The sequence below is a fragment of the Ectothiorhodosinus mongolicus genome (assembly GCF_022406875.1).
Classification (GTDB): domain Bacteria; phylum Pseudomonadota; class Gammaproteobacteria; order Ectothiorhodospirales; family Ectothiorhodospiraceae; genus Ectothiorhodospira; species Ectothiorhodospira mongolica.
Genome location: NZ_CP023018.1, coordinates 1,273,414 through 1,327,511 on the forward strand (window position 1 = coordinate 1,273,414; position 54,098 = coordinate 1,327,511).

Sequence of the window (54,098 nt, forward strand, 5' to 3'; positions counted from 1 at the left end):
CGGGTGATAATGTGAAGATGACGGTATCGCTGATTGCTCCGATTGCGATGGAAGAAGGTTTGCGTTTTGCGATTCGTGAAGGCGGTCGCACCGTAGGCGCCGGCGTCGTCGCGAAAATTATCGAGTAATTCATATGTCAGCCAAACAGAGAATCCGTATCCGGTTAAAGGCGTTCGATCATCGTTTGATCGATCGCTCGGCGGCTGAGATCGTGGAAACCGCGAAACGTACCGGTGCACGGGTCAAAGGTCCTATCCCTTTGCCAACGAAAATGGAGCGTTTCACCTTGCTGATTTCGCCGCATGTCAACAAGGATGCGCGTGATCAGTATGAAATCCGCACCCATAAGCGCCTGATGGACATCATGGATCCGACGGATAAGACCGTCGATGCTTTGATGAAGCTCGATCTGGCGGCTGGCGTGGATGTGCAAATAAAACTTAACTAGCCACATTCTCTGTGGCATAATGTTGGGCTTTTCGTGGCCCGGTACAAGGGTGTCTTGTACCGGGCTGTGTTTTCCGAACGTTTATAAATTATTGATTACGCTCCGCTGTTTGGGGGCGAGTACAGAGGTAGTGTCATGGCAATCGGACTGGTCGGTCGCAAATTGGGCATGACCCGCGTCTTCACCGAAGACGGGGTGTCACAGCCAGTTTCCGTCATTGAAGTCGAGCCAAATCGCGTCACCCAGGTGAAGCAGTTGGAAAGTGATGGTTATCGGGCGGTGCAGGTCGCCGTGGGTGGCCGTAAAGCCAACCGTGTGCGCAAGCCCCAGGCGGGTCATTACGCCAAAGCGGGCGTCGAAGCGGGCCGCGGGCTGTTCGAGTTTCGTTTGGGCGATGCTGAAGGTGAAGATATCTCAGTGGGGTCGGAGTTGACGGTCGGTCTTTTCGCTGACGGCCAATCTGTGGATGTGACGGGTACCAGTAAAGGCAAAGGCTTTCAGGGTGTCATTAAGCGTCACAACTTCAGTATGCAGGATGCAACCCATGGCAACTCTCGATCGCATCGTGCGCCGGGCTCGATTGGTCAAAACCAAACCCCTGGGCGTGTGTTTAAGGGTAAGAAGATGGCTGGCCATATGGGTAACGAGCGTTGCACAGTGCAAAACCTGCACGTCGTGAAGGTCGATGTCGAACGCAACTTGCTCCTGATCTCTGGCGCCGTGCCAGGTTCGAAAGGCGGTGACGTGATGGTGCGTCCCGCGGTTAAAGCGAAAGGTTGAGCAGTATGAAGATTAAGCTCGCAGCTGGAGAGAAAAAGGATGTCACCGTCGCTGATGGTGCATTCGCTCGTGACTTCAACGAAGCCTTAGTGCATCAAGCGGTTGTGGCACATATGGCGGGTGCACGTGCTGGTACAAAGGCACAAAAAACTCGCAGTCAGGTGCGCGGTGGCGGCAAGAAGCCGTGGCGCCAAAAGGGTACCGGTCGCGCCCGTGCAGGCACGATCCGTAGTCCGCTTTGGCGTGGGGGCGGCAAGATTTTTGCGGCTTCAACCCGCAGTTTTGAGCAAAAACTGAATAAGAAAATGTACCGTGCCGCGATGGCCAGTATTTTTTCTGAGCTGTTGCGTCAAGAGCGCTTGGTGGTGGTTGATTCTTTCACCGTCGCCGAACCTAAGACGAAGGCGATGATCGCTGCGTTGCAGGCATTAGATGTCACCTCAGGTGTGGTCGTTCTGAGTGAGTTCGACGCCAATGTATTTCTAGGCGTCCGCAATCTGCCGCATGTCGATGTGCTCACCGTCTCCGGGCTGAATCCCGTGAGTTTGGTTGGGGCTGACAAAGTGGTGATCACGGTGGCGGCGCTGAAGCAGGTTGAAGGGTGGTTGTCATGAGAGAAGAAAGACTTCTGAAGATTTTGGTCGGCCCGCTTGTCTCGGAAAAAGCGACCATGCTAGCTGACGCCGCCAATCAACACGTATTCAAGGTGTCAACTGACGCCACGCGCGAGGAAGTACGTGCCGCTGTTGAGCAGCTGTTTGATGTCAAAGTCGCCTCGGTTCGCGTGCTGAATCAGCAGGGCAAAAGCAAGCGCATTGGCCGTTTCCAGGGTCGTCGTAATCACTGGCGCAAGGCGTATGTGACGCTGGAGCCAGGTCACGATATCGAATTGGCCGGCAACGAATAAGTATTAAGGTAAGCTGACATGGCAATTGTTAAATCTAAACCTACTTCCGCCGGCCGGCGGTTTATGGTGCGCAACACTACCCCCGGGCTGCACAAGGGCGAGCCCTTTGGGCCGCTGTTGGAAAAGAAAGTGCGTACTGGCGGCCGCAATAACCAAGGCCGCATCACCACGCGTCATATTGGTGGTGGCCATAAGCAGCGCTATCGCGTTATTGATTTCAAGCGCAACAAAGACGATATCGGCGGTAAAGTTGAGCGCATCGAATATGATCCCAATCGCAGCGCGCACATCGCTTTAGTGCTATACGCCGATGGCGAGCGTCGCTATATTATCGCCCCCAAAGGCTTGCAGGCGGGTGATGCTGTAATGTCGGGTAGCCACGCGCCCATTCGCACCGGTAATACGCTGCCGCTGCGTAACATCCCCCTGGGTACCGTGGTGCACTGTATCGAAATGCGCCCGGGAAAGGGCGCTCAGCTGGCTCGCAGTGCCGGTGCATCTGTGCAGTTGGTGGCGCGTGAAGGACAGTACGCCACCCTACGTTTGCGTTCCGGTGAGATGCGCAAGGTGCATGCTGACTGCCGCGCTACCATTGGCGAGGTCAGCAACAGCGAGCATAGCCTGCGTAAGTATGGCAAAGCAGGCGCAAAGCGTTGGAAGGGTGTACGTCCGACGGTTCGTGGCACAGCGATGAACCCGGTCGATCATCCGCATGGTGGTGGTGAAGGTCGTAATTTCGGTCTGCATCCGGTAACGCCCTGGGGTGTGCCCACCAAGGGTTACAAAACACGCAAGAACAAGCGGACGACTCACTTAATCGTGCGTCGCCGTAAGTCCAAGTAAGAGTTGAGAGGGTAAATCAGTGCCGCGTTCGCTGAAAAAAGGTCCGTTTGTTGACCATTATTTGATTAAAAAGGTCGAGGAGGCTTCTGCCGCCAACGATCGTCGTCCGATCAAGACCTGGTCGCGGCGCTCAATGATTATTCCGCAAATGGTCGGGCTGACTCTGGCTGTCCATAATGGGCGTCAACATGTTCCCGTGCTGGTCAACGAAAATATGGTTGGCCACAAACTGGGTGAATTTGCAGCGACGCGCACCTTTAAGGGTCACATAGCCGATAAGAAGGCCAGGTAAGGATTTGGAAATGGAAACCGTAGCCAAATTGAAATTCGCGCGGGTATCACCGCAGAAATGTCGGCTTGTTGCCGATCAGATCCGTGGTCTGCCGGTAGAAAAGGCGCTGCAGGTCCTCAACTTCAGTCCCAAGAAATCAGCGCATTTGGTGCGTAAGATTCTTGAGTCAGCTATCGCCAATGCAGAGCATAACGATGGCGCTGATGTGGATGAGCTGCAGGTCTCGCGCGTCTGCGTTGACCAGGGTCCAGTACTCAAGCGTATTCAGGCGAGAGCCAAAGGGCGCGCCAATCGCATCAGCAAGCGCACGAGCCACATTACTGTGGCCGTCAGCGCGAAATAACGGGGTTTTCTCATGGGACAAAAAGTTAATCCAATCGGCTTCCGCCTCGGGATATCTGCGGACTGGGCATCTACTTGGTATGCCGATGGTCGTGACTATGCCGATAATCTGCATAGTGATTTGCAGATTCGCGAGTATCTGAAGAAAAAACTCTCGCAAGCTTCGGTGAGTCGTATTGAAATCGCCCGTCCCGCGCGTCAGGCCTTCATCACAATTCATACGGCGCGTCCAGGAATTGTCATCGGTAAAAAGGGTGAAGATATCGAAGCCCTGCGCCGCGACGTATCGGAGCGCCTTGGCTTGCCCGCGCAGAGCGTAAAAATCAATATTGAAGAGATTCGCAAGCCAGAAACCGATGCACAGTTGGTGGCCGAAGGTATTGCGCAACAGCTGGAACGTCGCATTATGTTCCGCCGCGCCATGAAGCGCGCGGTAGGTAATGCGATGCGCCTTGGAGCCTTGGGCGTCAAGGTGCATGTCTCGGGTCGTCTTAATGGCGCTGAAATTGCGCGCAGCGAATGGTATCGCGAGGGCCGCGTCCCCCTGCATACCCTGCGTGCGGAAATTGATTATGGGTTTGCTGAAGCGCGCACCACCTACGGCATCATTGGTGTCAAGGTGTGGGTGTTTAAGGGTGAAGTCTTTGATTTCGATAAGAAATCCGAAGAGTCCGCCCCGGAAGGCAAGGCCGCGGTGAACTGAGGAAGAGATCATGCTGCAGCCAAAACGAACCAAATTCCGTAAGCAGTTCAAGGGCAAAAACCGTGGAATGGCGATTGCCGGGGGCAGCGTTAGCTTCGGGGAGTATGCCTTGAAGTGCGTTGACCGGGGTCGAATCACTGCGCGCCAGATCGAAGCGGCGCGTCGTGCCATGACCCGTCACATTAAACGTGGCGGAAAGATCTGGATCCGCGTGTTTCCCGACGTGCCAGTGACCAAGAAGCCCGTAGAAGTGCGTATGGGTAAGGGTAAAGGTAACGTGGAATACTGGGTATGCAAAGTGCAGCCTGGTCGCGTTCTGTATGAGATGGAAGGAGTTAGCGAAGAGGTGGCCCGCGAGGCATTTCGTCTGGCTGCTGCCAAGCTCCCGGTGAAAACGACTTTTGTGACCCGGCAGGTGATGTGATGAAGGTGAATGAAGTGCGGGGCCAGACCAGTGAGGAGCTTCAAAAAGAATTGCTGGAGCTTCTCAAAGAGCAGTTCAAGATGCGCATGCAGAAAGGTACGGGGCAGCCACCGCGTCCTGATCGCTTCGGTAAGATCCGTAAGGATGTTGCCCGCATCAAGACAGTATTAAATGAGCGTGCAAGGGCAGGCGAGTAATCTCATGAGCGAACAAGCAGTCAAAGAACAGCGCGCGATCACTGGACGAGTGGTCAGCGACAAGATGGACAAGACCCGTACAGTGCTGATCGAGCGTCGTGTTCGGCATCCTCTGTATGGCAAGTATCTGCGGCGTTCCACGAAGCTGCATGTGCATGACGAGGGTAATGAATCGCGCATGGGCGACACCGTCTTGATTAAAGAAAGCCGTCCGATGTCACGCACGAAGAACTTCCGATTGCTCAAAGTGCTTGAGCGGGCGCCGGAATAAGCTGCTGCGATAAAAGTTGAGAAGAAGCGAGATCACACATGATTCAGATGCAGACAGTTTTAGATGCGGCAGATAACAGCGGTGCGCGTAAAGTGCAGTGCATCAAGGTGCTGGGAGGCTCCCATCGCCGCTATGCCGCTGTGGGCGATATCGTCAAGGTAAGCGTGAAAGACGCCATCCCACGCGGCAAGGTGAAAAAAGGCGAAGTCTACAACGCCGTTGTGGTGCGCACTGCCAAAGGTGTGCGGCGCCCCGACGGTTCGTTGATCCGGTTTGATCGCAATGCTGCGGTGCTGCTGAACAATCAATTGCAGCCCATCGGTACGCGTATCTTCGGACCCGTGACCCGTGAACTGCGTGGTGAGCGTTTTATGAAAATTATTTCCCTGGCACCGGAAGTGCTCTAAGCGGATCAGGGTGAGGTAAACGAGATGCGCAGAATCAGACAAGGCGACGATGTTGTCGTAATTACCGGTAAGGACAAAGGCCGGCGTGGGACCGTGATCAAGGTTTATGAAGATCAGCGTGTGTTGGTGCAAAACATCAACATGGTGAAGAAGCACCAAAAGCCCAATCCTTACGCGGGTGTGTCCGGCGGCATTATCGACAAAGAAATGCCGCTGCAACTATCGAATGTGATGTTGTACAACCCTGCCACGGGCAAGGGTGATCGCGTGGGCTTTAAGGTATTGGAAGACGGTCGCAAAGTGCGTGTCTACAAGTCCAATAGCGAAGTCGTTGACGCGTCCTGAGGGTGAGAGAAATGGCTAGGTTGAAAGCGTTTTACAAAGACAAAGTCACCGACCAGCTGATGCAGCAGTTCGGCTACGAGAATATAATGCAGGTACCGCGTATCTCCAAGATTACCCTGAACATGGGCTTGGGTGAGGCCGTAGCGGACAAGAAGGTGATCGAGCATGCAGTCTCCGATATGACAGCGATTGCTGGTCAGAAGCCGGTAGTTACGAAGGCTCGCAAGTCCATTGCTGGATTTAAGATCCGTGATGGGTATCCGATTGGCTGTAAAGTGACTCTGCGGCGCGAGCGCATGTATGAGTTTCTCGACCGTTTAGTGAATATCGCATTGCCCCGAGTTCGTGACTTCCGCGGTTTGAATGCCAAATCTTTTGATGGCCGCGGTAACTACAACTTAGGCGTTCGGGAACAGATCATTTTCCCGGAAGTGGATTACGACAAGATTGATGCGCTGCGCGGTATGGACATCACCATTACCACTACAGCCCGTACGGACGAGGAAGGTCGCGCCCTATTGCAGGCGTTCAACTTCCCCTTCAAGAGTTAAGAGGTTTTCGCATGGCCAAGATTTCCATGATGCAACGCGAAGTCAAGCGCGCTCAGTTGGTGAAACAATATGCCGCTCGGCGTGAGGAGCTTAAAGCAATCATCAACCATCCCGATACGGATTATGAAACCCGTATGGAAGCAGTGGTGAAGCTACAAAAACTCCCGCGTGACTCCAGTTCTGCGCGTCAACGTAACCGCTGCCGACTGACTGGTCGTCCCCATGGTTACTATCGGAAGTTTGGCTTGGGTCGGAATAAGTTGCGCGAAGCGGCCATGCGGGGCGATGTCCCCGGTCTGGTCAAGTCGAGCTGGTAAGAGGAATAAAATCAATGAGCATGACTGATCCCGTCGCTGACATGCTGACCCGTATTCGCAATGGTCAGCACGCTGCAAAAACAGAAGTAAGCCTGCCAGCCTCCAAGCTGAAGTTGGCTATCGCCAATGTGCTGAAGGACGAGGGCTACGTTGGTGACATACAAGTGTCAGAAGCCGATAAGAAGGCGGTGATGACCATTAAGTTGAAGTATTTTCAGGGTAGTCCGGTGATTGAGAAGCTGAAGCGTATCAGCCGTCCCGGACTGCGCATTTATCGCAGTAAAGACGAACTCCCCTCCGTGATTGGCGGTCTGGGCGTGGCGGTGGTTTCCACTTCGAAAGGAGTGATGACTGATCGACAAGCACGGGCTCAGGGTCAGGGCGGTGAAGTTCTTTGCATCGTTTCCTAATCGGATAAGTAGTCATGTCACGAGTTGCGAAAAACCCAATCAACCTGCCCAAGGGCGTTGAGATCAATGTCGGCGCCGAAAGTATCTTGGTGAAAGGTCCCAAGGGCGCTATGGAATTGCGTGCCCACGCAGATGTTGAAGTTGCTCAGGAAGGTGGTGTGCTGCAGTTGCGCCCTGCCGCTGGCGACGAGTCTCGCTACGCGATTACCGGCACCTACCGCGCCTTGATCAACAATATGGTGCAGGGTGTTAGCGCCGGCTTCGAGCGTAAGCTCGAGCTAGTGGGCGTGGGTTACCGGGCTCAGGCTCAAGGTAATAAGCTCAATTTAACGCTGGGTTTCTCCCATCCTGTGGAATATCCAGTGCCCGAGGGCATTACGATTGAAACCCCCAGCCAGACTGAAATTCTGGTTAAGGGTATCGATAAGCAGAAGGTAGGGCAGGTAGCTGCAGAGATTCGCAGTTATCGTCCGCCGGAGCCCTATAAGGGCAAAGGTGTCCGTTATGCGAATGAACAAATCATTCGCAAGGAAGCCAAGAAGAAATAAGGCCAGGTGAACGCAATGGATAAGAAACCCGCTAGACTCCGCCGCGCGGCTCGCGCGCGCCATAAGATTCGTGAACTGGGCGCGCATCGGCTGTGTGTGCATCGCACACCCCGGCATGTGTACGCGCAGATTATCGCCCCCAGCGGATCGGAGACCGTCGTCGCCGCTTCGACTCTGGAAACAGGTATGCGCGGCGAGCTTAAGTGCACAGGCAATGCCGCTGCTGCGGCCGCTGTTGGCAAGTTGATTGCCGAGCGTGCAGCTGCAAAAGGGATCACCCGCGTCGCGTTTGATCGTTCTGGTTTTAAGTATCACGGCCGCGTTAAAGCGTTGGCTGATGCCGCCCGCGAAGGCGGACTGCAATTCTGAGCAAGGGTAAAGCAATGGCAACAGTGAGTGCGAGTAGCGAAACCGACGGGCTTCAGGAAAAGCTCATTACGGTCAATCGTGTGGCCAAAGTGGTCAAGGGCGGGCGTCAATTCCGTTTCACTGCGTTGACAGTGGTCGGTGACGGTAACGGTAAAGTGGGCTTTGGTTATGGCAAGGCGCGCGAAGTGCCCTTAGCGATTCAAAAGGCCATGGAATCGGCCCGTAAGAATATGCAGCGCGTGCCTCTGAAGGACGGTACATTGCACTATCCAATGACGGCTCGCCACGGTGCTGCCAAGGTATTCATGCAGCCGGCCTCAGAAGGTACGGGCATCATCGCCGGTGGCGCCATGCGCGCGGTTTTTGAAGTGGCGGGTGTGCGTAATGTGCTGGCTAAGTGCATTGGTTCACGCAACCCCGGCAATATGGTTCGCGCCACCTTGAACGGCCTCGTGGATCAGAAAGATCCGCAGCACATCGCTGCCAAGCGCGGTAAGAAAGTCGAAGAGATCGTGGGTTAAGTCATGGCCGATAACAAACAACTGAAAGTCACCTTGGTGCGCAGTAAGCACGGGCGTCTGAAAAACCATCAGGATTGCCTGCGTGGCCTGGGTATCCGTCGTATCCATCGCACCGTATTGGTGAACGATACGCCGGAAAATCGCGGCATGATTAACAAGGTGTCCTATCTCCTGAAAGTGGAGGAGGCGTAAGTGATGAAATTAAATGAACTCAGCCCAGCACCAGGCAGCCGCCCTGATGCCAAGCGCGTCGGCCGTGGCATTGGCTCGGGCCTCGGTAAGACCGGTGGTCGTGGTCACAAAGGTCAGAAATCTCGTTCTGGTGGGTACCACAAAGTGGGATTTGAAGGTGGCCAGATGCCTTTGCAGCGTCGCCTGCCAAAGGTGGGATTCCGCTCGCGTACCATGAAGGATAATGCCGAAGTACGTTTGCACGAGATTGCTTTGATCGAGGGCGACGTGACGTTAGCGTCACTGAAAGCTGCGGGTGTCGTGGCGGCAACTGCCAAACGCGCCAAAGTGATCGCCTCAGGTAAGCTGGAGAAGGCCGTGACCCTCAAAGGTATTGGCGTGACACCGGGTGCACGTGCGGCTATTGAAGCTGCCGGTGGCAAGGTCGAGGGCTAAGTGGCCGCAAGCAACCCAATGGGTGGTGCCTCTCTAGGCGGTGTCGGTAAGTTCACAGAACTCCGACAGCGCCTTTTGTTCGTGGTTATGGCGCTGGTGGTTTACCGTATCGGAACCTTTATTCCGGTGCCGGGTATCGATCCCATTGCGTTACAACAGTTTTATGACGCCCAGTCAGGCACCATTTTGGATATGTTTAACATGTTCTCTGGGGGTGCTTTAGAACGCCTGAGTATTTTTGCCTTAGGCGTGATGCCGTACATCTCGGCAGCCATTATTATGCAGTTGCTCGCCGCCACCGTCCCAGCTTTGCAACAGATTAAGAAAGAAGGCGAGTCCGGGCGGCGAAAGATCACTCAGTACACGCGCTATGGGACGCTGGTATTGGCTTTGGCGCAAAGTGTTGGTATCAGCATTGCGCTTAACCAGCAGACGATGGGTGAGGCCACTATCGCTTTGAACCCTGGTTTAGGCTTCATGTTCACCGCGGTGGTTTCACTGGTGACAGGCACCATGTTCTTGATGTGGTTGGGCGAGCAGGTGACCGAGCGGGGTATTGGTAATGGTATCTCCTTGATCATCTTCGCGGGTATTGTGGCGGGTTTGCCGGGTGCTTTTGGTGGCACTCTAGAGTTGGCCAGTACGGGCGAGTTGTCACCGGCTTTCGTCTTCTTGCTGTTGACCATGGGTTTGGGCGTGATCGGATTTATCGTCTTTATTGAGCGCGGACAACGCCGTATCACGGTGAATTACGCCAAGCGCCAAGTGGGTCGCAAGGTGTATGGTGGTCAAAGCAGTCATTTGCCACTGAAGTTGAATATGGCTGGGGTGATTCCGCCTATTTTTGCGTCGAGTATTATTCTCTTCCCAGCCACTTTGGGGACTTGGTTCGGTCAGGCAGAGGGCGTGACTTGGTTGCGTGATTTGTCGACGGCTTTGGGGCCGGGGCAGCCTTTGTATGTGATGTTTTATGGCGCCGCGATCATCTTTTTCTGTTTTTTTTACACGGCATTGGTTTTTAACTCTCGCGAAACCGCCGAAAACCTGAAAAAATCTGGTGCCTTTATTCCCGGGATTCGTCCAGGTCTGCAGACTGAGCGCTATGTCGATGGCGTCATGACGCGTCTGACCGCAGTGGGTGCGATATACATCACGCTCGTCTGCTTGATGCCGGAATTTCTGATTTTGTATTGGAATGTGCCTTTCTACTTCGGTGGCGCCTCACTGCTGATTATTGTCATTGTCGTGATGGACTTTATGGCGCAGCTGCAGGCGCACCTCGTGTCGCATCAATACGAGGGGCTGATGAAGAAGGCCAATTTGAAAGGGTTTGGAAATAAGCCGGGCATGTTGCGTTAAGCAAGGCCCTGAGGAAAGAAAATGAAAGTTCGCGCATCCGTAAAAAAACTCTGCCGCAACTGCAAAGTGGTTCGGCGTAATGGCGTCGTTCGGGTGATCTGTTCAGATCCGCGTCACAAGCAGCGTCAGGGTTAAGGCATTGATTCAATATACCGCACAAGTTAAGATAGCCGGCTTTTCTGCCGGTTTTTGGAGATAGCTGGATGGCTCGTGTAGCAGGTGTCAATATTCCCGACCACAAGCATGCGGTCATTGCGTTGCAGGCCATTTATGGCGTGGGCAAGACGCGCGCGCAGCTCATCTGTGGCTCAGCAGGAATCAAACAAGAACAGAAGATCCGTGATCTCACGGAAGAAGAAATCGAGAAGCTGCGTTCGGAAGTGGCTAAGTTCGCCGTCGAGGGTGATCTGCGTCGCGAAACTTCCATGAACATTAAGCGCCTCATGGATCTCGGTTGCTATCGGGGTTTGCGCCATCGCCGCGGTTTGCCGCTGCGTGGCCAGCGCACCCGCACCAATGCACGCACCCGCAAGGGCCCGCGTCGTCCCATTCGCAAGTAAAGTTTTGTAACACAGGAATCAACAGGTATGGCACAAGCCTCCACCCGGACCAAGAAAAAGGTCAAGAAGTCGGTTTCCGATGGTATTGCGCACATTTATGCGTCATTCAATAACACCATCGTCACCATCACTGATCGTCAGGGGAATACACTCTCTTGGGCGACAGCGGGTGGCTCAGGCTTCCGTGGTTCACGTAAAAGCACCCCGTTTGCCGCTCAGGTTGCAGCCGAGCGTGCCGGGACCGCTGCCCAAGATTACGGCTTAAAAAACCTTGAGGTGTTGGTCAAGGGTCCTGGTCCAGGGCGTGAGTCTGCGGTGCGTGCGCTGAACAATGTGGGTTACAAAATCACCAATATCAGCGATATCACACCCATTCCGCATAATGGCTGCCGTCCGCCTAAAAAGCGCCGCGTGTAGACTGGAGAAATTTCATGGCCCGTTATATTGGACCCAAGTGCAAACTCAGCCGCCGCGAAGGCACCGACCTCTCGCTTAAAAGCCGCGCGCGTGCACTGGATACGAAGTGCAAACTGGACAAAGCTCCCGGCCAGCATGGGGATCGGCGCACTCGCCTCTCCGACTATGGTGTGCAGCTGCGTGAAAAGCAGAAGCTGCGTCGTATTTATGGTGTGCTCGAAAAACAGTTTCGCAACTATTACAAAACTGCGAGTCGTCTCAAGGGCTCTACGGGTGATAACCTGTTAAAGCTCTTGGAATGCCGCTTGGATAACGTGGTCTACCGTATGGGCTTTGCCACGACCCGCGCTGAGGCGCGTCAGTTGGTGAGCCATAAGGCTATCTTGGTGAATGGCAGTGCGGTGAATATCCCGTCATATCAGGTCAAAGCCACCGATACCGTGACGATTCGCGAAAAATCCCGCAAGCAGGTGCGTATTCAAGACGCACTCGCCTTGTCTGAACAATTTGGATTCCCGGAGTGGGTGGAAGTTGACGCTAAGAAGATGGAAGGCATCTTCAAAAGCATCCCAGAGCGAAGTGATCTGCCAGCCGACATCAATGAGTCGCTGGTGGTCGAGCTCTACTCCAAGTAATCGCCCTAAACGCAACAGCACAAGAGGTCCTCAATGCAGGCCAAAGTCAATGAATTGCTTACGCCTCGTCATATCGAGGTTCAGGCGGAAAGTGCCAAACTCTCGCGCGTGGTTCTTGAGCCGCTGGAGCGCGGTTTCGGCCATACGCTGGGTAATGCCCTGCGGCGTATTCTTTTGTCTTCTATTCCTGGCGCCGCGATTCTTGAAGCGGAAATCGAAGGCGTGCTGCATGAGTACACCGCCATCGAAGGTGTTCAAGAAGACGTCGTCGATATTTTGCTCAACCTGAAAAGCGTCGCTCTGCGAATGCACAACCGTGACGACGCCACTCTGACTCTGCGCAAGAAAGGCCCGGGTGTGGTCACCGCCGGTGATATCGCCTTGGATCATGATGTCGAGATCGTTAATCCGGATCATGTGATAGCGCACCTCACCAAAAACGGTGAACTAAATATGCGGTTGATGGTAGGCCGTGGCCGGGGTTATCAGCCAGTCAGCGCTCGTCGTGGCCCTGAAGATGACACAGCTAAGACCGGTCGACTCTATCTGGATGCCAGCTTTAGCCCTGTGCGCCGTGTCGCCTACCGCGTCGAGAGTGCTCGTGTGGAACAGCGCACCGACATGGATCGACTGATCATCGAGTTGGAAACCAATGGTACCGTCACTCCGGATGATGCCATTCGTGAGGCGGCCTCTGTGCTGCAAAGCCAATTGATGGCCTTTGTCGAATTACGTAGTGACGAAGTCGTGCCGCGTGAGACTCGTTCCATGGAAGTCGATCCCATCTTGGTGCGCCCCGTGGACGATCTGGAACTGACCGTGCGTTCAGCCAATTGTCTGAAGGCGGAAAATATTTACTACATCGGTGATCTGATTCAGCGCACCGAGGTTGAGTTGCTGAAGACGCCTAACTTGGGTAAAAAGTCGCTCACCGAAATCAAAGACGTGTTGGCCTCTCATGGTCTATCCATGGGGATGCGCCTAGAAAACTGGCCACCGCCGGGGCTCAAAGAGCACGACAAGAAAAACGTCGGCTAAGCCACGCGTTCTAGCTTATTAATGCAAGGAAACTGAAGTCATGCGTCACCGTCACTCGGGAAGACAACTGAACCGCAATAGCTCGCATCGCAAAGCGACCATGCAGTCGTTGGCTTTGTCGCTGTTCCGCTACGAGGCTATTAAGACCACCGTGCCTAAGGCCAAGGAGCTGCGGCGCGTTGCTGAGCCGCTGATCACTCTGGCCAAGAATGATAGCGTGCATACGCGCCGCGTGGCCTTCGCGCGTCTGCGTGATGATGCCGTGGTGGGCAAGTTATTTTCTGAATTGGGTCCACGTTACAAAACGCGCCCAGGCGGCTACATGCGGATTTTGAAGTGCGGGTTCCGCAAGGGCGATAACGCACCGATGGCCTATGTGGAGCTGGTTGATCGTCCCGATTTTGAGGAAACAGTGGCCCCAGAGCCTGAACTTACGGCGGAACCTGAAGTGACTGAAGCGCCGGTCGAAGCCAGCCAAGAGGCTGTGGCGAAACCGAAGGCCAAGGCCAAGTCTACGCCTAAGGCCAAGACCAAGGCTGAAACCAAGTCTGAGGAGTAATGGCCCAGCTTGAAGTGGCAATGGGCTATGAGAAAGCCGACCTTCGGGTCGGCTTTTGCTTTTTGTGGCTATGACTCACAGCGCTCTCAAACCCATGGCAGCCTATGACTTTTTGAGGGCGATGCGGCCGTTTTCCTTTGTGGTGGCCTTGTCGGCCTGTGGCCTGGGCACCTTGCTGGCTTATCAGCAGGGGTATGGTTCCATCACGCTTGCGCTGCTCATCGTCCTTGCCGGCATGCTACTGCAAGCTGCAGTCAATCTGATTAATGATCACGCCGACCTGCCCCTGCTTCAGGCGGAGCTGCAGCGCGCGGATTCTGGTTCAGCGGCCCTGTTGACCCAGGCCATCACGGCGATTCACCGAAACTATCGCGTCGGCTTGATCTTTTTGGGCATCGCCTTGTTGATTGGGCTGGGTCTGGTGTTACACCGCGGTTGGCCTTTGCTGCTATTGATCTCGATTGGTTTGCCGGGTGCCTATTTTTATTCCGCTGAGCCGATTCACTATAAGCGCCGAGGGCTCGGCGTGTTCATGGTGTTTTGGCTGATGGGGATCCTTCTGATAGGTGGTTCAGCGATGGCTATGGGCGCGCCTTTATCCCTGCAAGTGCTGCTGATGAGCGTCCCCTTTAGTCTGTTTACCGCCCTAGTCTTGCTGGGTAATGAGATTCGTGACTATGACAAAGACCGCGCAAACGAGTTGCGTACCTTGACCGTGCGCATTGGTGTGCCTGCGGCCCGCGTGTTTTTTGCATTGGGCCTGGTCGGCAGCTATCTGATGTGTCTTTTCTTGTGGCGAGCCGAACTCTTGCCGATATTCTGGCCGCTCATATTATCGCTGCCTTTTGCCATTACCCCGCTGCGTGCCGTTGTTACACGCTCGGTTCAGGCCCAGGCGTTACCCCAGCAAACCGGTCGATTGTTCGCCGTATTTGCGTTGCTATATCTAGTGAGTTGTTTACCGCTGCTCTAGTTCACCCGACCAAAAAAAGCCGCTTTTTCGCCCGTGGCTCGGCCGTTACGCACGCAATCATTCATGGCGATGCCGCGAAAGGCATTGCCGGTAATATGAAGGCCACGATATTGCTCAGCGCGATCCATGATCTGATCGACCGCTTTGATATGCCCAACCGGGTATCCGGGCAGGCCTTTGGGCCAGCATTTAATCATGGTCGCATCGGGTTCCTGAGTGATGCCCAATGCTTCCGCCAAGCCGCGTCGTGATTCGGCAATCAACGCCTCATCACTCAATTCGAGTTTCTCTGGTGAGCGCTGTCCACCGAGCATAATGCGCACACTTTTCATTCCTGGCGGCGCTCGGTCGGGAAAGATGCTGCTGTCCCACAATACACCCAAAAACGGTAGCGGTGCTGTGGCTGTCGTCAGAAGGCCAAAGCCATCCAAATCATGATCCAGTTGTTTCCAGCCAAAACCCACCACCGCAATGGGAGAGTAGGATAAAGCAGCCAACTGCTCAGACAACTGGGGGTCGAGTTCTTGGAACATGGGCGCTGCACAATAGGCTGGTACAGCCGTAATCACCTGATCAAAGTTCACACTGCTATCTGGAGTGCGCACCACATATTGCGCGCCTTCGCGAGTGATGGACTCGACGCTGGTGCCAAGGTGCCATGTGGCTTCAATTTGGCCCTGCAAGTGCTCGATGATGCGACTCATGCCGCCTTTGAAGCTCATCAGAACACCGCCGGGTCCCGCACTTTTCTTGCGGCGGGCCAGCATGCCCTTGAATAAACCACCATGATCGCGCTCTAGTTGAGTGACCAGCGGGAAAGCAGCCTGCACTGAGACCCGATCTGCTGTCGTGCCATAAATGCCCGCCGTCATGGCATCTAAAAAAACATCTGTAAACGCTTGCCCCAAGCGGCGATAGCCAAAGGCCTGCAGGGTTTCATCCACATCGTCTTTTTTCGCAGGGATAAAAAACTCGCCAGCGACACGAAGCTTTTGCGGCAGAGTCAGCAATTTGGATTTCAGGAATTTGGGTGGGCTGTCTGGGAAAGCATGCATGGCATCGGTATAAATAAAGCGCTTGCGCGAGGCATCTTCGCTGCGCATCAATAAATGCAATCCTTGGCAATCTTCCACCAGTTTCAACATGTCCGGCTTGTTGCTCAAAAAGCCATTGCCACCTTCCTCGAATAAAAAGCCATCCAGATCGCGGGTATGCAATGTGCCACCGGCATGCGCATTGGCCTCATAGATATGTATCTGCGCATCGCTGCGGGAGCGTTGCAGGTAAAAAGCCGTGCTCAGTCCGCTGATACCAGCGCCAATGATGGCTACGCGCATGTAGTCTGCTCCTGCTTTTGTTTATCCTGAATCAGAGCGCGTCTGACGCGTTCAAATGCTTGGCCACTGATATGCGAAATAATCGGCTTAGCCACGCGGCCCACGGTTTTATCCAGTAATTTACTCGGTAGGTGATACTCGATAACGAGGCGTACTCGTGTGCCTCCGGGCACGGCGAACAAGCGATAGCGCCCCGTATTGGGAATGCCGCTTCGTGAGGCCCAACTGAGTTTGGTGGGGGCTTCTTCCTCGACAATGGCTACGTCCCAGCTGAAACTCATGCCATTGGTTTTTACTTTCCAGCGATAAGTGACCTCATCCAGGGCAGTCACTGATTCCACCGCATCGGCATAGCGCGGAAACTCATCCACACGGCGCAGCAAGGCAAATACTTCCTCAGGTGCGGCTGGAAACAACATATCGTGTTCGATGGAAGGCACTCTATTCTCCCCGTTGTGTTTTTGGCGTCATCATGGCTAGACACCCAAGCGCTCAGCGCCGATCAAGAGTGTTCAGCCTGTTTGGCGATTCCGCGCGCCATGGCATCAAAAACGATGGCATGGGCAGGCGCCATGGCGTACCAATACAGGAGGCCCCAAAAACCGGCAGGATGCCAGTAATTATGTACCTCAATCTGCGTCCCCTCATTTTTTGGACTGATACAGATTTCCAGAATACCTGAGCCTGGTACCCGCATGCCAAAGGCCAAGGTCAAGCTTTGTTCCTCTCGCATGGCAACCACTCGCCAAGAGTCGACCATATCGCCCAGGCGGAGTAGGTCAGGGTCGCGTCTGCCGCGATTGCGGCCAGGCCCACCCAGCATCCAGTCTAACCACTCGCGCAATGTCCATAGTGTATTGAGGGCGAAGTAGCGTTGTTGACCACCAATGCGTTGCACCAGCCTCCATACCTCTTCTGGCGAAGCAGAAGACCAAGCGCTACCCATGGCTTTTTTAGCGTAAAATCCATAGTCCAAGCGTTGTTGGCGGAAGGCAAAAGCGCCTTCTGTCCATCGCGCCGCAACCCGATGCTCACGTTCAGCAGCAAAACTGCGTTTCACCGCAGCGCGAAAGCCCAACAGCTTTTGCGGCATCAGGGCCTTAGCCCTAGCATCATGCGCCACATAATCTTCTTTTAATCCCTCAATAAGTGCGCGGGCGATAGGGGTGGGTACCGAAGTCACCAGATGCAGCCAATAAGATGAGAGTTTAGGGGACAGCAGAGGAACTGGAATAACCAGCGGTGGGCGATGTTCGGCTTCCTCGGCCAAGATCCTCATCATCTCGCCATAAGTCAGATATTCCGATCCCGCGGTATCCAAGATTTCACCATGCACGGACTCATCTAAGCGAGCCACCTGCGTTAGATAATGTAATAAATTCTCCAAAGCGATAGGGGGTGATCGTCGAGACACCCAGCGTGGTGTCAGCATCACCGGCAGATGCAACACCAGGTCCCGCATGACTTCAAAGGCCGCAGAACCCGGGCCAACAATGATCCCAGCGCGTAATTCAATCACCGGCACCGTGCCGCGGCGCAATTCATCGCCCGTCTGACGACGTGAGACGATATGCTCTGAGCGCGCTGATTCGGGGGCAAGGCCGCCCAGATAGATGATACGTTTTACCCCAGCATCGGCCGCCGCCTGCGCAAAATGACGTGCAGCCAAAAGATCCAGATCGCCAAAAGCTTTGCCCGCGCCCATGGAATGCACCAAGTAATAAGCCGTGGTGACCCCTTCTAAGGCAACCGCCAGCGTCTCGGGTTTCAGTGCATCGGCGGCAACACATTCAACATCCGCCCAGCCACGGGCTTGTAGCACCGATAGATTGCGCGCTGCTGCGCGTATCCGAGAATGGCCGGCGGTGATTAGCCACGGTACGAGATTTGAGCCAATATAGCCGCTGGCACCAAACACCAAGCTAAGCTCTTGAGATGATGGGCTGCTCATGTGACGGCACCCTCATTTTTCCTCAACAGCATGCGCACCATGGCGGTACTCAGCAGTTCGCCCGATTCGTTGCGAATATCAACTTGCCACAATTGCAATCGCTTGCCCAATTGCCGCGGCAGCGCGGTGCCATTCGCCCAGCCGCCTGAGCCGCTTTGCACATGTTGAATATCCAGACTCAGACACAAAGCCAGCGTGTCATCAGGGCAGGTCAAAGAAGCGGCCAGGCTCGCCAAAGTCTCGGCCAGTGCAGCGCTGGCGCCGCCGTGCAGCAAACCCATGGGTTGCAGCGTGCGTTCATCAATCGGCATACGTCCGCTCAGCCCCAGGTCGTCAATGGCCGTGATTTCCATACCCAAGCGCGCCATCAGTCCCTGTTGAAACTGCGCGTTCAAAATCGCTAAATCGGTGGGTCTACGCCAACTGGGTTTCATGGGCTATTTGGGTCCTGATAAGGCAAAGCTTGCAGGGCGAGCAGCTGCAGTTCGCGGCGCCTGGGTTTGATGCCAGTCTGCTCGGGCATGGGCAGAAAAGCCAATGGCAGCATAAAACTCGGCAGCTGGGTGCCCAGCCAAGCCTGAAGCTGTTCAGTTGCGATGGGATTGTTGGAAGTCACAAAGGCCATGGGCCGTTCGCCATAAACAGGATCGGGGTAAGGAACGACAATGGCCTCCAGAATATCAGGATGTGTTTTCAGTATCCTTTCAATCGACTCTGGCTGGATATTTTCACCGCCGCTGATGAACTGATTGTCGGCGCGTCCGACAACGCATAGCTCGCCATTTTCCCAGCGGCCAAGATCTCCGGTATGAAACCATCCATCAGCATCGCGCGCTGGATCCAGACTTTGGCCACGCCAATAGCCTAGGAACAGGGTCTGACCCCGAACCAGAATCTCTCCTGAGTCCGCAAGGCATAGCTCCCGATGCGGCAATAAATGCCCTTTTCCCTGAGGGTCACGGGTCCATACCTGAGCCGTCATTTCCGTTAAACCATAGCTCATCCAACAGCTCAAGCCTCTATCCGCAGCTTGTTGTAACAGTTGCGGATCAGCAGGTCCGCCGCCGATAAGCAGCTGACTGAGGGTGCTGGGTAACCTCGGGGCTTGCAGCAGCCGGCGCAGCTGAGTTTCCACCAAGGACAAATGGGTGACCTGCCATGCGGAAAGAAAATCCCCGTCCTGCGCCTGTTCACCAAAAATCATGGCGGCCCCCGCCAGCATGCAGCGAAACACGATCGCCAAGCCACTGACATGATAAAGCGGCAATGACAGTAGATAGCGGTCCATATGATCTAAGGGGGCGAGTGTATTGGCTCCTTGAGCACTGCGCACCAGGTTTTCATGGCTGTGCACTGCTAACTTCGGTATGCCGCTACTGCCGGAGGTGAGTATTCCGCTCCAAGGCTCATCCGCAGCAAAGTTTTCTTTTAAGTGCGGAGCTGCGGTGCTTGATGACGGCATGGGTGTTAACGACTGTCCAGGCACGAGACTAAAGTGATGTAGCTGTGCCGCTATCAAAGTTTGTTCTAGGTAAGCGGGTGGCAGCCGGGAATTGATGGGAACAGCCCAAGCGCCAGCGCGCGCCACAGCCAGCAGATCAATCAGGGTTTGTAGATCAGTACTGGCTTGCAGCACCACCCACGTTTGAGGTCTGAGGCCTTGCTGCTGGAGATCTTTAGCCCGCAGGCTAACGCGTGTATGCAGGGAATGATAGTCCACCGAACCGATGTCAGGTCCGCAAGCGGCGACACTGCCCGGGTGGCGCTCAGCCGCCTGGCTTAATAAACAGTCGGTCAAGACCAACTCCCCAGACATTGCATGTGCTTGCGCTCCATCACGGGTTTATGCGCATGCTGTGGCTGACTGTGTATCGGTTGAATCAGGGCTGCCGTTAATGCCCCAAAGGTATCGAGTCCATGCGGGCCAGAAAGCTTTAAGTGATCGGCCAACGCAGCATAAAAATCCAGCGTCAGATTGCTTTCATAAGCGGCACTGAGCACGATGGTTTTTTGCCACTCATTGGCGGCATAAATCAACTGCAAACTTCGCTCTAAACCCAGCAACATGGGTTTGATCACCAAAGCCTTTAAGCCCGGCAACCGCAGCAGCGCAGCCAAGCTCGCCTCAGAGCAGTCGCGCAGGGTTTCATCCAAAGCAAAGGGTAGGCCGGTCTCCTGCCACCAAAGCGCATAATCGCCGCCGGCGGGCAATGGCTCTTCCACATAATCGATGGCGCGGATATCGAGGCCTTGGGCCAATGCACGGCCGGCCTCCAGATTCCAGCAGCGATTGGCATCGATGCGCAGAGTAGACCCGGGTGACAAGGCACTCAAGGCTACTTGGATACGCGCCTGATCAGTGGCAAAATCCTTCGCTCCCACTTTGATTTTGAGACAATCGGCTGCACCCAGCTCGGGTAATGTCTGGTCATGACGCCAAAGCCTGCATGAGGCAACAGGGCCGGCAAAAGAGAGGTTTTGTTGCATCTGGAATAGCCCCGCTTCAATCCCAAAGCGCGCTTCCTCTGCGCAATCAAGCGGTGCTTGTTGGAGGCTTTGTCGCCAGTTAGCAGCGGAATTCAGCAAATCGAGTATTTGTTGTTCACAGCATGCCAGCGTGCTGCGACTAAAGCCGGGCAAGGGGGCTATTTCAGACCAGCATATCGATTCGGGTGATTGGCCATGCCATTCCAGCAGCAGGCCCTCGCGAACATCCAGCGTCTTTACACCCAGAGACAGGCGCGCTTGCAAGGGCAGGCGATAACGCCAAAGCTGCAAGCGGGTGATCACGGTTGGCGCTTGAACTTACCAAAGTCGGGCCGGCGTTTTTCCAGATAGGCGTTGCGCCCTTCCTGACCCTCTTCGGTCATATAAAACAGCATCGTGGAATTGCCGGCCAATTCTTGAATCCCGGCCTGACCATCGAGTCCGGCATTAAAGGCGGATTTGAGCATGCGCAGGGCAATGGGCGAGTGTTGAAGAATTTGTTGGCACCAAGTGACTGTCTCGATTTCCAAGTTAGCCAGCGGTACCACGGTATTGACCAGTCCCATATCCAAAGCCTGTTGGGCGTCATACTGGCGGCACAGAAACCAGATCTCCCGGGCTTTTTTCTGCCCCACCACACTGGCCATATAACTGGCACCGAAGCCACCATCAAACGATCCAACCTTGGGTCCGGTCTGTCCAAAGCGGGCATTGTCAGCGGCGATGCTGAGGTCACAAATCAGATGCAATACATGCCCGCCACCAATGGCATAACCGGCAATCATCGCCACCACTGGTTTGGGGCAGGAGCGAATCTCTTTTTGTAAGTCCAGTACATTTAAATGATGCACACCGGCATCATCACGATACCCCGAGTCGCCACGCACACGCTGATCACCGCCGGAGCAAAAAGCCAGATCACCGGCTCCCGTGAGGATCACCACCCCGATGTTCTCATCAAAGCGAGCATCAGACAGCGCTTGTTGCATTTCTTTAACCGTCAACGGGCGAAACGCATTACGCACCTCGGGGCGGTTAATGGTGATTTTCGCCATCCCTTTAGCCTTGTGATAGAGGATGTCGCTAAAGCTTCCGGTATGGTCTTCCCAGGAAGCCCCCGGGCGGATGGTAAATCCTGTATCTGTGCTCATGATGGGCGTTCTTCGTTGCTAAGGAGATGGCTTATGCGTTCGGCAAATGCCGCGGGTGCGCCCGCATGGCAGTTATGCCCAAGGGTATCAAAGAGTACCAGCTTCAAGCAGGGTTTTTGGGCCTGTAAGGCCTGTGCTGTGGCCATGAATTTGGCATCTTGGCCTCCGGTGATATAGGCCTTGAAGGTTTTCTGCTGGCTTAGCTGAGTCATTAAATCTGCTTGCTCCCCGAGGCTGGTGACCCTCATTAAAGCAGCCATAGCAGCAGGATCTTGCCGGCGGCGAGCGCTGATCAGCTGCGTTCTTTGGCAATCACTTAAATCTTGGAATACCGCTTGCTGATACCAATCGTGAAGCACCTCAGACAGCGGTTCGCTGGCGAAGCGCTGAGCCCACTGCCGATCCTGAATGAGGCGTTCTCGTCTTGCAGCCTGGTTTGGCAGTCCCGGATGCGCGCTCTCTAGCAAAAGACTTTGGATGCGCCCTGTGGCTTGAGAAGCCCAATGCATGGCAATACGCCCTCCCAGGGAATACCCCAGAAGGTGAAACTGCTCTGGCAAATTGGTTTGGAGTTGCTCCCATGCATATCGGCTGTACACTTCAATATTCGCAGAATCTTCGCTACCCGCTAGGGTCTGAGCATCGGGTAGGTTTGGGCTGATGAGAGCGCGCTGATTGGGCCAGTGGCGCCGCACATCCTGCCAGTCATCACCGCTGCCCAAAAAACCATGCAATAAAACTAAGGGCAGCATCATGCTGGCCGAGTGGGCTCGGCGGTGCCGCGAAAATGGGCGTTGAGGCGCTCCCATTCTTGTTGCGTGTGTTCCGCTACCACCTTGTACTCCAATAGGCTCACCCCCGGGTGAGCACAAGCCTGTCGGTAGGCATCGCCAAAGGCTGCAAGGGACTCGGGAGCTGAATATTTAAGGCCGAACTGCGCACTGATATCAGCAAACTGTAAGCCATGTGGGGTTTGAAAAAACGCTTTAAATATGTCTTTTTGCTCGCGTGCGGGTAGGCCATGAAAAATACCCCCGCCATCATCATTAATCACCACGATCACCAATGGCTTGGTTTGATGTTTGGCCAAGGCCAAGCTATTGAGGTCATGCAGCAGTGAGAGATCTCCCAACAGCAAGCTCAGACCGCCATGACTATGCAGGGCAGCGCCCATGGCGGTCGCCACCAGCCCGTCAATGCCACTAGCGCCTCGCTGGGTCAGTAATGAGGGCAGTCGGTCTGGGCGCGCCTGAGACACCCAATCCACTAAGCGCACACTGAGGCTGTTGCCGACCATTAGCGTCATATCGCTGGGTAACTCTTGGCTGATCATGCGCGCCAGATGCAAGCTCGAGCCTCCATCAGCCAGTAGGTCGTCTAATTCGTGTTCGATCCACTGTTGCAATGCGGTTAGTTGGGTATCAATCGCTTGCATGCCCTTAAGTCCCTGGCAAAAAGCCGTGATATCCGCTTGTCTTTGCTGGGCTCGGCGGCTGGGGTCTAGAGAATCACCATGGCTGTCGATCAGCCAGTAGTCTCCCGGAAACTCCGCCAGCCATTGATTCAGCTGTTTACTCACCAAGCGCCCGCCCAGCTGAATGACTTGCTCGTAGTGATCCAGGTGTTGCCGGCACTCGCGATGGGATGTGGCCAAGCTGGCGTAATTCAGCACTTGTGGGTGGGCATACAAGCGCAAACCGCTGCCTACATCACCCAGTATCGATAGGCCGGTGCGTTGTGCTAATCCCAGAATAGCGCTCGCTTCTTGCTGATTTAACTGGCCGGTGACCAGCAAGCTGCGCTTATCGAGGGTCGGCATCTCGGCCCAATCAATCGCAGTTAGTGAGCCGCTGGGGATTTGCCTGCGCTGTAAGTCCCAAGCGGGTTTGCGTATTGCATACAGAGGTTCCCGGAAGGGAACATTGATATGCCCCGGGCCACGGCTGGCGGGCGACAAACAAGCGATGAGGTACTTGTGCAAAGTATCCTGAGCATGCGTTGCTTCTAACTCATCGAGTACCAGAGTCTGGCGCACTTGGGGATGAAAAATATCAAGCTGCTCGATCGTCTGATTGGCACCGCAGCCGACCAAGTCTGAGGGTCGGTCGGCAGTGACAGCCAGCAGGGGCAAGTGGCTGTGGCGCGCCTCAACGATGGCAGGGTGTATATTCGCGACGGCCGAGCCTGAGGTGGTGATGACGGCTACAGGCCGTTGGCTGGCCTTAATCAGCCCCAAGGCAAAAAAGCCAAGCCCGCGCTCATCAAAGTGCGTATGCAGGCTGATATCCGCATAGTGCTCTGCCCATTGCACCGCCGCCAACACCAGCGGTGCGCTGCGGCTGCCGGGTGCCACGCACAGTTCACGCACACCGTGATCATAAAGCGCTTGAAGAAGTGCGCAACTACGTCTGAGGTTGGCCTCGCTGATTGCCTGATTCATGATGCTCAGCGCATCAGGGCATCAAGAAAAGATGAGATTTTGGCCTCCAGTTCCTGCCATTCAGTCTCTGGTTCCGAGCCGGCAACAATGCCCACGCCTGAAAAACAGGAGACCTGATTGCCGCGCACCAAAGCAGAGCGAATGGCCACCGCAAATTCCACCGTTTGTGGCGATACCAGACCCACAGCGCCGCTGTACCAACCCCTTTGTGTGGCCTCTAGCTGCTGAATCAGCGCCTGCGCAGCCACTTTTGGCACACCGCACACCGCTGGAGTGGGATGCAGGCAGCTCAGCAACTGTGCATCACTCACCCCGGGGCGGAGCTGGCCGGAGATGGGCAAATAACGATGCTGAATGCGGTCTAGTTTGATTACGCCCGGCAGACTGGGGCTGTAAAGCTGCTCGGTTAAAGGCTGCAGTTGGGCTTGGATAAAGCCCGCCACCAACTGATGCTCCAAGCTAAGTTTGGGATCGTTGAGAAGTTCACGGGCCAGGAAGGCGTCCGTCTCAGGGTTGCTGTCTCGCGTCATCGTTCCCGCCAAAGCTTCGGTGGCAATGTAATGACCTTCACGCCGGAATAAACGCTCTGGTGTACAGCCCATGAACAGGCTGGAGCCCATCTCAAAGGCAAAAGCGAAGCAGCCTTGATTGTTTTTTTGCCAACGCTGTAGCACCGGGAATGCCGGCACAACATGGTCCAGCAGAACGTCGACGCGCCTGGCCAATACTGCTTTTTCAAGCTCTCCTTGGTCAATTTGATGCAACACCTCATGAATCCGTCGGCGGCAGGCTGAAAATACCATGTGATCCTGTCGTTGCACGGGGTCCGAGGAGGCTGGGTCGATGTGTTCAGGCCAAGCCAATTTCAAGGACTCTAGGGTATGCACCAGCTGTTGTCGCTGCCTAACAAATGCCTCATGGCTGCTGGCATATAAGTTGATCTGGAGTTCATGGTGGTCGCCCTGCTGGCGAAGTGCTACCGCAGGAAGAATAAAACGCGCTGCGGGAAAGTCCTGCCACTCTGAATCGCCGGGGCGATGATTAAATGCGATCCCGCCCAGAAAGGCTTTGTCATGATGTTCCAGCACATGATGCATGTGTGTGAATAGGTCATCATAATCACCGTCGGCGCTGGCGGTGAGCACAACAGCGGCGCCAATGCCTGCCCACAGGGTCTGGCCATCGCGGCTGCGCCACAGGCAGCGTTCACCCAGAGGGTTATGATGCAGCCATTGAAAGGCATCAAGATGACCTACGGACTCGGTAGCGTGCAATAGCCTACCGGCCTGAAAATGCCATTGTTTGGCGGCATCAATCAATCGCTGCAAGGCGACATCCGCGGCGATTGGATCCAGCTGGGCCCGATCAATAGATGGCATTGAGGCTGGGTCAGCGAAAGCTCCTGACTCACCGTCCAATAAGCGCTGTTGCCGGTTTGATTGACTAGGGGAAGACACGGGGATTCCTGAAATTCCTCTTTGTGCAAACCCCCACAGTTTACCTTGAAAAGCCGTATCGATGACCCCATCTAAGCCTGTAATCAGACACTCAAATCAAGGAATCTTCAAAATGCGTATGGACAAACTGACCAGTAAGTTTCAGCAGGCATTGGCTGATGCTCAGTCTTTGGCCATCGGTCGGGATCATCAAATGATCGAGCCCGCGCACCTGATGATTGCGCTGCTTGATCAGCAAGGCGGCTCGGTTCGGCCACTACTGGCGCAGGCGGGCGCTAATGTTAACCTCCTGCGCTCACAATTAGGCGAGGCCCTTGAGCGCTTGCCTCGCGTTGAGGGGGCGGCTGGCGATGTGCATGTGGCTAATGATCTTTCGCGTCTGCTCAATATCTGCGACAAGCTGGCGCAACAGCGCAAAGATCAGTTCATTTCCTCCGAATTGTTCGTGCTTGCTTTGTTGCAGGGCAAGGGCGAGGTTACTGATTTGCTGCGCCAGGTCGGCGCCTCGCGCCAGTCCATTGAGCAGGGCATTGAACAGCTGCGTGGTGGGCAGGCGGTCAATGACCCCGGCGCTGAGGAGCAACGTCAGGCTTTAGAGAAGTACACCATTGATCTGACTGAGCGCGCTGAGCAGGGCAAGCTGGATCCTGTCATCGGTCGTGATGAAGAAATTCGCCGTGCGATTCAGGTATTGCAGCGGCGCACCAAGAATAATCCAGTATTAATTGGCGAGCCGGGCGTCGGTAAGACCGCCATTGTTGAGGGTTTAGCGCAACGCATAATCAATGATGAGGTGCCCGAGGGTCTAAAGGGTCGGCGTGTATTGTCGTTGGATATGGGTGCCTTGATTGCCGGTGCTAAATTTCGCGGTGATTTTGAAGAGCGGCTCAAAGCGGTGCTCAAAGATTTGGCCAAACAGGAGGGCCAGATCGTTCTCTTTATTGATGAACTGCACACCATGGTGGGTGCCGGTAAGGCTGAGGGGTCCATGGATGCGGGCAATATGCTCAAGCCTGCCTTGGCGCGCGGTGAATTGCATTGTATTGGCGCCACGACTCTAGATGAATACCGCAAGTACATCGAGAAGGATGCGGCACTTGAGCGACGCTTCCAAAAGGTTTTGGTGGATGAGCCTAATGTTGAGGACACGATCGCCATTTTGCGTGGCTTGAAGGAACGTTATGAAGTGCATCATGGCGTCGATATCACCGACCCAGCCATTGTTGCCGCTGCGACGCTATCGCATCGTTATATCACCGATCGTCAGTTGCCTGACAAGGCCATTGACCTGATCGATGAGGCCGCCAGTCGCATCCGAATGGAAATCGATTCCAAGCCGGAGAGCATGGATCGACTGGAGCGGCGGTTAATTCAGCTCAAAATTGAGCGCGAGGCGCTGAAAAAAGAATCCGACGATGCCTCGCGCAAGCGCCTAAAGACGCTTGAGGACGAGATTGCGCGACTGGATCGAGAATATTCTGATCAAGAAGAGATTTGGAAGTCCGAAAAAGCGGCGCTTACCGGCGCTGCCTCGGTGAAAGAAGCGCTGGAACGGGCGCGCATGGACCTTGAAACAGCACGGCGTGCGGGTGATCTCGGCCGCATGTCGGAGCTGCAGTATGGGCGTATCCCTGAGTTAGAAAGGCAGTTGGCGGAAGCCACGCCGGAGATGACACAAGAACCTCGGTTGCTGCGTAACAATGTTACCGATGAGGAAATTGCGGAGGTGGTCTCGCGCTGGACGGGGATTCCCGTAGCCAAGATGCTGGAAGGCGAGCGCGACAAACTGCTGCGCATGGAGGAAGTCATCACACAAAGGGTGGTAGGTCAGAATGAGGCGGTCACAGCCGTTGCCAATGCCATTCGCCGCTCTCGCGCGGGCCTGTCCGATCCAAACCGGCCCAATGGGTCATTCCTGTTCTTGGGACCCACAGGGGTAGGTAAGACCGAACTCACCAAGGCTTTGGCCGGCTTTTTATTCGATACCGAGGAAGCCATGGTGCGTATCGATATGTCGGAGTTCATGGAGAAACACTCCGTGGCGCGCTTAATTGGCGCGCCTCCGGGATATGTGGGCTATGAGGAGGGCGGGTATCTAACCGAAGCGGTGCGGCGCAAGCCCTACTCAGTCATCCTGCTTGATGAGGTGGAGAAAGCCCACCCGGATGTCTTCAATGTGTTGCTGCAGGTATTAGATGATGGGCGCCTGACCGATGGTCAGGGGCGGACCGTGGATTTCCGCAACAGCGTCATTGTGATGACCTCTAATCTGGGTTCGCAAATCATCCAGGAAATGGCCGGCGAGGAACACTATGATGAGATGAAGTCAGCGGTCATGGCGGTGGTGGGTTCCCATTTTCGTCCGGAATTTATCAACCGTATCGATGAGGTAGTGGTGTTTCATCCTCTTGGCCAAGAGCAAATTCGTGCCATTACCACCATCCAACTCGATTACCTGCGCCAGCGGTTGGCTGAACGCGATATCCGTATAAACATCAGTCAAACGGCCTTGGATCGTTTGGGCGAGGCAGGCTTTGATCCGGTTTATGGCGCGCGGCCATTGAAACGAGCCATTCAGCAACAGCTAGAAAATCCTCTGGCGCAGCGCTTGCTCAGGGGTGAATATGGTCCCGGAGACGTGATAAAAGTGGATGTGCAGGATGATGCCCTGAGTTTTGGAGTGAATACCCATGAGTGAAACCTTGCAATTATCGGGTGAGTTAGTGAGTCAGGTGCAGGATATACTGGCAGCGCATGATGAGCGTTGTCAGGATCCTCTGGTTGCCGTGCAATATCTATCCGCCGTCAGCGGTTATGTGTTGGGCTGTCAGCCCATTCCCGCCCATCAGCGGGATGCATTTTTAGATCAGTTGGCGCAGTTCATGCGTCAAGTGCATGATGATGTTGCCAGTCAGTCCGCGCCAGCTCCGGCACAAGCGCCTGCAGGTGAAGCCTTCGGGGTATGGCAACCTGGTGATCCTTGATTACGGATTGTCGGCGTCTTTTTTGCGGGTCATTTCGCGCAGCATGGCTTCTTGATCGGCAAAAGAAGGCATGCGCTTCTTGGTCTCTGTAGGCTTTTCCTCGCCTGTGTTTTTGCCGGGCTGGAGAAAAATGCGCATGCGTAAGCTTTTATTGTAGTCGTTGACACGGCGATCGATCCAAAAGGCATCAAAGACGAGAAACACGACAATTGCCACACCGGCCATTAGCGCGAATGGGATATTGGCCGTTACTAAGCCGAGAATGAGTAATACGGCCAGCAACAAATAAGCGACCCCGCCCCAAAGTTCTTTTAAGTAGAAGCGATGCAGCCCCAAAGGCGCCAAGAGCAATAATAAATAGGCCGTCCGGCGATGGCGCATCTGGCGTGTCAAACTTGCATTGACGGCTTGTAAGCCGGCGCCGCGCAGATTCATTTGTTTCCAGGATTTTTTCAACATGCTTGGATTGGGCTTCAAGGCTGGTAGTATGCACAACGTACGATTTTGATCAGGAATTTGCAAAATGGCTGACCGACGTCTGCAAGTCTTTTACACCGTGGCACGTTTGCTGTCCTTTACCAAGGCGGCAGAAGCCTTGCATATGACCCAGCCAGCGGTGACCTTTCAGGTGCGTCAACTTGAAGAGTATTTCAATACCCGCTTATTCGATCGCACCCACAATCGCGTGAGTCTAACCGAGGCCGGCCGTGCCGCTTTCAATCATGCGGAGCGCATCTTTGAGACCTATAAGGAGATGGAGAACGCCATTCGTGACATCACCGGCGATGTTAATGGGGCGCTTACCTTGGGTGCCAGTACGACCATAGCCGAGTATATGCTGCCGGCCTTATTGGGAGATTTTAAAAAGCGCTACCCGGAAGTGAATTTGCGTCTGCGTGTCTCAAACTCTGAGGGCATCATCTCCATGGTAGAGAACAATGTCATCGATCTCGGTGTGGTCGAAGGCCCGGTCGCCAATCGTAATCTACAAGTTGAGGTTTGCCGCCTAGACGAATTGGTGGTGGTTACACCGCCTGATCATGCTTTGGCCAAAAAGCATTCCGTCCACATTGAGGAAGTCCTGCCTTACCCCTTCATCTGCCGTGAAGAGGGTTCGGGCACTCGTGAGGTGATCGCGGATTATCTGGCACAGCAAGGCATGGGGCGCAACGCACTAGCTGTCAGCCTCGAGCTTGGCAGTCCGGAAGCAATCAAAGGTGCAGTGGAAGCGGGCATGGGAGTCTCCATTCTGTCTGTCAGCACGATTGAAAAAGAACTCACCCTCAAACGCCTGGCCAGCATTCCCTTAAATCCGTGTCTGAATCGTCCCTTTTCATTTGTCCATCAACGGCAAAAATTTCGTTTGCGGGCGATGGAGGAACTCTTGAGTTTTGCCCGCGAATATTGTCAGCCGGATGCATCGTGAAATCTGGCATCCCAGACTGAGAGGTCAAAGATGAAGAACTATGCGGTTGTTCAGCATTCTTATGCCGAGTTCTTGGGGCTTATTGAGAGTCACTTGGAAAAGCGCGATATCGGTTTTAGCTATTATCGGCCATTCGTTGGTCAGGACATGCCTGGCTCAGCCGCACAATTTGATGGCTTATGGCTGTTAGGAGGCGCTTGGCCGACGGCTGATGCCGAGAATAATCCGCAGGTGCCTGATGAGATCCGTTTAATCAAGGTGTTCCAAAAGGCCAAACGGCCCGTCGTTGGCTTGGGTATGGGTGGGTTGTTGGTGGCACAAGCCGCTGGCGGTGAAGCTATGGCCGAACCGGCCTACACCAGCGCCTTTGTAACCGCACAAATCACCGAGGCTGGGAAGGGCGATCCTCTGGCTGAGGCGCTCAATGGAAAAAAACTGCTGGCGCTGTTCCATGGCAGTGTCGATTTGCCAGAGGGCGTGCAGCCCATCTTGGTGGATGAGCACGGACGCTGGTTAGCCATTCGTCCAGACGCACTGACTTATGGCTTGTTATTTCGCCCTGAAATGAAGCCCGGCATGCTCGAGGACATCATTATGGAGCAGGGGCACAATCCCCCGCCCAATATCGGTGAGTTACTCTCGGAGGCCCGTATGGAGTGGCTGAATATGCAGAAGGTGACCGATGAAGTCGTCGTCGCCTTAGTGGCAGAGCTGGGCCTGATGCAGGAGCGGCGCAAAATGCCGGTATTTAACCTGACGCTGGAATGATGAGACGGTGATGATGTCAGCGGGTAACCGCAAGGTAAAACAGCGGCTGTTGCAGGCTCTGGTGCAACTGCCTGAAGAAAAAGCCGAGATGCTAGCGGATTTTGCGGAATTTCTAGCCGGCAGGCAGGAGGCGCTGCCGCTACAAACGCCTAAGCTGCTTCCGAGGTCGCCTGAAGAGACTGTTGTCCAAGCCATGAAACGCTTATCCGCGAGCTATCCTATGCTGGACAAAGCCCGATTACTCAACGAGACTTCCATGCTGATGTCTCAGCATGTGATGCAGGGACGGTGCGCGACTGAAGTAATTGAAGAACTTGAGGCGGTATTTATGCAGCACTACCAGTCTTATCGGGAAGGTGGTCGATGATTCCAGTGCTTGAGCGTTGGTATCAGCGCCATTTTTCCAATCCTCAAGTAGTGATTCTTGCGCTACTGCTTTTGTTTGGCTCATTGGTGATGATTTTTGCCGGTAAGCTACTGGCGCCGATTCTCGCTTCTATTATCTTTGCTTACCTTCTTGAAGGCGGTGTGCGCCGCTTACAGGCTTACGGATTGCCGCGGCTTCTGGCGGTCACCATCGTATTTATCGTCTTCTTAACCCTAACCATCGCCTCCATACTTTTGCTGATTCCGATGCTGAGCCAACAGATTGTGCAATTGGTGCGGGAGTTGCCTGCCATGGTGGTGCAGGGTCAAGGATTATTGCTGCAACTGCCTGAACACTATCCGCAGTTCATCTCCGAAGAGCAGGTCGTGGATATCATGGGAGCGATTCGCGCCGAAACCATCGCCTTAGGGCAACGGGTGGTGAATTTCACGCTTAACTCGGCCATGCATGTGGTCACCATTATGATTTATTTGGTGGTAGTACCACTCATGGTTTTCTTCATGCTCAAGGACAAACAAGTCATCATGGCGTGGATCAGCAGTTTCTTGCCGCGTGATCGCCATCTTGCCAACAGGGTTTGGGCAGAAGTGAACGTGAAAATTGCCAGTTATGTCCGCGGTAAGTTTCTCGAGATTCTGATTGTTTGGGCAGTGAGCTACCTGACCTTTTGGTTCTTCGGGCTAAACTATGCGTTGCTGTTGTCCTTCATGGTGGGTATCTCAGTGATCATCCCCTATGTTGGTGCTGCCGTAGTGACTTTGCCGGTGGCCATGGTGGCGTATTTTCAGTTCGGCCTTTCCTCAGAGTTTGCCTATGTGCTGATTGCATACGCGGTGATTCAATTCCTCGATGGTAATGTACTGGTGCCCTTGTTGTTCTCTGAAGTGGTCAACCTCCACCCCGTTGCGATTATTGCCGCCGTGCTGATCTTCGGTGGCCTTTGGGGCTTATGGGGCGTATTTTTTGCCATTCCTTTGGCGACCTTAATCCATGCAGTGATCCGCTCATGGCCGCGCCTGGATCGGCTTGAGGTCGGGGCAGCGGGTGCAGCTGATGCCGAAGAAAGCCCGAGCTGACGCCTTAGAGTTGCTCTGAGGCGTAATCTGCCAACCGTGAGCGCTCGCCCCGTTGTAAGGTCATATGACCACTGTGCTGCCAATGCCGGAAACGGTCCACCACAAAAGTCAGGCCTGAACTGGTCTCGGTGAGATAGGGCGTATCGATCTGGCCCACATTTCCCAGACACACGACTTTGGTTCCCGGTCCGGCGCGGGTGATTAGGGTTTTCATTTGTTTGGCGGTAAGGTTTTGCGCCTCATCTAGGATGATAAATCGGTTCAAAAAAGTACGCCCGCGCATAAAATTCAAAGAGCGGATTTTCACCCGGCTGCGCAGCAGATCTTGAGTGGCGGCGCGGCCCCAATCACCCCCAACATCCGATTGGGTCAGCACTTCTAGGTTGTCCATCAAGGCGCCCATCCACGGCGTCATTTTTTCTTCCTCGGTACCGGGCAAAAAGCCAATATCTTCGCCCACTGGCACAGTCACCCGCGTCATGATGATTTCTGAATAGCGTTTATCATCCAGCGTTTGCGCCAAACCCGCAGCCAAAGTGAGCAAGGTTTTGCCGGTGCCGGCGGCTCCCACCAAGGTCACAAAGTCAATATCGGGATCCATCAATAGATTCAGCGCTAAATTTTGCTCGCGATTGCGGGCTTGGATTCCCCAAACCGAATGCTTATTGCTGGTGAAGTCGCGTATGGTCTCAACTAAGGCGGTTTCGCCTTCGATGGCGCGGACGATGGTGGTGAAGTCTTCCGCCGACTCATTATAAAGAAACTGGTTGGGATGCCATTGCGCCACAATCGGGCCAGAGATCCGGTACAAAGTTCGGCCACTCTCCTGCCATGAGTCCATGGTTTTGACATGGGTCTCCCAAAAGTCTTCGGGTAAATCAAAGCGGCCACTGAACAACAGGCTGACATCATCCAATACCTGGTCATTGAAATAATCTTCGGCATGAATGCCAATGACAGTGGCTTTAATGCGCAGGTTGATGTCCTTAGAGACCAGCGTGACACGCGTGTCCTTGGCCTGGCTTTGCAGTGCTAACGCAGTACCCAAAATGGTGTTGTCGGGCGTATTGCCGGGCAGGTTGTCAGGCAAAGGGCTGCCTTGTGCTTTGACCTCAAAGAACAGACGGCCGGTGACTGTGGCCTCATCCCTAAGGGGCACGATAGCGCCAGTTAAAGGTAACCCAGAAGCAATGTCTTTAGAGTCGGACGACTCTAGGATTTCGTCTAAAAACCGACTCACTTGGCGCACATTGCGGGCCACCTCGGATAAGCCTTTCTTGGCTCGATCCAGCTCCTCAAGAACCACCATGGGCAGAAAAATATCGTGTTCCTTGAAACGAAATAGTGCCGTGGGGTCGTGCATCAGCACATTCGTATCAAGCACAAACAGGCGTTTGCCCGATATTTCCTTTTTCAATGTGGTAGTCCTTTGAGAGGTGATCAGTCAGAGAGTTCCTCGAGTACTGCAATCACTTCTTCAACATGTCCAGGAACTTTTACCTTGCGCCACTCGCGGCGCAAAACGCCCTGGTTGTCGATGATAAAAGTACTGCGCTCGATCCCACGCACTTGTTTGCCATACATGTTTTTCATTTTGATGACGTCAAAAAGCGTGCAGAGGCTTTCATCCTCATCAGACAATAGCTCGAATGGGAAGCCATATTTGCATTTGAATTTTTCATGAGATTTAACGCTGTCACGAGAGATGCCCAGCACGCGTGCGCCGGCAGCCTCTATGCGGGAAAAATGTTCGGTGAAATCCTTACCCTCTGTGGTACATCCTGGGGTGTCATCTTTGGGATAGAAATAAAGCACCACAAAACCTTGCCCCAAAAGAGAAGACAAGCTGATTGCTTGATCCCCAGTGGCCGCCAGAGTGAACTCCGGGACTTTTTCGCCAACAACAACAGCAGACATACGGTTCTCTCCAATATTCAATTTTTCTAGCCACTTAGGGTTTGATGGGTTCGATCACCCCATCCAGGTTTAATTCATCACACAAGTCCAGAAAGTCATCGCGCAGTGAGGCGATGTGTTCCCCGGCTGGCACTTCCACCGCTAGGTGAGCAGTAAAAAGCGAAGTTGTTGAATGTGAGGGCGTGTAGGCGTGGGTATTCATTTCCCGGATCTCGATGTCTCGGGCAGCAAAAAAGGTCAATACCTGATGCACAATGTCCGGTTGTTCTAAGGCGATGATGTCGACCGAGTAGGGCAGCGTCTGGCTAGAGAGCTGTGGTGTGCTGGTGTGTCGTGAGAGCAATTGTAGCTCTGCTTCAGCGGCAATTTCCGTTAGGGCTTTTTCCACTTTGCCCAGCGTGCTCCAATTCCCATTGATCAACAAAGCACAGCTAAAACTGTCGCCCCAGACGGATAGATGACTGTCTTGGACGCTGCAGCCACAGTCCAGTATGACAAAGCTCAACATCGGTAGGAGGCCGGGGCGATGTTCGCCCGAAACACACACGAACAGATGGGTTTTTCTGTTGTGTCTCTGGGTTGCGCTCATTCCGGCGTGGGCTTTTATTTTGGGCAGGCTTTTCAATGCAAACAGGTTAACAGTTTGTTGCACGGCTGCCTACGATTGATTACGTGATTTTGGCGCTTGATGGTTGCCCGTGCTGACCAGTACTATGAGGGGGTTTTCCCGCGCGGAGATGTGGATGTTTCACGGCAGCATGGTGGCCTTGGTCACTCCGATGAATAGCGATGGCTCTTTGGCCTTTGAGGCGCTTGAGCATCTGCTTGAGTTTCATATCGATCAGGGCACGGATGCGATTGTCGCGGTGGGCACGACGGGCGAATCGGCCACCTTAGATGTCGCCGAGCACTGTGAGGTGATCCGTCGTTGCGTGCAACTCGCTGAAGGTCGCCTGCCTATTATTGCTGGCACCGGGGCTAATTCAACCACAGAGGCAATTGAACTGACTCGGCTAGCGATGGAGGCGGGTGCGGATGCTGCTTTGTTGGTAACTCCTTACTACAACAAACCAACGCAAGAAGGTCTGTATCAACATTATCGCGCTGTGGCTGAAGCCGTCCCTATGCCCCAGATACTTTATAATGTTCCTGGGCGCACGGCCGTTGATCTGCTGCCTGAGACTGTGGATCGGCTGGCTGATATTTCCAATATCGTCGGATTGAAGGAAGCGACAGGAGATTTGCAGCGCGCCGCGGAACTGGTTGCGCTTTGTGGTGATCGAATGGATTTGTACAGCGGGGATGATCCCACAGCTTTGGATTTTATTCTGGCGGGAGGCAAAGGCAATATATCGGTCACAGCCAATGTCGCCCCCTCAGCCATGCACCAGATGTGTGCTGCAGCGCTGCGACGGGATGAAAATGCTGCGAGAGACATAGAAGCCCCAATTAAGGAATTACATCAGGCACTGTTTGTGGAATCCAATCCGATCCCGGTGAAATGGGCCCTGTACGCGATGGGTTTGATACCGGATGGAATCAGGCTACCCCTTACTCCATTGTCGCAGGCTTTGCGAGCTCCTCTGTGTGAGGCTCTGCGCCGAGCAGGCATAACTCTTAAGGCATAGAAAGATGACTGAATTGAAGCCGAAAAAAATGATGTTGGCAGTGGCCTTGGCCTGTGCGGGCAGTCTGAGTTTGGCCGGATGTGGGCTTCTTGGAGATCGTGACCCGACGTCACGTGAAGCCCAAACCCGGGCGCTTGAAGTGCCCCCGGATTTGATTCCGCCCTCGGTGGATCCCAGTTTTCGTATCCCTGAAATCGGTGAAGGGCGAGTCGCCGCCAGTCAAATGCCTGCCGGACAGAGAGAATCCGGCATAACTCAAACTGCAACCGTGGCGCGGGTCTTGCCTGTACCCGATGGCATGGAGATTCGTCGCGAGGGATCGGTGCGTTATCTGCATGTCAACGCCGCGGCCGATGAGCTTTGGCCTGCCATGCGTAACTTCTTTCGCGAGCAGGGGTTGGCTTTAACGGTAGACGCCCCTGAGCGCGGAGTATTTGAAACCGATTGGGTGCAAACCCGTGCGGGACTGCCCCAAGAGGGCGGCTTACGCAGTCTCATCGCTCGTGTGTTTGGTGATGGCTACGATGCGAATATGCGTAATCAATTCCGAGTTCGGGTTGAGCCGGAATCAGCCGAAGCCTCATCTATTTTTGTCAGTCACCGTGGCGCAGAGGAAGTGGCTGAACGCGAGGATTTGATTCGCTGGGCCATGGTGCCTGCTGACCCTGAAGCGGAAGCACAAATGTTGGTACAAATCATGAATCATCTGGCAGGTATTCAGACCGATGAGCCTGCGGCGACCGGTATGCAGTTTGTCGATGTGGGGCCGGCAGTACGACTGGTATCGGATGCGACGCCGCCTTATGTTGAAGTACAGGGTGAATTTGAGCCCACTTGGCGGCGCTTGGGTGTGATGTTGGACCGAGCCTCGTTACTGGTGGATGACGTCGATCGATCTAACGGGATTTATTACGTCACCTATCGTCCGGAGCGAGATCAAGCTGAAAGGACTGGGTTTTTGGGGCGCGTCTTTAGTCGCGAAGACTTGCGGGTAGATACGAACACTCAGTTCAGGATCATTGTTCGCGAGTTCGAAGGGCTTACGCGGATCACCGTTCAGAATCAGCAGGGTGAGCCCGCATCGCAACGTGAAAACGATGTGGTACTCACCCGCATTCGTGACCAGTTCGGCTCTTAGGCCAGATCTTTGTCCGTCTCAATCAGCGCATAAGCGGAATGATTGTGGATGGACTCGAAGTTTTCTGAGGTGACGGTGTAGGCGCGGATGCGCTCTTCATTATTCAGGCGCAAAGCCACGTCGCGCACCAGATCCTCAACAAACTTCGGATTATCATAAGCCCGTTCGGTAACGAATTTCTCATCAGGACGCTTGAGTAGCCCATAGAGTTCGCATGAGGCTTCGGCTTCAACCATATCAATGATTTCTTCCACCCAGATGAAATCGGCGATGCGGGCGTCCACTGTCACATGTGAGCGTTGATTGTGGGCGCCGTATTGAGAAATCCCCTTGGAGCAGGGGCACAGTGTCGTTACCGGCACCAATACCTTGATGCGCATCACTGCCTCACCGTCTTTCACCTCACCGATGAAACTCACTTCATAATCCAACAAGCTGCAGACGCCAGATACTGGGGCCGCTTTGTTGATGAAGTAGGGGAAGCACATTTCGATATGTCCTGACTCTGCTTCAAGACGCTCAGCCACCTCTTGCAGCATGAGTTTGAAGGTCTCCACGGTAATTTCTCGCTCATGGGAGTTGAGGATATCCACGAAGCGCGACATGTGGGTGCCTTTAAAATCCTGTGGCAAGTTCACATACATAGAGAAGCGAGCCACCGTGTGCTGCTCGCCACCGGAGCGATCTTTGACGCGAACCGGGTGCAAGATGTCTTTGATGCCCACCTTGTTAATGGGAATCTGGCGAGTGTCAGCACTGGACTGCACGTCAGGCATATTGGTAACAACAGTGGCGGCCGTAGAGTTCATCATTCGTTTCCTGATTCAGTTTTCCGTATAGCGGACGCAAGCCCGATCTGTTTCCCACAGAGTGATAGCCTTGAGTTGAATGCCTTTGTTGTTGCTAAGGCGTTCTGACATCTCCTTGAAAAACCAGGCTGCAATATTTTCAGCGGTAGGGTTTTGGTTTTGAAAAGCGGGCAGATCATTGAGATAACGATGATCCACAATCTCAGTCACTTCCCGCGCGTACTGTTTGATGGTTTTGAAATCCAACACCATGCCGAGGTTATCCAGCACTGAGGACTCAACTTCCACCTCAACTTTCCAGTTATGCCCATGCATTCGGGCGCAGTTTCCGGGATAGTCCCGCAAAGTGTGTGCAGCACAAAACTCCGTCAAGACTTTCAGATTGTATAACGGAGTCGCCACTAAAGCTTACCAGTTTGGTCGGATATTATCGAAGCAGGGCCGGTGGCACAAGTTTTTCCTTGAAGGCGTAGCTCGATGGCCTCTGCAATGGCATTGGCAGTCAGCCCAGCATCCTCTAGCAACTCCTCACGGCTACCTTGACCCTGGAAACGATCGGGCAAGCCCAGATGCAGCATGGATACCATGATTCCCTGTTGGTGCAGATATTCTGCAACCGCCGAACCAGCGCCGCCAGCTACCACATTATCTTCCACGGTGACCAACAAATTATGCTGCTCCGCGAGTTCTTGAATCAGTTGGGTATCCAGTGGCTTCACAAAGCGCATATTCACCACAGTCGCGTTGAGACGTTCACCTACTTCCAGTGAGATGGTCAGCGGAGCCCCAAAAGCCAATATGGCAACCTCCTTACCGTTGCGACGCATTTCAGCTTTGCCTACTGGCAAAGGCAGCAGCCCGGATTCGGGTGCAACGCCAGGGCCTTTGCCACGCGGGTAGCGGACCGCGGCGGGCTGATCTAAAAGATAGCCGGTGGTGAGCATGCGTCGGCACTCGTTCTCATCGGCCGGGGTCATGATCACCATATTGGGCAGACAGCGCATAAAAGAAATATCAAAACTGCCGGCATGCGTGGGCCCATCTGGACCGACCACGCCAGCGCGATCAATGGCAAACAGCACGGGCAATTTCTGCAAGGCAATATCATGCACCAGTTGGTCATAGCCTCTTTGCAAGAAGGTCGAGTAGATGGCGACCACCGGTTTAACTCCGGTGCAGGCCAGGCCGCCCGCTAAAGTCAGGGCATGCTGTTCGGCAATACCGACGTCGTGATAGCGATCCGGGAAGCGTTCGGCATAGCTCACCAAGCCTGAGCCCTCACGCATCGCCGGCGTAATGGCCACCAAACGCTCATCGGCCATGGCTTGATCACACAACCATTGCCCAAATACTTCAGTGTATGTGGGGCTAGAAGGCTTTTTATTGGGTTTGCTGACTAAGCCTTGCTCGGGGTCGAAACTGCCCACCCCGTGGTAAGCACAAGGATCTTGTTCGGCGGGTTCATAACCAAAGCCTTTTTTGGTCACCACATGCAACAGCAGCGGGCCCTCAAGAGCATGCAGATTGCGCAATACTTTGACTAAGCCGGCGACATCATGGCCGTCGACTGGGCCGTAGTAGTTAAAGCCCAGTTCCTCAAATAAGGTCCCAGGGACGATCATACCTTTGACATGTTCCTCGGCGCGGCGCATGAACTCGCGCATCGGCGGCATGCGATCTAAAACCTTTTTGCTGCCCTCGCGAACGCCTGAATAAAGTGGGCCTGTCAGCAGGCTGGCCAGATAGCGATTCATGGCACCTACATTGGGCGAGATCGACATGTTGTTGTCGTTGAGGATGACCAGCAAATCCGCTTTTTCATCACCGGCATGATTCATCGCCTCAAAAGCCATCCCTGCAGTCATAGCGCCATCACCAATCACAGCAATCGCTTTGCGCTCCTGTCCCAGTTGCCGGGCGCCCAGCGCCATGCCCAATGCGGCACTGATTGATGTGCTGGAGTGGCCAACGCCAAAGGTGTCATAAGGGCTTTCATCGCGTTTCGGAAAGCCTGCGAGTCCATCCTTGATGCGGAGCTTATCCATGCCTCCGCGCCGCCCGGTGAGAATTTTGTGCGCATAGCTTTGATGGCCCACATCCCACACCAGAAAATCCTCTGGTGTGTTAAACACGTGATGTACGGCGATAGTGAGTTCAACGGTTCCCAAGTTTGCCGCGAGATGACCACCGGTGCGTGCTACCGAAGCCAGCAAAAAGGCCCGTAACTCCTGTGACAGTTGCTTGAGCTCAGCAACCGATAAACTGCGGAGTTGTTCCGGGCTGGTAATGGTATCCAGCAGAGGATATGTGTCCATGGAGCTCAACATCAGGCAATCACGAAAACTTTCATTATCCCTTTCGCCCCATCTGACGCGCAAGCAACTTCACTTTCTTAATGGATACGTTCGATGATGTAACGGGCGATGTAGCGCAGCAATTCGGCTTTTTCACCAAAGCGCTCAATACTGCTTAACGCTTGGTTCACTAGCTCTAATGCCTCCTTTTTCGAGGCTTCCAAGCCCATTAGGGCCGGATAAGTTGCTTTACCCAGAGCCTGATCAGCTCCTTGGGTTTTGCCAAGCGTGTGCGTGTCGCCTATCACATCCAGCACATCATCTTGAATTTGAAATGCCAGGCCAATGCACTTGGCATAGTGATCCAGCTTGGCAGTGTCATCCTCATTTGCTGAGGGCGCACCCAAGGTTGCCAGCATCACAGCGGCACGAATCAAAGCCCCTGTTTTGTGAACATGCATATCTTCGAGTTCGGCGATACTCACCGTCTTGCCCGCCGAGGCAAGGTCAATAGCCTGGCCGCCCACCATGCCCCTTGATCCAGATGCCATGGCCAGATGTTGAATCATCGCTAAGCGCGGTTCAGCGGCCGCAAGCATGGAACGATCCTGCGCCAGAATTTGAAAAGCCAAGGCCTGTAGTGCATCACCTACCAAAATTGCCGTTGCCTCATCAAAGGCCTTATGACAGGTAGGTTTGCCGCGGCGCAAATCATCATCATCCATAGCTGGCAGGTCATCATGAACCAGCGAATAAACATGGATGAGTTCCATGGCGCAGGCCGGGCCATCCAGTTGCTCCAAGGGAACTCCCAATGCCATTCCCGTGCCATAAGTCAGTATGGGGCGTATCCGCTTGCCACCATTGAGAACGCTGTAGCGCATAGCCTCATGCAACATCTGCGGATGAATGCTGGCGGCTGGCAACCAATCTTGAAGGCGCGCCTCGACGCGCTGCTGCAATTCGCTGATCAGGGGTTTCATTCCCCATCTCCGGCACCATCGAAACCCTCATTGGGCGATGCGACGGAAGTCTCTTCGCCGTTAGCACTGAGCTGGCGAACCTTCTGCTCTGCACTCATCAAGACCTGCTGACATTGTCGGGTCAGAGCGATGCCCCGCTCAAACTCGCCCAGCGCATCTTCCAAGCTGAGTTTGCCGGATTCCATGCGCGTCACCAAAGATTCCAATTCAGTCATGGCCTTTTCAAAATCAGCCAAACTGAGATGTGTTTCCTGACTCATTACCGTATTGTCCTTAAGGTTGTTGCGCCTACGTTAGCCCAAAGCCTCTGCGGCGAAAAGTCTCAGATGGCATCCAAGACTTCAGAAAGTCTTCGCGCAGCAATGATTTCCATACCGCGAATGGCTTTACGCGGCTGATTGCCAGCGGGCACGATAGCTCGGGAGAACCCATGTTTGGCGGCCTCCCTGAGACGCTCTTCGCCATTGGGCACAGGCCGAATTTCTCCCGCCAGCCCGATCTCGCCAAAACTCACCAGCTCATGAGGCAGGGCGCGATCGCGAAAGCTAGACAAAGCCGCCAACAGCATAGGGAGGTCTGCTGCCGTCTCACTGACGCGCACCCCACCGACCACATTAACAAACACATCTTGATCGAACAGCCCAATGCCGCCATGCCGATGCAGCACAGCCAACAACATATTCAGGCGATTTTGTTCAAGACCCACCGTGACTCGACGTGGCTGCGATGCATGCGATTCAGCCACCAACGCCTGCACTTCCACCAGCAAGGGCCGAGTGCCTTCCCGCGTCACCATAATGATGCTGCCGGGCACCGGCTTTTCGTGCCGAGAGAGAAAAATCGCCGATGGGTTGGTCACCGGCTTGAGGCCCGTGTCTAGCATGACGAAGACGCCCAACTCATTGACCGCTCCGAACCGATTTTTAACGGCGCGCAGCAATCGATAACGGCCGCCCGGATCACCCTCAAAATACAGTACGGTATCGACCATGTGCTCCAGCACCCTAGGTCCGGCGATTTGACCCTCTTTGGTGACATGACCTACCAAAAACAAAGCAGTGCCCGTTTGCTTGGCATATCGCACCAGCATGGCGGCACTTTCGCGCACCTGCGAGACAGAGCCGGGCGCGGATTGCAGAGCTTCTGAATATAGGGTTTGAATCGAATCCACCACCATCACCTGGGGTGCTTCTTGGCGCGCATGCTCGATCATGCGCTCGACGCAGGTCTCAGTCAGCAGGCGCAGATCCGCGCACGCCAGTTCTAGGCGGCGCCCCCGCAGTGAGACCTGTTCAGGGGACTCCTCGCCAGTCACATACAGGCTTTTGGCATTCTCTAGCGTGGCTAAAACCTGAAGCAGCAATGTGGATTTGCCAATGCCCGGGTCGCCGCCAATGAGCACCACCGATCCTTGCACCAAACCGCCTCCCAAAGCCCGATCCAGCTCGGACAGACCGGTGGGTATGCGTTTCTCGGCATCGGCGCTGATGTCTCCCAAGCGGCGCACCTCCACTGCAGCACCGGCGTAGCCAGCAAAGCGGCCGGGGCGAGAGTCGGTTTGTGTGTCAATAATGGCTTCGCGAATACTGTTCCAAGCACCGCATTCGCCGCATTGGCCCGCCCATTTGGCGCTGATGGCGCCACATTCACTGCACTGATATTGGTTTTTAATTTTCGCCATACGTTATCTTTATTGATCCGCTTCAGAGGGGTCCGGTGGCACGGCTGGGCTGAGGCGCGGATCGATACGAACAGTTTTAATGGCATTGTTTTTAACATGCAGAATTTCGATGGGGTAATTCTCGATCAATACACTGGTATGGGCATCGGGGATGGTTTCCAGGTGTTCCAGTATGAGTCCGTTCAGCGTGCGCGGGCCCTCTAGGGAAAAGTTCGAGCCCAACAGGCGATTCAGGTCACGCAGGCTGATGCCGGCATCGATGAGATAGCTGCCATCCGCCTGAGGCAGGATTTCGGGATTCACGGCCGCTGGATCGGTGGTGAATTCACCAACGACTTCCTCCAACAAGTCCTCTAGCGTCACTAAGCCCTCGATATCCCCGTATTCATCCACGACCAGGCCGATGCGGCGACGCTCTCTCTGAAAGTTCAGCAACTGACGATTGAGATTGGTGCCTTGGGGAATGAAATAGGGGTCACGCAAATTGGCGCGTAAGTGCTCAGCACTGAACTCTCCCTGATAGACCATGGGCAGTACCCGACGCAGGTGAATAAAGCCCAGCATGTTGTCTACGCCGCCAGCAAAAACTGGCAAGCGCGTATATTGGCTGTGAATGATGAGGTCTTCGATCTCGTCCCAATCATCTTCCAGATCGATGCCGACAATTTCGTTGCGCGGCACCATGATGTCCTCCACTGTGGCCTTTTCTAAATCGAGCAAATTCACCAGCATGCGCTGATGCCGCGCGGGAATCAGTCCGGCCGCCTCGTTGACGGCTACTCGTAATTCCTCACTCGAGAGTGCATGTTGAGCCCGCAGTTGTGGCCCCACGCCAAGCAGGCGCAAAACCCCATTGGCCAGCAGATTTACCAGCCACACCAGCGGATAAATCAGTCGCAGCAGGGGGCTATATACATAAGAAGCTGGATAAGCAACGCGATCAGAATGCAGCGCCGCCAGAGTTTTCGGCGCCACTTCGGCGAATACCAAAATAGTGAGAGTCAAAAGGCCAGTGGCAATGGCGATACCGATGTCGCCATACAGTCGATAGCCCAGATAGGTCGCCAACTGAGTGATGAGAATATTGACGAAGTTGTTACCCAGCAGAATCAGGCCAATGAGGCGGTCAGGTTGTTCCAGAAGCTTCTGCGCGCGTCGAGCCCCGCCATGACCCGCTTGAGCCATATGTCGCATGCGATAGCGGTTGAGTGCCATGAGCGCGGTTTCTGATCCGGAGAAGAAAGCGGAGCAGAAAAGCAGGGCGATCAGCACAATCGCCAGTGCACTTAAGGGTATGTTTTCCACGTTCGGATCAGACGCCGAGTAAGCGCGCCAGGATCATGCGGCTACCGATATAAGCGATAAATAGCCAAACAAATCCGGCCAATGTCCAATGCGCCGCCTTGCGACCGCGCCAGCCAAATTGAAAACGACCAAACAGCAAAACTGCAAACATGACCCAGGCAATCAGCGCGAACACGACCTTTTGCAGCAGGTGCTGGGCAAAAATATCCTCCAGCACAAATAGGCCGGTGGCCAGCGCCGCGGTGAGAAAAATAAACCCCCATCCGATGATGTGAAACAGCAGTGTATCCATCAATGATAAAGGCGGTAGGGCACGAATCAGCCCGCCGGGGCGATGGTTTTGCAGCATATGGGTTTGAATGGCCAACACGGCAGCTTGAATCGCGGCAATGGTGAATAAGCTAAAGGCAATGAGTGCCAACAGCGTATGAGCACGCAGTGAAGGGTCCATGGGGGTAGCCGGGCCTACGCCGGAAAGCGCCATGTCTAAGGCCACAGTGACACCGGCAAAAGGCAGCAAGACAATGCCTAAAACGTGAATCGGATGCCGGAACGACCAGGCAAAAAGAAATGCCGCGATAACCCAAGCGGTCAGCGAGACCACCGTGAATACTCCGAGGCTATCGGCATTTTCCCCGAATAAAAACGCATACAGCACAAAGGCATGCAGCACGATGGCCGCGCCCCACAAGGTAAATAGGCGAGGCAGACCACGACTGCCAGGGGGTTCTCCTGCGGCCGTGAGTTTCAGGCGCTGCATCAACAGCGCGCCGCCGACGAAATAGAGTACGGTGGTAATGAGGGCAATTAGGGCGACAAGCATGCGTCTTCCGGGACTCAGATTGACACCCGAATGATTGCACAGATCACCGCAGCGGTGAAGTAATGCGAAGTTTCGCGCTACAATACCTAGCCATGTTCAGCACACTTTCAGATCGCCTTCAGGGCACCATTAAGCGGCTGCGTGGCCAAGCGCGCCTGACTGAGGAAAATATTCAGGAGACCGTGCGCGAGGTGCGTAAGGCCCTGTTAGAAGCCGATGTCGCTTTGCCTGTGGTGCGGGAGTTTATCAATCGTGTGCGCGAGCGGGCCATTGGCAGTGAGGTCTTGACCAGCCTGACGCCAGGTCAGGCGTTGGTGAAAGTGGTTCACGATGAATTGACTGAGGTGATGGGCAAAGCCAATGACGCTCTAGACCTCAGTGCACAGCCGCCAGCGGTTATTTTGATGGCGGGTTTGCAAGGCGCGGGTAAGACCACATCCGCGGCCAAGCTGGCGCGGCGCCTAAGAGAAAAAGACGATAAAAAAGTCATGCTGGTGAGCTGTGACGTCTACCGTCCAGCTGCGATTCGCCAGCTTGAAACCTTGGCTCATGAAGTGGGTGTTGGCTTCATCGATAGTGCTGCTGGCCAGAATCCACGCGATATTGCCCGCCAGGCGCTGGATCAGGCACGCAAACAATTTCAGGATGTTTTGATTGTTGACACCGCCGGTCGGCTGGCGATCGATGCCGAAATGATGACGGAAATTGCAGATTTGCACGCTCTGCTACAGCCGGTAGAAACCCTATTTGTGGTGGACAGTATGACTGGCCAAGATGCGGCCAATACCGCCAAGGCATTTAATGAAGCACTGCCACTGACTGGAGTGATTCTCACTAAGGCCGATGGTGACGCCCGAGGCGGTGCAGCGCTCTCCGTGCGACACATCACGGGGAAACCCATTAAATTTATGGGTATAGGCGAGAAGACCGCCGCGCTCGAGCCATTCCACCCCGAGCGTCTGGCCTCGCGCATTTTGGGTATGGGGGATGTTTTAAGCTTGGTGGAGCAAGCCTCGACCCAGGTCGATCAGAGCAAGGCCGAAAAGCTCGCCCGCAAACTCAAAAAAGGCAAAGGTTTTGATTTAAACGACTTGCGCGAGCAGCTGGGACAGATGTCAAAAATGGGTGGTATGGCGAGCTTGATAGAAAAACTGCCTGGAGCAGGCCAGCTGCCTGATGCCGTCAAAAACAAATCCCATGACAAAGATCTGGGCCGCATGCTCGCGATTATCGACTCCATGACCCCAGTTGAGCGGCGTCAGCCGGACATGATTAAAGGGTCGCGCAAGCGACGTATCGCGCTGGGTTCTGGGACTCAGGTGCAGGACGTGAATCGGCTGCTCAAACAACACCAACAAATGAGCCGCATGATGAAACAGTTTTCTAAGGGCGGGATGAGCAAGATGATGCGTTCACTCAAAGGCAAGATGCCGGGTGGGCGGATGCCCTTTTAATGCTTGTTCCGCGCTATTTGGCGTGTATAATGCGCGGTTTACTTTGGGATTGATCCCCCAACCTCATCCGAAAAGTTTAGCGGAACAGAATATGGTAACGATTCGACTGGCACGCGGCGGCGCCAAAAAGGCACCCTTTTACAAGATTGTGGTGACGGACTCTCGCCGTCGTCGGGATAGCGGATATATTGAACGCTTGGGCTACTTCAACCCCGTGGCTCGCGGCCAAGAAGTGCGCCTGCACATGAATGCAGAGCGCATCGATCACTGGTTGTCACAGGGTGCCAAGGCTTCTGAGCGTGTGGCCACGCTGCTCAAGGAGTTTCGCAAGCAGAACACCCAGGTTGCCTGAGCGCGGCTAACACCACCATGGTGGTGCATGACGCAGTGATTCTGGGCCGCATTGTCGGTGTCTATGGGATCAAAGGCTGGGTCAAGGTGTTTTCCGAGACGCAGCCACGCGAGGGAATACTGAATTATCAGCCCCTGTACATTGCGGACGGCGACAGCTGGCAGCCGCTAGCAGTCGAGACGGGAAGGCTTAGCGGTAAAAGCATTATCCTAAAATGCCAAGGCGTTGATGATCGTGACGCGGCCCAAGGGTTGGTGGGGCGGGCGCTGGCGATTGATGCGGACCAGTTACCCCAGTTGGATCCGGGTGAATACTACTGGTCACAGTTGTTGGGTTTAGAGGTGGTGAATCTCCAGGGCGAGCCTCTGGGTAGAGTCGATCATCTTCTAGAGACCGGCGCCAATGATGTGTTGGTGCTGGAGGGTGAGCGTCAGAGATTGGTGCCCTACGTGCCGCAGGTCGTTAAGCAGGTGGACTTGGTGCAAGGGCGGATGACAGTGGACTGGGGTGCTGACTTTTGAGTGCACTAAGGTTTGATGTCGTAACAATTTTTCCACAGTGGGTTGAGAGTCTCACCCACTGGGGCGTAACCGGAAGGGCAGTAGAGCAGGGTCTGATAGAAGTCGGTTGTTGGGATCCGCGAGATTACACTCAGGACCGCCACCGGACCATTGATGACCGGCCCTACGGCGGCGGTCCTGGGATGGTGATGAAGCTGGAACCTTTGCGTTGTGCCATAAAGGCGGCGCGGCAGGCAGACAGCAGACCCGCCAAGGTGCTGTGTCTCAGTCCGCAGGGGCGAGTGCTAGACCAGGGCGCCGTACGTCAGATGGCCTCAGCCTCGCGGCTGATTCTGTTGGCGGGGCGCTATGAAGGTATTGACGAGCGCCTCATCGAATCGGAAGTCGATGAGGAGTGGTCGCTAGGAGATTATGTGCTGTCGGGTGGTGAACTCGCTGCCATGGTTCTCATTGATGCCTGTGCCAGGCTGGTTCCCGGTGTTTTAGGGGATGCCGAGTCTGCACAGCAGGACTCGTTTAGTGATGGTCTGTTGGATTGCCCTCACTACACGCGGCCAGAAAGTATTGATGGTGTGGCAGTGCCGCCGGTTCTATTAGGCGGAGATCATGCTAGAATCGCGCGCTGGCGGCGCAAGCAGTCCCTAGGTCGAACCTGGGAACGGCGTCCGGAGTTGTTGAAGGAAGAGAATTTAAGTGAGGCAGACCAAGGTCTGTTAGAAGAGTATCAGCGCGAAAAGTCTGGGAATCAGGGCTGAAGCGCAAAACGAAGTCGCAAAAGAGGTTTGAAACATGAGCACGATTATTCAGCAACTCGACGCCGAGCAAATGGGTCGCCAAGTGCCGGAGTTCACCCCGGGTGATACGGTCGTGGTGCAGGTTAAAGTGAAAGAAGGCGATCGCGAGCGTTTGCAGTCTTTCGAAGGCGTCGTCATTGCCAAGCGCAACCGCGGTATTAACTCCGCTTTCACGGTTCGCAAGATCTCCCATGGGGAGGGAGTGGAGCGCGTCTTCCAAACCTACAGCCCCAGCATTGCCGATATTCAGGTCAAGCGCAAAGGTAAGGTTCGCCGAGCCAAGCTCTACTATCTGCGTGGTCGCAGTGGTAAGGCAGCGCGAATTAAGGAAGACATCTAAGACTTGCGGCTTAAGCTGCAAAAACTCCTCAACAGCCAGCTTGTCTGGCTGTTGGCGTTTATGCCGCCTGCTTTTGCGGATTTGCTGATTGATGAGGCGCGTCTGCTTGCCCGTATGGGTGCCACCGATATGGCTTTGGAGGTTTTAGACCGAGAGTCTTTGGACTGGCAGGTGCAAACCGGGGCATGGATGGATCGCGAACAAGTGCGCCTGGAGATACTCAGTCAGGCTGAGCGCTGGGAAGAAGTCGCTGAGCGCGCTGCGCTGATTCCCATTGAATTACCGGTAGAGTTTGTCCTGTGGGGACGTACCCAGCAAGCCACCGCGCAGCTAGCTCTAACACAAAGCCAAGCAGCCCGAGACACTTTGCGGCCATTGATATGGTTCGGCTCACAGCATGTCGAAGCCCGCTGGCTGCAGAACTGGCGTCGCATGGTCATCGAATCCTATGAGCAGGAAGAGCGCTGGGCAGACGCCTTGCCCGCCTTGGCTTTTTATCAAGCTGACTATAGCGATCAAGGAGAAGATCTTAGTCTTTGGTTAGCGCGTCTGTTTTTTGCCTCGGGGGATTATGCAGCGGCTGCTGCTCAGCTGGTTGGGGCCAGTGATGCGCGTGGCATCGCACTGCGCCTCATGGCGGAGCTGCAATTGCCTGAGAGTAATGCCGAGCAAATCCGTCAGCGAGCCGTGCGTCAGGCCAGAGCCCAGAGCGCTGGCAGTGCCGATGCAGCTCGCTCACTTGCAGTAGCGGCCCGTGCCGCAATGGCAGGTGATCAGCTACAGGCTCAGATCCTGGCTTTAGAAGCGGCTCTGGCTACTCAGCGACATCTGCACACCGATGATCGGGCTTTTCAAATTCCCAGCCAGTGGCTGTGGGAAGCCTATCAACGGCTGGGTGCCCAGCAGAGTAATGAAAGACAGCTGCTCTTGGGTGAGGATGAAGCATGGATACAACTCGTGACATCTTTAAGCGCTAGTGATGCGGTGACAGCCCGCGCTTTGCTGGTGCAGATGGCAATGCGCTGGCCCAACCCTGCTGGGCGAGATCAGGCTCATGATGGCTTTGTTCGCCTGCTGCTGGATTCGCTCAGTGGTGGCAGCGAGGTGCTTAACCGTCTTTATCTCACTGGCACCGTTTATGGCAGCCCACAGAGAGTGCCGCACGGGGCGCGTCATCTGCTGGCACAGCGTTTGTTGGAAGCTGGCGATTTGGCCACTGCGGCCAGCTTAATGTTGGATGTTCAGGCGCCGCCCGCCAGTTTAGATGGCTTTGATTGGGGCCTGCGTCGGGCGCGGGCGCTAATTCTGGGCGGCTACGAAGAAGCGGGCATTGATGGATTATACGATGTGTTAGCTCAAACCCCGGTATTGGACGAAGCCCGGGGTGAGCGTTTTCTGCAGGTGATGTTTGATCTGCAAACGGTGGGGCGTGATCAAGAGGCCATTAACCTGTTTCAGGCCTTGGCACCGCGTTTGGAGTCTTCTCGGCAAAGACGCGAGTTATGGTTTTGGATGGCCGACTCTTATCGAGCCCTGGAGGAATATGACTTAGCGGCGCGGTTGTACTTGCGTTCGGCCTTGGCCGGTGACAGCACTGATCTTTGGGGGCTGAGCGCGCGTTTTCAGGCAGCTGAGGCCTTAGCCAAGGCTGGCTATCTGAATGATGCCGCTTCCCTCTACCGCGATCTATTGCGCCGCACCGACGATCCGGGACGCCGCCTCGTCCTCGGCCAAAAACTCCAAGAGTTGCTGCTGCGTTGAAAAAAATGGGGTACGACCCCATCTAAGGGGTCGTACCCCATTTTTCTGTTATTGAGAGCACGTCATGACCGTCACAAGCCATAAAGAAACCCACTCTTTTCAGACTGAGGTCAGCCAGTTGCTGCACCTCATGATTCACGCGCTTTATTCGAATAAAGAGATTTTTTTGCGTGAACTGATCTCCAATGCAGCCGATGCCTGTGACAAATTGCGTTTTGAGGCCCTATCCGACGATGCTCTGATGGAAGGTCAGGCTGAACTGGCAATCGACATCCAGTTTGATCCCGAGGCTAAGACGTTGAGCATTACGGATAATGGCATCGGCATGAATCGCGAAGAAGTGCTGGCCAATATCGGCACCATTGCCCGCTCCGGAACCCGCGAATTTCTCACCAAGCTCACTGGCGATCAGAAAAAAGATGCGCATTTGATCGGCCAGTTTGGTGTGGGATTTTATTCAGGATTCATCGTTGCCGACAAAGTCACGCTCACGACTCGGCGCGCCGGTATGGGCGCTGAACATGGGGTGCGCTGGACTTCCGATGGCAGTGGCGAGTTTGAGATTGAAACTCTTGAACGGTCTCAGCGCGGCACGCAGGTGGTGTTGCATCTGAAAAAGGACGCTGAGGAGTTTCTCGATGAGTGGCGGCTGCGACAGATTATTACCCGGTATTCCGATCACATCTCCCTACCGATTCGCATGCCTAAGCGCGATGACAAAGGTGAGGAGATGGGTGAATGGGAAACCGTGAACCGTGCCAGCGCCCTCTGGACCCGCTCCAAGTCAGACATCAGTGACGAGGAATACCACGAGTTTTACAAACACGTAGCCCATGATTTTGAAAACCCCTTGGCTTGGACGCATCACCGCGTTGAAGGCCGCCAGGAATATACCTCGCTGTTATACATCCCACGACGTGCACCCTTTGATCTTTGGGATCGAGAGCGCCGCCAGGGTATCAAGTTATATGTACAGCGCGTCTTCATCATGGAAGAAACAGAGCAGTTGATGCCGACTTATCTACGCTTTGTGCGGGGCGTGATTGACTCAGCTGACCTGCCATTGAACATTTCCCGTGAGATCCTGCAAAGCAATCGCTTAATTGACGGCATGCGCTCAGGTTCGGTGAAGAAAATCCTGGGGCTGCTGGCGGATATGGCAAAAAACCAACCCGAGCAATATGCCGAGTTTTGGGAGGCATTCGGCCGTGTGCTCAAGGAAGGTCCCGCCGAGGATCATGCCAATCAGGAACAAATTGCTCAGCTGCTGCGTTTCGCCAGCACCCATTCCGGTGAGGCCAAGCAAGACGTCTCGCTTGAGGACTATGTGGCGCGCATGTCCAAGGATCAGGACTGCATTTATTACATCACCGCCGATTCTCATGCGGCGGCCAGCAACAGCCCCCATCTAGAGGTGTTTCGCAAACGCGGTATCGAAGTGCTGCTCCTGTCTGATCGGGTGGATGAGTGGCTGGTGGCACATCTGACGGAGTTTCAGGGGAAAAAGCTGAAATCAGTCGCCAAAGGCGATTTGGATTTAGGCAAACTCGATTCCGAGGACGAGAAAAAAGCTCAGCAGGAGGCTGAAGAGCAAGCCAAAGATTTACTGCCGCGCCTAAAAAATGCCCTCGAGCAACAGGTGGAAGACGTGCGGTTTTCTCATCGCCTGACCGATTCCCCGGCCTGCATCGTGCTCTCCGAGCATGATATGGCGCTGTACATGCAACAGTTGCTCAAGCAGGCTGGCCAAGATGTGCCGCGCACGCGGCCGGTGCTTGAGGTGAATCCGGCGCATCAATTGATCCAGCGAATGCAGGCCGAAAGTGATGAACAGCGCTTTCAAGACTGGGCCAGCTTGTTGCTCGATCAGGCCATCTTGGCCGAAGGTGGGCAACTGGAAGATCCCGCCGGTTTTGTGCGCCGGATGAACACATTGATGATGGCTGCGTGATATTCATCTCGGGGCCGCATCAGGCCTAGGCTACAGCATAAAAAGGGCCTCTTTTGAGGCCCTTTTTATGGGCGAGGAAAGAAAAAAATCGACCGTTCATACTTGCAATTTCCACCGTCTGGCTATAGCCTCGCTGCTGATGTGACCCACTACATAGTGTGGGTGTCGCCAAAGAAACCACAACAGATTGTAGAAATAGGGGATAGCTCACGATGAAATCTCAGGCCCGTCAAGTGCTTGCGGCAGTAACTTCAAAAGAGGTGCCTCTTCAGCCCGCATCTATCGATATCTGGGACAAAAAATACCGACTGCGCAGTCGTTCCGAAGCGCCGGTAGACCAAACGATTGATGATACTTGGAAGCGCGTAGCGCGCGCATTGGCGGATGTGGAAGCTACCCCAGAATTGCGCGAACATTGGCACGAAAGATTTCTTTGGGCATTGCGTCAAGGCGCGATCCCTGCTGGCCGGATTGTGGCGAATGCTGGCGCTCAAGAGCATAAGCCAGCCACCTCAACGATTAACTGCACCGTGTCGGGAACGATTACCGATTCCATGGACGATATTCTCGATAAGCTGCATGAGGCTGGTTTAACGCTTAAGGCGGGCAGCGGTATTGGCTATGACTTCTCTACCCTGCGTCCACGCGGCGCTTATGTCTCCGGTGCCGGCGCCTACACCTCTGGCCCGCTCTCCTTTATGGAGATCTACGACAAAATGTGTTTCACCGTCTCCTCAGCCGGCGGCCGTCGCGGCGCGCAGATGGGGACCTTTGACATTGGCCACCCTGACGTGATGGATTTCATTAAGGCCAAACGTCAAGACGGTACCCTGCGGCAGTTCAATCTGTCCTTGCTGATTACCGCGGACTTTATGGAAGCAGTGCGCGACGATACCGACTGGCCGCTGGCTTTCCCGGTAAAACAACAGGAAGTGGAACTCGATGGCATCGATATCAATGATGCTTCCCAAGTTCTCTGGCGTGACTGGCCGGGTGATGGCAAGTACGTGCGCAACGACGAAGGCCAGGTTGCCTGTCGGATTTATAAGCACGTGCCGGCACGCAATTTGTGGAACGTGGTAATGACTTCCACCTATGACTATGCCGAACCGGGTTTCGTGCTCATCGACAAAGTGAATGAAATGAATAATAACTGGTGGTGTGAAAACATCCGCGCCACTAATCCCTGTGGTGAGCAGCCCCTGCCGCCTTATGGGGCTTGTCTGCTGGGCTCGGTCAATTTGACCCGATTTGTGCAGGATCCATTCACCCCCGAAGCACGTTTTGATATGGATGGTTTCCGCGAGGTGGTCTCGGTGTTCACCCGTATGCTAGACAACGTGGTTGAGGTTAATGGCTTGCCACTGTCACAGCAGCAAGGTGAGATTGAGCGTAAGCGGCGTCATGGCATGGGCTACCTGGGTCTAGGCTCTACCATCACTATGCTGGGCATGAAGTATGGCGATGGCAACTCGCTATCCTTCACCGAGGAAGTCACCCGCGAAATGGCTTTAGCCGGCTGGCGTACAGGTTTGGAGTTGGCGCGTGAAAAAGCGCCGGCACCAATCATGGATGAAGAGTTTGAAGTGACACCAGCGATGCTGCGTCTGCGTCCCGAGATGCAAGCTGACGGTATCAAAGTGGGCCAAAAGCTGTCTGGGCGTGTCTTGCATGCGCGTTACAGCCGCTATATGCAGAAGATTGCCGAGGCCGACCCACAGTTGGTGAAAGAGCTCGAAAAAGAGGGCTGCCGTTTTACCCATCACAGCTCTATCGCACCGACCGGGACTATTTCCCTGTCGCTAGCGAATAACGCCAGTAATGGGATTGAGCCTTCATTTGCGCACCATTATTCGCGCAATGTAATTCGTACCGGTAAGAAATCAAAGGAAAAAGTCGATGTCTTCTCCTTTGAACTGCTGGCTTATCGCGAGCTGATTAATCCCAAGGCCATGCCTTATTCCGATGATCCCGAGGCCCAGCTGCCGGATTATTTCATCACCGCCGATGACATCACCCCCAAGGCGCATGTCGACGTG

The 54,098-nt window shown here is 54.5% G+C and carries 67 protein-coding genes and 1 pseudogene (1 of these 68 running past the window's edge); 46 read left to right on the plus strand and 22 right to left on the minus strand.

All coding sequences use genetic code 11. From position 1 onward, the window contains the following. The 30 genes and pseudogenes from CKX93_RS06015 to CKX93_RS06160 all read left to right on the plus strand — a co-directional run. Window positions 1-128, plus strand: a 128-nt coding sequence (locus CKX93_RS06015) for an EF-Tu C-terminal domain-related protein (RefSeq protein ID WP_476700548.1), incomplete at its 5' end; no start/stop codon positions are given. A gap of 5 nt (window positions 129-133) precedes the next feature. After that, complete coding sequence (gene rpsJ, locus CKX93_RS06020) at window positions 134-448, plus strand: 30S ribosomal protein S10 (protein ID WP_076755763.1); 315 nt, start codon at window positions 134-136, stop codon at window positions 446-448. Between the two features lie 135 nt (window positions 449-583). Continuing rightward, window positions 584-1,228: a 50S ribosomal protein L3 gene (gene rplC, locus CKX93_RS06025; RefSeq protein WP_076755764.1), complete on the plus strand. Its 645-nt coding sequence runs from the start codon at window positions 584-586 to the stop codon at window positions 1,226-1,228. Between the two features lie 5 nt (window positions 1,229-1,233). Next, window positions 1,234-1,842 carry a 50S ribosomal protein L4 gene (gene rplD, locus CKX93_RS06030; RefSeq protein ID WP_076755765.1) on the plus strand — a complete coding sequence of 203 codons (609 nt, stop codon included), beginning with the start codon at window positions 1,234-1,236 and terminating at the stop codon, window positions 1,840-1,842. After that, on the plus strand, window positions 1,839-2,135 hold the full coding sequence (rplW, locus tag CKX93_RS06035) for a 50S ribosomal protein L23 (protein WP_076755766.1): 297 nt from the start codon (window positions 1,839-1,841) through the stop codon (window positions 2,133-2,135). The genes rplD and rplW overlap by 4 nt, the downstream gene beginning before the upstream one ends. A gap of 18 nt (window positions 2,136-2,153) precedes the next feature. Continuing rightward, window positions 2,154-2,978 (plus strand): 50S ribosomal protein L2, encoded by an 825-nt coding sequence (rplB, locus tag CKX93_RS06040; RefSeq protein WP_076755767.1) that lies wholly within the window; start codon window positions 2,154-2,156, stop codon window positions 2,976-2,978. Window positions 2,979-2,997: 19 nt separating this feature from the next. Then, a complete protein-coding gene (gene rpsS, locus CKX93_RS06045; protein WP_076755768.1) occupies window positions 2,998-3,270 on the plus strand; it encodes a 30S ribosomal protein S19 in 273 nt (90 codons plus the stop codon). Window positions 3,271-3,274: 4 nt separating this feature from the next. After that, entirely contained in the window at window positions 3,275-3,613 is a 339-nt protein-coding gene (gene rplV, locus CKX93_RS06050; RefSeq protein WP_200799820.1) for a 50S ribosomal protein L22, read from the plus strand. A gap of 12 nt (window positions 3,614-3,625) precedes the next feature. Further along, window positions 3,626-4,315, plus strand: a complete 690-nt coding sequence (gene rpsC / locus CKX93_RS06055; protein WP_076755770.1) for a 30S ribosomal protein S3 — start codon at window positions 3,626-3,628, stop codon at window positions 4,313-4,315. Between the two features lie 10 nt (window positions 4,316-4,325). Beyond that, window positions 4,326-4,739 (plus strand): 50S ribosomal protein L16, encoded by a 414-nt coding sequence (gene rplP, locus CKX93_RS06060; RefSeq protein WP_076755771.1) that lies wholly within the window; start codon window positions 4,326-4,328, stop codon window positions 4,737-4,739. Further along, window positions 4,739-4,936, plus strand: a complete 198-nt coding sequence (gene rpmC, locus CKX93_RS06065) for a 50S ribosomal protein L29 (protein ID WP_076755772.1) — start codon at window positions 4,739-4,741, stop codon at window positions 4,934-4,936. Before rplP ends, rpmC begins: the two co-directional genes overlap by 1 nt. 4 nt (window positions 4,937-4,940) lie before the next feature. Continuing rightward, a complete protein-coding gene (gene rpsQ / locus CKX93_RS06070) occupies window positions 4,941-5,207 on the plus strand; it encodes a 30S ribosomal protein S17 (protein ID WP_076755773.1) in 267 nt (88 codons plus the stop codon). A gap of 38 nt (window positions 5,208-5,245) precedes the next feature. Next, window positions 5,246-5,614, plus strand: coding sequence for a 50S ribosomal protein L14 (rplN, locus tag CKX93_RS06075; RefSeq protein WP_076755774.1), 369 nt, complete (start codon window positions 5,246-5,248; stop codon window positions 5,612-5,614). Between the two features lie 24 nt (window positions 5,615-5,638). Beyond that, window positions 5,639-5,959, plus strand: a complete 321-nt coding sequence (gene rplX / locus CKX93_RS06080) for a 50S ribosomal protein L24 (RefSeq protein WP_076755775.1) — start codon at window positions 5,639-5,641, stop codon at window positions 5,957-5,959. An 11-nt stretch (window positions 5,960-5,970) separates the two neighbouring features. Continuing rightward, window positions 5,971-6,510, plus strand: coding sequence for a 50S ribosomal protein L5 (rplE, locus tag CKX93_RS06085; protein WP_076755776.1), 540 nt, complete (start codon window positions 5,971-5,973; stop codon window positions 6,508-6,510). An 11-nt stretch (window positions 6,511-6,521) separates the two neighbouring features. Next, a complete protein-coding gene (rpsN, locus tag CKX93_RS06090; RefSeq protein ID WP_076755777.1) occupies window positions 6,522-6,827 on the plus strand; it encodes a 30S ribosomal protein S14 in 306 nt (101 codons plus the stop codon). A 14-nt stretch (window positions 6,828-6,841) separates the two neighbouring features. Further along, a complete protein-coding gene (gene rpsH / locus CKX93_RS06095) occupies window positions 6,842-7,237 on the plus strand; it encodes a 30S ribosomal protein S8 (protein WP_076755778.1) in 396 nt (131 codons plus the stop codon). 14 nt (window positions 7,238-7,251) lie between these two features. Then, window positions 7,252-7,785 carry a 50S ribosomal protein L6 gene (rplF, locus tag CKX93_RS06100; RefSeq protein ID WP_076755779.1) on the plus strand — a complete coding sequence of 178 codons (534 nt, stop codon included), beginning with the start codon at window positions 7,252-7,254 and terminating at the stop codon, window positions 7,783-7,785. A gap of 15 nt (window positions 7,786-7,800) precedes the next feature. Then, window positions 7,801-8,154, plus strand: a complete 354-nt coding sequence (rplR, locus tag CKX93_RS06105; protein ID WP_076755780.1) for a 50S ribosomal protein L18 — start codon at window positions 7,801-7,803, stop codon at window positions 8,152-8,154. A gap of 14 nt (window positions 8,155-8,168) precedes the next feature. Further along, window positions 8,169-8,675 carry a 30S ribosomal protein S5 gene (gene rpsE / locus CKX93_RS06110; RefSeq protein WP_076755781.1) on the plus strand — a complete coding sequence of 169 codons (507 nt, stop codon included), beginning with the start codon at window positions 8,169-8,171 and terminating at the stop codon, window positions 8,673-8,675. A gap of 3 nt (window positions 8,676-8,678) precedes the next feature. Next, the gene (gene rpmD / locus CKX93_RS06115) at window positions 8,679-8,867 is read left to right on the plus strand and encodes a 50S ribosomal protein L30 (RefSeq protein WP_076755782.1); all 189 of its coding nucleotides are present in this window, start codon (window positions 8,679-8,681) and stop codon (window positions 8,865-8,867) included. A gap of 3 nt (window positions 8,868-8,870) precedes the next feature. Then, the gene (gene rplO / locus CKX93_RS06120; RefSeq protein ID WP_076755783.1) at window positions 8,871-9,302 is read left to right on the plus strand and encodes a 50S ribosomal protein L15; all 432 of its coding nucleotides are present in this window, start codon (window positions 8,871-8,873) and stop codon (window positions 9,300-9,302) included. An 18-nt stretch (window positions 9,303-9,320) separates the two neighbouring features. Beyond that, a complete protein-coding gene (gene secY / locus CKX93_RS06125) occupies window positions 9,321-10,661 on the plus strand; it encodes a preprotein translocase subunit SecY (RefSeq protein WP_076755784.1) in 1,341 nt (446 codons plus the stop codon). Window positions 10,662-10,682: 21 nt separating this feature from the next. Further along, the gene (gene rpmJ, locus CKX93_RS06130; RefSeq protein ID WP_076755785.1) at window positions 10,683-10,796 is read left to right on the plus strand and encodes a 50S ribosomal protein L36; all 114 of its coding nucleotides are present in this window, start codon (window positions 10,683-10,685) and stop codon (window positions 10,794-10,796) included. A 68-nt stretch (window positions 10,797-10,864) separates the two neighbouring features. Continuing rightward, complete coding sequence (gene rpsM / locus CKX93_RS06135; protein WP_076755786.1) at window positions 10,865-11,221, plus strand: 30S ribosomal protein S13; 357 nt, start codon at window positions 10,865-10,867, stop codon at window positions 11,219-11,221. A gap of 27 nt (window positions 11,222-11,248) precedes the next feature. After that, complete coding sequence (rpsK, locus tag CKX93_RS06140; RefSeq protein WP_076755787.1) at window positions 11,249-11,638, plus strand: 30S ribosomal protein S11; 390 nt, start codon at window positions 11,249-11,251, stop codon at window positions 11,636-11,638. 14 nt (window positions 11,639-11,652) lie between these two features. After that, on the plus strand, window positions 11,653-12,273 hold the full coding sequence (rpsD, locus tag CKX93_RS06145; RefSeq protein ID WP_076755788.1) for a 30S ribosomal protein S4: 621 nt from the start codon (window positions 11,653-11,655) through the stop codon (window positions 12,271-12,273). Between the two features lie 33 nt (window positions 12,274-12,306). Continuing rightward, complete coding sequence (locus tag CKX93_RS06150; RefSeq protein WP_076755789.1) at window positions 12,307-13,311, plus strand: DNA-directed RNA polymerase subunit alpha; 1,005 nt, start codon at window positions 12,307-12,309, stop codon at window positions 13,309-13,311. A gap of 40 nt (window positions 13,312-13,351) precedes the next feature. Continuing rightward, window positions 13,352-13,717 (plus strand): annotated as a pseudogene (gene rplQ, locus CKX93_RS06155) (50S ribosomal protein L17); the annotation flags it as partial. Between the two features lie 223 nt (window positions 13,718-13,940). Beyond that, window positions 13,941-14,843, plus strand: coding sequence for a prenyltransferase (locus CKX93_RS06160; protein ID WP_076755956.1), 903 nt, complete (start codon window positions 13,941-13,943; stop codon window positions 14,841-14,843). On the opposite strand, the gene hemG is transcribed toward CKX93_RS06160, so the two are convergent. The 10 genes from hemG to CKX93_RS06210 form a co-directional block, all read right to left on the minus strand. Continuing rightward, the gene (hemG, locus tag CKX93_RS06165) at window positions 14,840-16,180 is read right to left on the minus strand and encodes a protoporphyrinogen oxidase (RefSeq protein WP_076755790.1); all 1,341 of its coding nucleotides are present in this window, start codon (window positions 16,178-16,180) and stop codon (window positions 14,840-14,842) included. The two genes, CKX93_RS06160 and hemG, sit on opposite strands and share 4 nt — an antisense overlap. Then, complete coding sequence (locus CKX93_RS06170; protein ID WP_076755791.1) at window positions 16,171-16,620, minus strand: SRPBCC family protein; 450 nt, start codon at window positions 16,618-16,620, stop codon at window positions 16,171-16,173. The genes hemG and CKX93_RS06170 overlap by 10 nt, the downstream gene beginning before the upstream one ends. 62 nt (window positions 16,621-16,682) lie before the next feature. Further along, window positions 16,683-18,131 carry a DUF2867 domain-containing protein gene (locus CKX93_RS06175; protein WP_076755792.1) on the minus strand — a complete coding sequence of 483 codons (1,449 nt, stop codon included), beginning with the start codon at window positions 18,129-18,131 and terminating at the stop codon, window positions 16,683-16,685. Further along, on the minus strand, window positions 18,128-18,565 hold the full coding sequence (locus CKX93_RS06180; protein WP_076755793.1) for a PaaI family thioesterase: 438 nt from the start codon (window positions 18,563-18,565) through the stop codon (window positions 18,128-18,130). Before CKX93_RS06180 ends, CKX93_RS06175 begins: the two co-directional genes overlap by 4 nt. Continuing rightward, window positions 18,562-19,929: an AMP-binding protein gene (locus CKX93_RS06185; RefSeq protein WP_234982824.1), complete on the minus strand. Its 1,368-nt coding sequence runs from the start codon at window positions 19,927-19,929 to the stop codon at window positions 18,562-18,564. Before CKX93_RS06185 ends, CKX93_RS06180 begins: the two co-directional genes overlap by 4 nt. After that, window positions 19,926-20,921, minus strand: a complete 996-nt coding sequence (locus CKX93_RS06190; RefSeq protein WP_076755795.1) for an enolase C-terminal domain-like protein — start codon at window positions 20,919-20,921, stop codon at window positions 19,926-19,928. Before CKX93_RS06190 ends, CKX93_RS06185 begins: the two co-directional genes overlap by 4 nt. Further along, complete coding sequence (gene menB, locus CKX93_RS06195) at window positions 20,918-21,769, minus strand: 1,4-dihydroxy-2-naphthoyl-CoA synthase (protein ID WP_076755796.1); 852 nt, start codon at window positions 21,767-21,769, stop codon at window positions 20,918-20,920. The genes CKX93_RS06190 and menB overlap by 4 nt, the downstream gene beginning before the upstream one ends. Continuing rightward, window positions 21,766-22,524 carry a 2-succinyl-6-hydroxy-2,4-cyclohexadiene-1-carboxylate synthase gene (gene menH, locus CKX93_RS06200; protein WP_076755797.1) on the minus strand — a complete coding sequence of 253 codons (759 nt, stop codon included), beginning with the start codon at window positions 22,522-22,524 and terminating at the stop codon, window positions 21,766-21,768. Before menH ends, menB begins: the two co-directional genes overlap by 4 nt. Then, the gene (gene menD / locus CKX93_RS06205) at window positions 22,521-24,209 is read right to left on the minus strand and encodes a 2-succinyl-5-enolpyruvyl-6-hydroxy-3-cyclohexene-1-carboxylic-acid synthase (protein WP_076755798.1); all 1,689 of its coding nucleotides are present in this window, start codon (window positions 24,207-24,209) and stop codon (window positions 22,521-22,523) included. Before menD ends, menH begins: the two co-directional genes overlap by 4 nt. A 5-nt stretch (window positions 24,210-24,214) precedes the next feature. Next, window positions 24,215-25,666 carry an isochorismate synthase gene (locus CKX93_RS06210; protein WP_234982825.1) on the minus strand — a complete coding sequence of 484 codons (1,452 nt, stop codon included), beginning with the start codon at window positions 25,664-25,666 and terminating at the stop codon, window positions 24,215-24,217. A gap of 118 nt (window positions 25,667-25,784) precedes the next feature. Here CKX93_RS06210 and clpB point away from each other — a divergent pair, with 118 nt between their 5' ends. Beyond that, on the plus strand, window positions 25,785-28,364 hold the full coding sequence (clpB, locus tag CKX93_RS06215; protein ID WP_200799829.1) for an ATP-dependent chaperone ClpB: 2,580 nt from the start codon (window positions 25,785-25,787) through the stop codon (window positions 28,362-28,364). After that, window positions 28,357-28,650: a hypothetical protein gene (locus CKX93_RS06220; RefSeq protein WP_076755800.1), complete on the plus strand. Its 294-nt coding sequence runs from the start codon at window positions 28,357-28,359 to the stop codon at window positions 28,648-28,650. The genes clpB and CKX93_RS06220 overlap by 8 nt, the downstream gene beginning before the upstream one ends. Here CKX93_RS06220 and CKX93_RS06225 read toward each other — a convergent pair whose 3' ends face one another. After that, window positions 28,651-29,172 carry an NINE protein gene (locus CKX93_RS06225; RefSeq protein ID WP_240076649.1) on the minus strand — a complete coding sequence of 174 codons (522 nt, stop codon included), beginning with the start codon at window positions 29,170-29,172 and terminating at the stop codon, window positions 28,651-28,653. It lies immediately after the preceding gene. A 1-nt stretch (window position 29,173) separates the two neighbouring features. On the opposite strand from CKX93_RS06225, the gene CKX93_RS06230 reads away from it, so the two are divergent. Genes CKX93_RS06230 through CKX93_RS06245 form a run of 4 tightly spaced genes read left to right on the plus strand, consistent with a single transcriptional unit; the run spans window position 29,174 to window position 32,308 of the window. Further along, window positions 29,174-30,076, plus strand: a complete 903-nt coding sequence (locus tag CKX93_RS06230) for a LysR family transcriptional regulator (RefSeq protein WP_076755801.1) — start codon at window positions 29,174-29,176, stop codon at window positions 30,074-30,076. A 30-nt stretch (window positions 30,077-30,106) separates the two neighbouring features. Beyond that, window positions 30,107-30,844, plus strand: coding sequence for a type 1 glutamine amidotransferase (locus CKX93_RS06235; RefSeq protein ID WP_076755802.1), 738 nt, complete (start codon window positions 30,107-30,109; stop codon window positions 30,842-30,844). A gap of 10 nt (window positions 30,845-30,854) precedes the next feature. Beyond that, entirely contained in the window at window positions 30,855-31,211 is a 357-nt protein-coding gene (locus tag CKX93_RS06240) for a Crp/Fnr family transcriptional regulator (RefSeq protein WP_338066001.1), read from the plus strand. Further along, window positions 31,208-32,308 (plus strand): AI-2E family transporter, encoded by a 1,101-nt coding sequence (locus CKX93_RS06245; RefSeq protein WP_076755804.1) that lies wholly within the window; start codon window positions 31,208-31,210, stop codon window positions 32,306-32,308. Before CKX93_RS06240 ends, CKX93_RS06245 begins: the two co-directional genes overlap by 4 nt. A 4-nt stretch (window positions 32,309-32,312) precedes the next feature. Here the strand turns inward: CKX93_RS06245 and CKX93_RS06250 are convergent, their stop codons facing one another. From CKX93_RS06250 to CKX93_RS06260, 3 genes are all read right to left on the minus strand, one after another. Then, window positions 32,313-33,671 (minus strand): PhoH family protein, encoded by a 1,359-nt coding sequence (locus CKX93_RS06250; protein ID WP_234982840.1) that lies wholly within the window; start codon window positions 33,669-33,671, stop codon window positions 32,313-32,315. Between the two features lie 77 nt (window positions 33,672-33,748). Beyond that, window positions 33,749-34,225, minus strand: a complete 477-nt coding sequence (locus CKX93_RS06255; protein WP_076755806.1) for a peroxiredoxin — start codon at window positions 34,223-34,225, stop codon at window positions 33,749-33,751. A 34-nt stretch (window positions 34,226-34,259) separates the two neighbouring features. Further along, window positions 34,260-34,814, minus strand: coding sequence for a glycine cleavage system transcriptional repressor (locus tag CKX93_RS06260; RefSeq protein WP_076755807.1), 555 nt, complete (start codon window positions 34,812-34,814; stop codon window positions 34,260-34,262). Window positions 34,815-34,968: 154 nt separating this feature from the next. Between CKX93_RS06260 and dapA the strand changes: the two genes are divergently transcribed. Next, complete coding sequence (dapA, locus tag CKX93_RS06265) at window positions 34,969-35,853, plus strand: 4-hydroxy-tetrahydrodipicolinate synthase (protein WP_076755808.1); 885 nt, start codon at window positions 34,969-34,971, stop codon at window positions 35,851-35,853. Between the two features lie 4 nt (window positions 35,854-35,857). After that, on the plus strand, window positions 35,858-36,991 hold the full coding sequence (gene bamC, locus CKX93_RS06270) for an outer membrane protein assembly factor BamC (protein ID WP_076755809.1): 1,134 nt from the start codon (window positions 35,858-35,860) through the stop codon (window positions 36,989-36,991). Here bamC and folE2 read toward each other — a convergent pair. The 8 genes from folE2 to CKX93_RS06310 form a co-directional block, all read right to left on the minus strand. Continuing rightward, the gene (folE2, locus tag CKX93_RS06275; protein ID WP_076755810.1) at window positions 36,988-37,800 is read right to left on the minus strand and encodes a GTP cyclohydrolase FolE2; all 813 of its coding nucleotides are present in this window, start codon (window positions 37,798-37,800) and stop codon (window positions 36,988-36,990) included. The two genes, bamC and folE2, sit on opposite strands and share 4 nt — an antisense overlap. 15 nt (window positions 37,801-37,815) lie before the next feature. After that, window positions 37,816-38,202 carry a 6-carboxytetrahydropterin synthase QueD gene (queD, locus tag CKX93_RS06280; RefSeq protein ID WP_076755811.1) on the minus strand — a complete coding sequence of 129 codons (387 nt, stop codon included), beginning with the start codon at window positions 38,200-38,202 and terminating at the stop codon, window positions 37,816-37,818. Continuing rightward, a complete protein-coding gene (dxs, locus tag CKX93_RS06285) occupies window positions 38,202-40,124 on the minus strand; it encodes a 1-deoxy-D-xylulose-5-phosphate synthase (RefSeq protein WP_084178694.1) in 1,923 nt (640 codons plus the stop codon). The genes queD and dxs overlap by 1 nt, the downstream gene beginning before the upstream one ends. Before the next feature lie 68 nt (window positions 40,125-40,192). Then, the gene (ispA, locus tag CKX93_RS06290; protein ID WP_076755813.1) at window positions 40,193-41,077 is read right to left on the minus strand and encodes a (2E,6E)-farnesyl diphosphate synthase; all 885 of its coding nucleotides are present in this window, start codon (window positions 41,075-41,077) and stop codon (window positions 40,193-40,195) included. Further along, complete coding sequence (locus tag CKX93_RS06295) at window positions 41,074-41,337, minus strand: exodeoxyribonuclease VII small subunit (protein ID WP_076755814.1); 264 nt, start codon at window positions 41,335-41,337, stop codon at window positions 41,074-41,076. Before CKX93_RS06295 ends, ispA begins: the two co-directional genes overlap by 4 nt. 62 nt (window positions 41,338-41,399) lie before the next feature. Beyond that, a complete protein-coding gene (gene radA, locus CKX93_RS06300; RefSeq protein WP_076755815.1) occupies window positions 41,400-42,758 on the minus strand; it encodes a DNA repair protein RadA in 1,359 nt (452 codons plus the stop codon). Between the two features lie 9 nt (window positions 42,759-42,767). Beyond that, window positions 42,768-44,063 (minus strand): HlyC/CorC family transporter, encoded by a 1,296-nt coding sequence (locus CKX93_RS06305; protein ID WP_076755816.1) that lies wholly within the window; start codon window positions 44,061-44,063, stop codon window positions 42,768-42,770. A 7-nt stretch (window positions 44,064-44,070) separates the two neighbouring features. Beyond that, the gene (locus CKX93_RS06310; RefSeq protein WP_076755817.1) at window positions 44,071-44,886 is read right to left on the minus strand and encodes a cytochrome C assembly family protein; all 816 of its coding nucleotides are present in this window, start codon (window positions 44,884-44,886) and stop codon (window positions 44,071-44,073) included. Window positions 44,887-44,978: 92 nt separating this feature from the next. On the opposite strand from CKX93_RS06310, the gene ffh reads away from it, so the two are divergent. From ffh to CKX93_RS06350, 8 genes are all read left to right on the plus strand, one after another. Continuing rightward, window positions 44,979-46,340, plus strand: a complete 1,362-nt coding sequence (gene ffh / locus CKX93_RS06315) for a signal recognition particle protein (protein ID WP_076755818.1) — start codon at window positions 44,979-44,981, stop codon at window positions 46,338-46,340. A gap of 91 nt (window positions 46,341-46,431) precedes the next feature. Then, complete coding sequence (gene rpsP / locus CKX93_RS06320; RefSeq protein WP_076755819.1) at window positions 46,432-46,692, plus strand: 30S ribosomal protein S16; 261 nt, start codon at window positions 46,432-46,434, stop codon at window positions 46,690-46,692. Window positions 46,693-46,709: 17 nt separating this feature from the next. Further along, the gene (rimM, locus tag CKX93_RS06325) at window positions 46,710-47,213 is read left to right on the plus strand and encodes a ribosome maturation factor RimM (protein ID WP_076755820.1); all 504 of its coding nucleotides are present in this window, start codon (window positions 46,710-46,712) and stop codon (window positions 47,211-47,213) included. Beyond that, window positions 47,210-47,968 (plus strand): tRNA (guanosine(37)-N1)-methyltransferase TrmD, encoded by a 759-nt coding sequence (trmD, locus tag CKX93_RS06330; RefSeq protein WP_076755821.1) that lies wholly within the window; start codon window positions 47,210-47,212, stop codon window positions 47,966-47,968. Before rimM ends, trmD begins: the two co-directional genes overlap by 4 nt. A 34-nt stretch (window positions 47,969-48,002) precedes the next feature. Next, window positions 48,003-48,347 (plus strand): 50S ribosomal protein L19, encoded by a 345-nt coding sequence (gene rplS / locus CKX93_RS06335; RefSeq protein WP_076755822.1) that lies wholly within the window; start codon window positions 48,003-48,005, stop codon window positions 48,345-48,347. Between the two features lie 3 nt (window positions 48,348-48,350). Continuing rightward, a complete protein-coding gene (locus CKX93_RS06340) occupies window positions 48,351-50,108 on the plus strand; it encodes a tetratricopeptide repeat protein (protein ID WP_084178676.1) in 1,758 nt (585 codons plus the stop codon). A gap of 64 nt (window positions 50,109-50,172) precedes the next feature. Next, window positions 50,173-52,059, plus strand: coding sequence for a molecular chaperone HtpG (gene htpG / locus CKX93_RS06345; RefSeq protein WP_076755823.1), 1,887 nt, complete (start codon window positions 50,173-50,175; stop codon window positions 52,057-52,059). 212 nt (window positions 52,060-52,271) lie between these two features. After that, a protein-coding gene (locus CKX93_RS06350; RefSeq protein WP_076755824.1) for an adenosylcobalamin-dependent ribonucleoside-diphosphate reductase crosses the window boundary here: on the plus strand, window positions 52,272-54,098 show its 5' portion. It continues 330 nt past the right edge of the window; 1,827 of the gene's 2,157 nt are visible here — the first part of the coding sequence; the start codon lies at window positions 52,272-52,274; its stop codon lies off the right edge, out of view.

What these genes read in the sequence shown, in the direction of transcription:
- rpsH (WP_076755778.1), top strand. Translation starts at nt 6,842, where the DNA reads ATGAGCATGACTGATCCCGTCGCTGACATGCTGACCCGTATTCGCAAT.
- CKX93_RS06295 (WP_076755814.1), bottom strand. Translation starts at nt 41,337, where the DNA reads ATGAGTCAGGAAACACATCTCAGTTTGGCTGATTTTGAAAAGGCCATG.
- ispA (WP_076755813.1), bottom strand. Translation starts at nt 41,077, where the DNA reads ATGAAACCCCTGATCAGCGAATTGCAGCAGCGCGTCGAGGCGCGCCTT.
- rplF (WP_076755779.1), top strand. Translation starts at nt 7,252, where the DNA reads ATGTCACGAGTTGCGAAAAACCCAATCAACCTGCCCAAGGGCGTTGAG.
- rplE (WP_076755776.1), top strand. Translation starts at nt 5,971, where the DNA reads ATGGCTAGGTTGAAAGCGTTTTACAAAGACAAAGTCACCGACCAGCTG.
- rplC (WP_076755764.1), top strand. Translation starts at nt 584, where the DNA reads ATGGCAATCGGACTGGTCGGTCGCAAATTGGGCATGACCCGCGTCTTC.
- rplX (WP_076755775.1), top strand. Translation starts at nt 5,639, where the DNA reads ATGCGCAGAATCAGACAAGGCGACGATGTTGTCGTAATTACCGGTAAG.
- rpsM (WP_076755786.1), top strand. Translation starts at nt 10,865, where the DNA reads ATGGCTCGTGTAGCAGGTGTCAATATTCCCGACCACAAGCATGCGGTC.
- rplS (WP_076755822.1), top strand. Translation starts at nt 48,003, where the DNA reads ATGAGCACGATTATTCAGCAACTCGACGCCGAGCAAATGGGTCGCCAA.
- secY (WP_076755784.1), top strand. Translation starts at nt 9,321, where the DNA reads ATGGGTGGTGCCTCTCTAGGCGGTGTCGGTAAGTTCACAGAACTCCGA.
- rpsE (WP_076755781.1), top strand. Translation starts at nt 8,169, where the DNA reads ATGGCAACAGTGAGTGCGAGTAGCGAAACCGACGGGCTTCAGGAAAAG.
- CKX93_RS06310 (WP_076755817.1), bottom strand. Translation starts at nt 44,886, where the DNA reads ATGCTTGTCGCCCTAATTGCCCTCATTACCACCGTACTCTATTTCGTC.
- rpmD (WP_076755782.1), top strand. Translation starts at nt 8,679, where the DNA reads ATGGCCGATAACAAACAACTGAAAGTCACCTTGGTGCGCAGTAAGCAC.
- rpmJ (WP_076755785.1), top strand. Translation starts at nt 10,683, where the DNA reads ATGAAAGTTCGCGCATCCGTAAAAAAACTCTGCCGCAACTGCAAAGTG.
- CKX93_RS06150 (WP_076755789.1), top strand. Translation starts at nt 12,307, where the DNA reads ATGCAGGCCAAAGTCAATGAATTGCTTACGCCTCGTCATATCGAGGTT.
- rpsD (WP_076755788.1), top strand. Translation starts at nt 11,653, where the DNA reads ATGGCCCGTTATATTGGACCCAAGTGCAAACTCAGCCGCCGCGAAGGC.
- rpsQ (WP_076755773.1), top strand. Translation starts at nt 4,941, where the DNA reads ATGAGCGAACAAGCAGTCAAAGAACAGCGCGCGATCACTGGACGAGTG.
- dapA (WP_076755808.1), top strand. Translation starts at nt 34,969, where the DNA reads ATGTTTCACGGCAGCATGGTGGCCTTGGTCACTCCGATGAATAGCGAT.
- CKX93_RS06235 (WP_076755802.1), top strand. Translation starts at nt 30,107, where the DNA reads ATGAAGAACTATGCGGTTGTTCAGCATTCTTATGCCGAGTTCTTGGGG.
- CKX93_RS06160 (WP_076755956.1), top strand. Translation starts at nt 13,941, where the DNA reads ATGACTCACAGCGCTCTCAAACCCATGGCAGCCTATGACTTTTTGAGG.
- CKX93_RS06240 (WP_338066001.1), top strand. Translation starts at nt 30,855, where the DNA reads ATGATGTCAGCGGGTAACCGCAAGGTAAAACAGCGGCTGTTGCAGGCT.
- bamC (WP_076755809.1), top strand. Translation starts at nt 35,858, where the DNA reads ATGACTGAATTGAAGCCGAAAAAAATGATGTTGGCAGTGGCCTTGGCC.
- clpB (WP_200799829.1), top strand. Translation starts at nt 25,785, where the DNA reads ATGGACAAACTGACCAGTAAGTTTCAGCAGGCATTGGCTGATGCTCAG.
- rpmC (WP_076755772.1), top strand. Translation starts at nt 4,739, where the DNA reads ATGAAGGTGAATGAAGTGCGGGGCCAGACCAGTGAGGAGCTTCAAAAA.
- rpsK (WP_076755787.1), top strand. Translation starts at nt 11,249, where the DNA reads ATGGCACAAGCCTCCACCCGGACCAAGAAAAAGGTCAAGAAGTCGGTT.
- rpsP (WP_076755819.1), top strand. Translation starts at nt 46,432, where the DNA reads ATGGTAACGATTCGACTGGCACGCGGCGGCGCCAAAAAGGCACCCTTT.
- rpsN (WP_076755777.1), top strand. Translation starts at nt 6,522, where the DNA reads ATGGCCAAGATTTCCATGATGCAACGCGAAGTCAAGCGCGCTCAGTTG.
- menB (WP_076755796.1), bottom strand. Translation starts at nt 21,769, where the DNA reads ATGAGCACAGATACAGGATTTACCATCCGCCCGGGGGCTTCCTGGGAA.
- rplW (WP_076755766.1), top strand. Translation starts at nt 1,839, where the DNA reads ATGAGAGAAGAAAGACTTCTGAAGATTTTGGTCGGCCCGCTTGTCTCG.
- radA (WP_076755815.1), bottom strand. Translation starts at nt 42,758, where the DNA reads ATGGCGAAAATTAAAAACCAATATCAGTGCAGTGAATGTGGCGCCATC.
- menH (WP_076755797.1), bottom strand. Translation starts at nt 22,524, where the DNA reads ATGATGCTGCCCTTAGTTTTATTGCATGGTTTTTTGGGCAGCGGTGAT.
- rplB (WP_076755767.1), top strand. Translation starts at nt 2,154, where the DNA reads ATGGCAATTGTTAAATCTAAACCTACTTCCGCCGGCCGGCGGTTTATG.
- hemG (WP_076755790.1), bottom strand. Translation starts at nt 16,180, where the DNA reads ATGCGCGTAGCCATCATTGGCGCTGGTATCAGCGGACTGAGCACGGCT.
- htpG (WP_076755823.1), top strand. Translation starts at nt 50,173, where the DNA reads ATGACCGTCACAAGCCATAAAGAAACCCACTCTTTTCAGACTGAGGTC.
- CKX93_RS06250 (WP_234982840.1), bottom strand. Translation starts at nt 33,671, where the DNA reads ATGCACGACCCCACGGCACTATTTCGTTTCAAGGAACACGATATTTTT.
- rplO (WP_076755783.1), top strand. Translation starts at nt 8,871, where the DNA reads ATGAAATTAAATGAACTCAGCCCAGCACCAGGCAGCCGCCCTGATGCC.
- rpsC (WP_076755770.1), top strand. Translation starts at nt 3,626, where the DNA reads ATGGGACAAAAAGTTAATCCAATCGGCTTCCGCCTCGGGATATCTGCG.
- CKX93_RS06255 (WP_076755806.1), bottom strand. Translation starts at nt 34,225, where the DNA reads ATGTCTGCTGTTGTTGTTGGCGAAAAAGTCCCGGAGTTCACTCTGGCG.
- rplD (WP_076755765.1), top strand. Translation starts at nt 1,234, where the DNA reads ATGAAGATTAAGCTCGCAGCTGGAGAGAAAAAGGATGTCACCGTCGCT.
- CKX93_RS06230 (WP_076755801.1), top strand. Translation starts at nt 29,174, where the DNA reads ATGGCTGACCGACGTCTGCAAGTCTTTTACACCGTGGCACGTTTGCTG.
- rplP (WP_076755771.1), top strand. Translation starts at nt 4,326, where the DNA reads ATGCTGCAGCCAAAACGAACCAAATTCCGTAAGCAGTTCAAGGGCAAA.
- rpsJ (WP_076755763.1), top strand. Translation starts at nt 134, where the DNA reads ATGTCAGCCAAACAGAGAATCCGTATCCGGTTAAAGGCGTTCGATCAT.
- CKX93_RS06180 (WP_076755793.1), bottom strand. Translation starts at nt 18,565, where the DNA reads ATGAAACCCAGTTGGCGTAGACCCACCGATTTAGCGATTTTGAACGCG.
- CKX93_RS06260 (WP_076755807.1), bottom strand. Translation starts at nt 34,814, where the DNA reads ATGAGCGCAACCCAGAGACACAACAGAAAAACCCATCTGTTCGTGTGT.
- CKX93_RS06245 (WP_076755804.1), top strand. Translation starts at nt 31,208, where the DNA reads ATGATTCCAGTGCTTGAGCGTTGGTATCAGCGCCATTTTTCCAATCCT.
- CKX93_RS06220 (WP_076755800.1), top strand. Translation starts at nt 28,357, where the DNA reads ATGAGTGAAACCTTGCAATTATCGGGTGAGTTAGTGAGTCAGGTGCAG.
- rimM (WP_076755820.1), top strand. Translation starts at nt 46,710, where the DNA reads ATGGTGGTGCATGACGCAGTGATTCTGGGCCGCATTGTCGGTGTCTAT.
- folE2 (WP_076755810.1), bottom strand. Translation starts at nt 37,800, where the DNA reads ATGAACTCTACGGCCGCCACTGTTGTTACCAATATGCCTGACGTGCAG.
- CKX93_RS06175 (WP_076755792.1), bottom strand. Translation starts at nt 18,131, where the DNA reads ATGAGCAGCCCATCATCTCAAGAGCTTAGCTTGGTGTTTGGTGCCAGC.
- rplR (WP_076755780.1), top strand. Translation starts at nt 7,801, where the DNA reads ATGGATAAGAAACCCGCTAGACTCCGCCGCGCGGCTCGCGCGCGCCAT.
- ffh (WP_076755818.1), top strand. Translation starts at nt 44,979, where the DNA reads ATGTTCAGCACACTTTCAGATCGCCTTCAGGGCACCATTAAGCGGCTG.
- menD (WP_076755798.1), bottom strand. Translation starts at nt 24,209, where the DNA reads ATGAATCAGGCAATCAGCGAGGCCAACCTCAGACGTAGTTGCGCACTT.
- rplN (WP_076755774.1), top strand. Translation starts at nt 5,246, where the DNA reads ATGATTCAGATGCAGACAGTTTTAGATGCGGCAGATAACAGCGGTGCG.